53 protein-coding genes (1 of these 53 running past the window's edge) are annotated in these 55,029 nt (G+C 72.0%); 36 read left to right on the top strand and 17 right to left on the bottom strand.

Annotated features, from left to right (window positions below; translation table 11 throughout):
- Window positions 1-135: 135 nt before the first annotated feature.
- The gene (locus tag ACZ4Z1_RS10900) at window positions 136-1,251 is read right to left on the bottom strand and encodes an alpha/beta hydrolase (RefSeq protein ID WP_468486231.1); all 1,116 of its coding nucleotides are present in this window, start codon (window positions 1,249-1,251) and stop codon (window positions 136-138) included.
- 140 nt (window positions 1,252-1,391) lie between these two features.
- Between ACZ4Z1_RS10900 and ACZ4Z1_RS10905 the strand changes: the two genes are divergently transcribed.
- From ACZ4Z1_RS10905 to ACZ4Z1_RS10930, 6 genes are all read left to right on the top strand, one after another.
- A complete protein-coding gene (locus tag ACZ4Z1_RS10905) occupies window positions 1,392-3,236 on the top strand; it encodes a phosphatidylglycerol lysyltransferase domain-containing protein (protein WP_468486232.1) in 1,845 nt (614 codons plus the stop codon).
- Between the two features lie 79 nt (window positions 3,237-3,315).
- The gene (gene folP / locus ACZ4Z1_RS10910) at window positions 3,316-4,236 is read left to right on the top strand and encodes a dihydropteroate synthase (RefSeq protein ID WP_468486233.1); all 921 of its coding nucleotides are present in this window, start codon (window positions 3,316-3,318) and stop codon (window positions 4,234-4,236) included.
- Window positions 4,233-4,730, top strand: a complete 498-nt coding sequence (locus ACZ4Z1_RS10915) for a nuclear transport factor 2 family protein (RefSeq protein ID WP_468486234.1) — start codon at window positions 4,233-4,235, stop codon at window positions 4,728-4,730. Before folP ends, ACZ4Z1_RS10915 begins: the two co-directional genes overlap by 4 nt.
- A gap of 416 nt (window positions 4,731-5,146) precedes the next feature.
- A complete protein-coding gene (gene folB, locus ACZ4Z1_RS10920) occupies window positions 5,147-5,506 on the top strand; it encodes a dihydroneopterin aldolase (RefSeq protein ID WP_030019216.1) in 360 nt (119 codons plus the stop codon).
- The gene (folK, locus tag ACZ4Z1_RS10925; protein WP_468486235.1) at window positions 5,503-6,096 is read left to right on the top strand and encodes a 2-amino-4-hydroxy-6-hydroxymethyldihydropteridine diphosphokinase; all 594 of its coding nucleotides are present in this window, start codon (window positions 5,503-5,505) and stop codon (window positions 6,094-6,096) included. The genes folB and folK overlap by 4 nt, the downstream gene beginning before the upstream one ends.
- 154 nt (window positions 6,097-6,250) lie before the next feature.
- Window positions 6,251-6,733: a DUF3180 domain-containing protein gene (locus ACZ4Z1_RS10930; protein WP_468486236.1), complete on the top strand. Its 483-nt coding sequence runs from the start codon at window positions 6,251-6,253 to the stop codon at window positions 6,731-6,733.
- 329 nt (window positions 6,734-7,062) lie between these two features.
- Here ACZ4Z1_RS10930 and ACZ4Z1_RS10935 read toward each other — a convergent pair whose 3' ends face one another.
- Window positions 7,063-8,268: an ABC transporter ATP-binding protein gene (locus ACZ4Z1_RS10935; protein ID WP_468486237.1), complete on the bottom strand. Its 1,206-nt coding sequence runs from the start codon at window positions 8,266-8,268 to the stop codon at window positions 7,063-7,065.
- Window positions 8,269-8,461: 193 nt separating this feature from the next.
- On the opposite strand from ACZ4Z1_RS10935, the gene ACZ4Z1_RS10940 reads away from it, so the two are divergent.
- The 4 genes from ACZ4Z1_RS10940 (at window position 8,462) to ACZ4Z1_RS10955 (ending at window position 12,670) form a co-directional block, all read left to right on the top strand.
- Window positions 8,462-9,196, top strand: a complete 735-nt coding sequence (locus ACZ4Z1_RS10940) for an ABC transporter permease (RefSeq protein ID WP_468486238.1) — start codon at window positions 8,462-8,464, stop codon at window positions 9,194-9,196.
- Window positions 9,197-9,200: 4 nt separating this feature from the next.
- The gene (locus tag ACZ4Z1_RS10945) at window positions 9,201-9,929 is read left to right on the top strand and encodes an ABC transporter permease (RefSeq protein ID WP_468486239.1); all 729 of its coding nucleotides are present in this window, start codon (window positions 9,201-9,203) and stop codon (window positions 9,927-9,929) included.
- A gap of 226 nt (window positions 9,930-10,155) precedes the next feature.
- Window positions 10,156-11,169, top strand: a complete 1,014-nt coding sequence (locus ACZ4Z1_RS10950; RefSeq protein ID WP_468486240.1) for an ABC transporter substrate-binding protein — start codon at window positions 10,156-10,158, stop codon at window positions 11,167-11,169.
- A 133-nt stretch (window positions 11,170-11,302) separates the two neighbouring features.
- Entirely contained in the window at window positions 11,303-12,670 is a 1,368-nt protein-coding gene (locus ACZ4Z1_RS10955) for a hypothetical protein (RefSeq protein WP_468486241.1), read from the top strand.
- An 80-nt stretch (window positions 12,671-12,750) separates the two neighbouring features.
- On the opposite strand, the gene ACZ4Z1_RS10960 is transcribed toward ACZ4Z1_RS10955, so the two are convergent.
- A complete protein-coding gene (locus ACZ4Z1_RS10960; RefSeq protein ID WP_468486242.1) occupies window positions 12,751-13,950 on the bottom strand; it encodes an MFS transporter in 1,200 nt (399 codons plus the stop codon).
- A gap of 295 nt (window positions 13,951-14,245) precedes the next feature.
- On the opposite strand from ACZ4Z1_RS10960, the gene ACZ4Z1_RS10965 reads away from it, so the two are divergent.
- Window positions 14,246-14,794, top strand: a complete 549-nt coding sequence (locus ACZ4Z1_RS10965; RefSeq protein ID WP_468486243.1) for a TetR/AcrR family transcriptional regulator — start codon at window positions 14,246-14,248, stop codon at window positions 14,792-14,794.
- Between the two features lie 109 nt (window positions 14,795-14,903).
- On the opposite strand, the gene ACZ4Z1_RS10970 is transcribed toward ACZ4Z1_RS10965, so the two are convergent.
- Entirely contained in the window at window positions 14,904-15,407 is a 504-nt protein-coding gene (locus tag ACZ4Z1_RS10970; protein WP_468486244.1) for a DUF1453 domain-containing protein, read from the bottom strand.
- Window positions 15,408-15,494: 87 nt separating this feature from the next.
- Between ACZ4Z1_RS10970 and ACZ4Z1_RS10975 the strand changes: the two genes are divergently transcribed.
- The 3 genes from ACZ4Z1_RS10975 (at window position 15,495) to ACZ4Z1_RS10985 (ending at window position 17,795) form a co-directional block, all read left to right on the top strand.
- A complete protein-coding gene (locus tag ACZ4Z1_RS10975) occupies window positions 15,495-16,109 on the top strand; it encodes a TetR/AcrR family transcriptional regulator (RefSeq protein WP_468486245.1) in 615 nt (204 codons plus the stop codon).
- Between the two features lie 187 nt (window positions 16,110-16,296).
- Entirely contained in the window at window positions 16,297-16,950 is a 654-nt protein-coding gene (locus ACZ4Z1_RS10980) for a GNAT family N-acetyltransferase (protein ID WP_468486246.1), read from the top strand.
- 290 nt (window positions 16,951-17,240) lie between these two features.
- Window positions 17,241-17,795 carry a DUF4232 domain-containing protein gene (locus ACZ4Z1_RS10985; protein ID WP_468486247.1) on the top strand — a complete coding sequence of 185 codons (555 nt, stop codon included), beginning with the start codon at window positions 17,241-17,243 and terminating at the stop codon, window positions 17,793-17,795.
- Between the two features lie 96 nt (window positions 17,796-17,891).
- Here the strand turns inward: ACZ4Z1_RS10985 and ACZ4Z1_RS10990 are convergent, their stop codons facing one another.
- Together ACZ4Z1_RS10990 and ACZ4Z1_RS10995 are read right to left on the bottom strand one after the other, a co-directional pair.
- Entirely contained in the window at window positions 17,892-19,034 is a 1,143-nt protein-coding gene (locus ACZ4Z1_RS10990; RefSeq protein ID WP_468486248.1) for an NADH-quinone oxidoreductase subunit D, read from the bottom strand.
- Between the two features lie 56 nt (window positions 19,035-19,090).
- On the bottom strand, window positions 19,091-20,134 hold the full coding sequence (locus tag ACZ4Z1_RS10995) for an SAM-dependent methyltransferase (protein WP_468486249.1): 1,044 nt from the start codon (window positions 20,132-20,134) through the stop codon (window positions 19,091-19,093).
- A 267-nt stretch (window positions 20,135-20,401) separates the two neighbouring features.
- On the opposite strand from ACZ4Z1_RS10995, the gene ACZ4Z1_RS11000 reads away from it, so the two are divergent.
- The 3 genes from ACZ4Z1_RS11000 (at window position 20,402) to ACZ4Z1_RS11010 (ending at window position 23,539) form a co-directional block, all read left to right on the top strand.
- Complete coding sequence (locus ACZ4Z1_RS11000) at window positions 20,402-21,613, top strand: sensor histidine kinase (protein WP_468486250.1); 1,212 nt, start codon at window positions 20,402-20,404, stop codon at window positions 21,611-21,613.
- 281 nt (window positions 21,614-21,894) lie between these two features.
- A complete protein-coding gene (locus ACZ4Z1_RS11005) occupies window positions 21,895-22,581 on the top strand; it encodes a response regulator (protein WP_468486251.1) in 687 nt (228 codons plus the stop codon).
- Window positions 22,582-22,819: 238 nt separating this feature from the next.
- Window positions 22,820-23,539 carry a glycoside hydrolase family 75 protein gene (locus ACZ4Z1_RS11010; protein WP_468486252.1) on the top strand — a complete coding sequence of 240 codons (720 nt, stop codon included), beginning with the start codon at window positions 22,820-22,822 and terminating at the stop codon, window positions 23,537-23,539.
- Window positions 23,540-23,658: 119 nt separating this feature from the next.
- Here ACZ4Z1_RS11010 and ACZ4Z1_RS11015 read toward each other — a convergent pair whose 3' ends face one another.
- Window positions 23,659-24,771, bottom strand: a complete 1,113-nt coding sequence (locus tag ACZ4Z1_RS11015; RefSeq protein ID WP_468486320.1) for a DUF5937 family protein — start codon at window positions 24,769-24,771, stop codon at window positions 23,659-23,661.
- Window positions 24,772-25,067: 296 nt separating this feature from the next.
- Here ACZ4Z1_RS11015 and ACZ4Z1_RS11020 point away from each other — a divergent pair, with 296 nt between their 5' ends.
- The 11 genes from ACZ4Z1_RS11020 to ACZ4Z1_RS11070 all read left to right on the top strand — a co-directional run bounded on the left by ACZ4Z1_RS11020 (window position 25,068) and on the right by ACZ4Z1_RS11070 (window position 34,171).
- Window positions 25,068-25,415, top strand: a complete 348-nt coding sequence (locus ACZ4Z1_RS11020; protein WP_468486253.1) for a hypothetical protein — start codon at window positions 25,068-25,070, stop codon at window positions 25,413-25,415.
- Between the two features lie 270 nt (window positions 25,416-25,685).
- Window positions 25,686-26,750 carry a Rossmann-like and DUF2520 domain-containing protein gene (locus ACZ4Z1_RS11025; protein ID WP_468486254.1) on the top strand — a complete coding sequence of 355 codons (1,065 nt, stop codon included), beginning with the start codon at window positions 25,686-25,688 and terminating at the stop codon, window positions 26,748-26,750.
- On the top strand, window positions 26,747-27,772 hold the full coding sequence (gene panC, locus ACZ4Z1_RS11030; RefSeq protein WP_468486255.1) for a pantoate--beta-alanine ligase: 1,026 nt from the start codon (window positions 26,747-26,749) through the stop codon (window positions 27,770-27,772). Before ACZ4Z1_RS11025 ends, panC begins: the two co-directional genes overlap by 4 nt.
- The gene (locus ACZ4Z1_RS11035; protein WP_468486256.1) at window positions 27,769-29,586 is read left to right on the top strand and encodes an L-aspartate oxidase; all 1,818 of its coding nucleotides are present in this window, start codon (window positions 27,769-27,771) and stop codon (window positions 29,584-29,586) included. Before panC ends, ACZ4Z1_RS11035 begins: the two co-directional genes overlap by 4 nt.
- Window positions 29,583-30,602, top strand: a complete 1,020-nt coding sequence (nadC, locus tag ACZ4Z1_RS11040) for a carboxylating nicotinate-nucleotide diphosphorylase (RefSeq protein ID WP_468486257.1) — start codon at window positions 29,583-29,585, stop codon at window positions 30,600-30,602. Before ACZ4Z1_RS11035 ends, nadC begins: the two co-directional genes overlap by 4 nt.
- Before the next feature lie 5 nt (window positions 30,603-30,607).
- Window positions 30,608-31,405, top strand: coding sequence for a type III pantothenate kinase (locus ACZ4Z1_RS11045; protein ID WP_468486258.1), 798 nt, complete (start codon window positions 30,608-30,610; stop codon window positions 31,403-31,405).
- Between the two features lie 208 nt (window positions 31,406-31,613).
- The gene (locus ACZ4Z1_RS11050) at window positions 31,614-32,228 is read left to right on the top strand and encodes a hypothetical protein (protein WP_468486259.1); all 615 of its coding nucleotides are present in this window, start codon (window positions 31,614-31,616) and stop codon (window positions 32,226-32,228) included.
- 46 nt (window positions 32,229-32,274) lie between these two features.
- Window positions 32,275-32,454: a hypothetical protein gene (locus tag ACZ4Z1_RS11055; protein ID WP_468486260.1), complete on the top strand. Its 180-nt coding sequence runs from the start codon at window positions 32,275-32,277 to the stop codon at window positions 32,452-32,454.
- 247 nt (window positions 32,455-32,701) lie between these two features.
- Window positions 32,702-33,154, top strand: a complete 453-nt coding sequence (locus ACZ4Z1_RS11060) for a BlaI/MecI/CopY family transcriptional regulator (RefSeq protein WP_468486321.1) — start codon at window positions 32,702-32,704, stop codon at window positions 33,152-33,154.
- Between the two features lie 9 nt (window positions 33,155-33,163).
- Window positions 33,164-33,682, top strand: a complete 519-nt coding sequence (locus ACZ4Z1_RS11065; protein WP_468486261.1) for an amino-acid N-acetyltransferase — start codon at window positions 33,164-33,166, stop codon at window positions 33,680-33,682.
- A gap of 156 nt (window positions 33,683-33,838) precedes the next feature.
- Window positions 33,839-34,171, top strand: coding sequence for a histone-like nucleoid-structuring protein Lsr2 (locus tag ACZ4Z1_RS11070; protein WP_073760606.1), 333 nt, complete (start codon window positions 33,839-33,841; stop codon window positions 34,169-34,171).
- On the opposite strand, the gene ACZ4Z1_RS11075 is transcribed toward ACZ4Z1_RS11070, so the two are convergent.
- A complete protein-coding gene (locus tag ACZ4Z1_RS11075; RefSeq protein WP_468486262.1) occupies window positions 34,102-34,803 on the bottom strand; it encodes an SCO3374 family protein in 702 nt (233 codons plus the stop codon). The two genes, ACZ4Z1_RS11070 and ACZ4Z1_RS11075, sit on opposite strands and share 70 nt — an antisense overlap.
- A 508-nt stretch (window positions 34,804-35,311) precedes the next feature.
- Here ACZ4Z1_RS11075 and ACZ4Z1_RS11080 point away from each other — a divergent pair.
- Window positions 35,312-37,831: an ATP-dependent Clp protease ATP-binding subunit gene (locus tag ACZ4Z1_RS11080; RefSeq protein ID WP_073760604.1), complete on the top strand. Its 2,520-nt coding sequence runs from the start codon at window positions 35,312-35,314 to the stop codon at window positions 37,829-37,831.
- Window positions 37,832-38,227: 396 nt separating this feature from the next.
- Here ACZ4Z1_RS11080 and ACZ4Z1_RS11085 read toward each other — a convergent pair whose 3' ends face one another.
- Window positions 38,228-40,837, bottom strand: coding sequence for an NACHT domain-containing protein (locus ACZ4Z1_RS11085; RefSeq protein ID WP_468486263.1), 2,610 nt, complete (start codon window positions 40,835-40,837; stop codon window positions 38,228-38,230).
- Window positions 40,838-41,413: 576 nt separating this feature from the next.
- Here ACZ4Z1_RS11085 and ACZ4Z1_RS11090 point away from each other — a divergent pair.
- The gene (locus ACZ4Z1_RS11090; RefSeq protein ID WP_468486264.1) at window positions 41,414-42,103 is read left to right on the top strand and encodes a M23 family metallopeptidase; all 690 of its coding nucleotides are present in this window, start codon (window positions 41,414-41,416) and stop codon (window positions 42,101-42,103) included.
- 96 nt (window positions 42,104-42,199) lie between these two features.
- Here ACZ4Z1_RS11090 and ACZ4Z1_RS11095 read toward each other — a convergent pair whose 3' ends face one another.
- Complete coding sequence (locus tag ACZ4Z1_RS11095) at window positions 42,200-42,778, bottom strand: TetR/AcrR family transcriptional regulator (RefSeq protein ID WP_468486265.1); 579 nt, start codon at window positions 42,776-42,778, stop codon at window positions 42,200-42,202.
- 145 nt (window positions 42,779-42,923) lie between these two features.
- Between ACZ4Z1_RS11095 and ACZ4Z1_RS11100 the strand changes: the two genes are divergently transcribed.
- The 3 genes from ACZ4Z1_RS11100 (at window position 42,924) to ACZ4Z1_RS11110 (ending at window position 45,771) form a co-directional block, all read left to right on the top strand.
- Window positions 42,924-44,537: an MDR family MFS transporter gene (locus ACZ4Z1_RS11100; protein ID WP_468486266.1), complete on the top strand. Its 1,614-nt coding sequence runs from the start codon at window positions 42,924-42,926 to the stop codon at window positions 44,535-44,537.
- A 174-nt stretch (window positions 44,538-44,711) separates the two neighbouring features.
- Window positions 44,712-45,179: a helix-turn-helix transcriptional regulator gene (locus ACZ4Z1_RS11105; RefSeq protein WP_468486267.1), complete on the top strand. Its 468-nt coding sequence runs from the start codon at window positions 44,712-44,714 to the stop codon at window positions 45,177-45,179.
- A gap of 136 nt (window positions 45,180-45,315) precedes the next feature.
- Window positions 45,316-45,771 (top strand): VOC family protein, encoded by a 456-nt coding sequence (locus ACZ4Z1_RS11110; protein ID WP_468486268.1) that lies wholly within the window; start codon window positions 45,316-45,318, stop codon window positions 45,769-45,771.
- 93 nt (window positions 45,772-45,864) lie between these two features.
- On the opposite strand, the gene cseC is transcribed toward ACZ4Z1_RS11110, so the two are convergent.
- The 5 genes from cseC to ACZ4Z1_RS11135 all read right to left on the bottom strand — a co-directional run bounded on the left by cseC (window position 45,865) and on the right by ACZ4Z1_RS11135 (window position 50,529).
- Complete coding sequence (gene cseC / locus ACZ4Z1_RS11115) at window positions 45,865-47,166, bottom strand: two-component system sensor histidine kinase CseC (protein ID WP_468486269.1); 1,302 nt, start codon at window positions 47,164-47,166, stop codon at window positions 45,865-45,867.
- Between the two features lie 8 nt (window positions 47,167-47,174).
- Complete coding sequence (gene cseB, locus ACZ4Z1_RS11120; protein ID WP_468486270.1) at window positions 47,175-47,885, bottom strand: two-component system response regulator CseB; 711 nt, start codon at window positions 47,883-47,885, stop codon at window positions 47,175-47,177.
- Window positions 47,886-47,894: 9 nt separating this feature from the next.
- Entirely contained in the window at window positions 47,895-48,491 is a 597-nt protein-coding gene (locus tag ACZ4Z1_RS11125; protein ID WP_468486271.1) for a hypothetical protein, read from the bottom strand.
- Between the two features lie 137 nt (window positions 48,492-48,628).
- Complete coding sequence (locus ACZ4Z1_RS11130) at window positions 48,629-49,234, bottom strand: SigE family RNA polymerase sigma factor (RefSeq protein ID WP_468486322.1); 606 nt, start codon at window positions 49,232-49,234, stop codon at window positions 48,629-48,631.
- A gap of 347 nt (window positions 49,235-49,581) precedes the next feature.
- Window positions 49,582-50,529, bottom strand: coding sequence for an HhH-GPD family protein (locus ACZ4Z1_RS11135; RefSeq protein WP_468486272.1), 948 nt, complete (start codon window positions 50,527-50,529; stop codon window positions 49,582-49,584).
- 154 nt (window positions 50,530-50,683) lie between these two features.
- On the opposite strand from ACZ4Z1_RS11135, the gene ACZ4Z1_RS11140 reads away from it, so the two are divergent.
- Window positions 50,684-51,160, top strand: coding sequence for a pyridoxamine 5'-phosphate oxidase (locus ACZ4Z1_RS11140; RefSeq protein ID WP_468486273.1), 477 nt, complete (start codon window positions 50,684-50,686; stop codon window positions 51,158-51,160).
- Window positions 51,161-51,232: 72 nt separating this feature from the next.
- Here ACZ4Z1_RS11140 and ACZ4Z1_RS11145 read toward each other — a convergent pair whose 3' ends face one another.
- Window positions 51,233-51,817: a phosphatase PAP2 family protein gene (locus tag ACZ4Z1_RS11145; RefSeq protein WP_468486274.1), complete on the bottom strand. Its 585-nt coding sequence runs from the start codon at window positions 51,815-51,817 to the stop codon at window positions 51,233-51,235.
- Between the two features lie 183 nt (window positions 51,818-52,000).
- Between ACZ4Z1_RS11145 and ACZ4Z1_RS11150 the strand changes: the two genes are divergently transcribed.
- Window positions 52,001-52,813, top strand: coding sequence for a hypothetical protein (locus ACZ4Z1_RS11150; protein ID WP_468486275.1), 813 nt, complete (start codon window positions 52,001-52,003; stop codon window positions 52,811-52,813).
- A gap of 110 nt (window positions 52,814-52,923) precedes the next feature.
- A complete protein-coding gene (locus ACZ4Z1_RS11155) occupies window positions 52,924-53,907 on the top strand; it encodes an NAD-dependent epimerase/dehydratase family protein (protein WP_468486276.1) in 984 nt (327 codons plus the stop codon).
- An 85-nt stretch (window positions 53,908-53,992) separates the two neighbouring features.
- On the opposite strand, the gene disA is transcribed toward ACZ4Z1_RS11155, so the two are convergent.
- Window positions 53,993-55,029, bottom strand: the 3' portion of a protein-coding gene (gene disA / locus ACZ4Z1_RS11160; RefSeq protein ID WP_468486277.1) for a DNA integrity scanning diadenylate cyclase DisA. It continues 118 nt past the right edge of the window; 1,037 of the gene's 1,155 nt are visible here — the last part of the coding sequence; its start codon lies beyond the right edge, outside the window — the gene reads right to left on this strand; its stop codon occupies window positions 53,993-53,995.

Here is a 55,029-nt window from a genome sequence, read left to right on the forward strand (position 1 = left end):
GTGCGCGCCGTCTTTTGGCTTCTTCGTTTTTTTTTCTGGTGTGGGTTTGTTTTTACCGGCTGGGCGTGTGTTGCGTTGTTTTGCCTCCCCCCCCCCCCCGCCCGCGTCGTACGCCGCCTTCCGGGCGGTGTTCCGCTACGCCTTGAGGTGGCCGCCCATCCACTCCAAGGCGGCGGGTATCTCACGGCGCCAGGTGTTGAAGTTGTGGCCGCCGCTGTCGAGGATGATCGACGCGATCCGGCCGGGCGACTTGGTCTGCTGGATGAACTTCAGCGTGTCCTTGTAGTTGTCCTCGCCCTGCTTACTGGAGGTGACGAGGAGGTTCACCGGCGCCGCGGGCAGGTTCTGCTGCCGCCACAGCAGGTTGTTCTCCCGCTCCAGCTGCTTGTCGCCGCCGAAGAGCGCGCCGGTCGAGGCGTCGAGCGGGGCCTTGTACGCGCCGGAGAGGGCCACGCCGGTGGAGAACGCCTTCGGGTAGCGCATCGGCATCTTCAGGGCGCAGTAGCCGCCCGTGGAGTCCCCTATGACGCCCCAGTTCCTGGCGTCGGTGCCCACCCGGTAGTGGCTGGATATGTCGTGCCGCACGTCATGGGTGAAGAACGTCTCGGTCTGCGGGCCGTTCGGGACGTCCACGCACTCCGTGTCCCGCGGCGGCGCGACGGTCGGGCGCATCATGACCAGTATCGTCGGCTGCATCTTCTTCTTGCGGACCAGTTCGTGCTGGGTCTGCGGGAAGTGCAGCTTCTTGTAGAGGGCCTGTGCGGTGCCCGGGTAGCCGGTCAGCACCACGGAGGCGGGGAAGCGCTTCTTCGCGTACTTCGGCTGGAAGTACTGCGGCGGCAGGTAGACGAACGCCGGGCTGTTGATCTTGGATTTCTCGCCCTGGAGCACGACCTTGTCTATCCGGCCGCCCACGTGCGGCTTGGACCCGCCGGGTACGCCGACGTGCTCGCTGCCCAGCATCTTCAGCTTGGTGCCGTTCGGCCCGGTCTCGTAATTCGTCACCACGCCCGGCTCCTGCTCCTGGCCGAACAGGTCCGCCCACGATGCGTAGAAACCGAACGAATTGTTCGCGAAGAGGCCGATCGACGCGAAGATCGACAGCTGGGTCGCCAGCAGCAGGCCGATGCGGCCGAGGACCGTGCGCCAGTTCTGCCGGGACAGGCGCGGCCACAGCCAGATGGTGAGAGCAAAGAGTGCTACCGCGAAAAGGACGGCCAAGAGCAGCACTTTTTTACTGGTGAGACCCATGTGGTGCTTTCTTCCGGGCGGCCGGTCATCCGTGCCGCAGATGGAACCCCGGGCCCTGAAACGCCGTCATACAGGGCGCAAAAGTCCAGATGCTGCGACTAAGACTCGCACGTTCTCTCGACCGGGGCGACGGGAAAGTAATGTCTGACAGGCTAGATGGCGAAAAGTCCGGGACGGTTGCGTGGTGTCCGCCACGCTGGCTGCGCGGCCCCCGCCCGGAAAAGGTGCCGCCACTGGTAGGGACGGCCGGAGCGGTCGTCGGACTGCTGAACCTGGTTGCCGGGCTGTTTCCCCGCTTCCGGCACAGCAGGCTCCATGCCTTGGCGGAGGTCCTGCCGGGCACCGTGAGCGCCCTGGCAGCGGCCTCCTCCATCGTCGTCGGCATCCTGCTGCTGATGCTCGCCCACGGGCTCAAACGGCGTAAGCGCCGGGCCTGGGTGGCGGCCGTCGCGCTGCTCCCGGTGGGCATCGCCGCCCAGCTGGTCTACCGGCACTCCGTCGTCGGCGCGGCCCTCTCGCTGGCCCTGCTGGCCTTCCTGGTGTGGCACCGGCGCGCCTTCGGTGCTCTGCCGGACCCGCGCAGCCGGGTGAAGGCCCTGCTGAACTTCGTCGCCCTCGGCGGCATCAGCTTCGGCCTCGGCCTGGTGATCGTGAACTCCCATCCGCACAAGATCATCGGCGATCCGTCGGTGTGGGAGCGGTTCAAGCACGTCATGTGGGGCCTCTTCGGCTTCGAGGGCCCGGTCCGGTACGTGAACAACGTCGACTACACCGTCGGCTACTCGCTCGGCGCGCTCGGCCTGCTGACCGTCGCCACCACCGCCTACCTGGCCTTCCGCCCCGAGCACCCGGCCGCCCGGCTCACCGAGCAGGACGAGGAACAGCTGCGGGAACTGCTCGCCAGGCACGGCGGCCGCGACTCCCTCGGCTACTTCGCGCTCCGCCGCGACAAGGGCGTGGTCTTCTCGCCGACCGGCAAGGCCGCCGTCTGCTACCGGGTCATATCCGGCGTGATGCTCGCCAGCGGCGACCCGATCGGCGACGTGGAGGCCTGGCCGGGCGCCATCGAGCGCTTCATGGAGGAGGCGCGGGCGCACTCCTGGACCCCGGCCGTCACCGGCTGCAGCGAGACCGGCGGGCAGGTCTGGACCCGCGAGACCGGCATGGACGCGCTGGAGCTGGGCGACGAGGCGATCGTCGACGTGGCGGACTTCACCCTCACCGGCCGTGCGATGCGCAACGTACGCCAGATGGTCAAGCGCATCGAGCGCAACGGGTACGAGACCCGGGTGCGGCGGGTACGCGACCTGGAGCCCGAGGAGCTGGCGCGCGTCCAGAAGGCGGCCGACGCCTGGCGCGACACCGACACCGAGCGCGGCTTCTCCATGGCGCTGGGCCGTATCGACGCCGAGCAGGACGGGGACGCGGTGATCGCCACCGCGCACCTGGCGCCGGCCGAGGGTGAGGAGCCCGGCCCGTTCGGAGACCTGAAGGCGATGCAGCACTACGTACCGTGGGGCAAGGACGGCATCTCGCTGGAGCTGATGCGCCGCGACCGTTCCGCCGACCCCGGGATGAACGAGCTGCTGATCGTGGCCTCCCTCCAGGCGGCGCCGGATCTGAAGATCAAGCAGGTATCGCTGAACTTCGCGGTCTTCCGCTCCTCCCTGGAGCGCGGCGAGAAGCTGGGCGCGGGGCCGGTGATCCGGGTCTGGCGCGGCATGCTGATCTTCCTGTCCCGCTGGTACCAGATCGAGTCGCTGTACAAGTTCAACGACAAGTTCCGCCCGCGCTGGGAGCCGCGCTTCGTGGTCTTCCGCAACAGCCGGGACATCCCGCGCATCGGCCTGGCCGCCCTCCAGGCCGAGGGCTACCTGGAGCTGAGCCTGCCCCGCGCGCTGCGCCGCAAGAAGGCCCCCGAGCCGCGGCCGTGCGCGCACACCCAGAAGCCGATCAGCGCGGAACAGGTCGAACCGGCCGCGTAGCGACGCTACGTTCCCGTCGTGCCGCCCGCTCCTCCCGGGGGTGGGCGGCGCCCGTACCGCAGACGCCTAGGCTGGGGGCATGAGTACCTTGCGCGGCCGGGTGGCCGGACTTCCGGACTGGGACCGCTGCGCGGTGATGGGCGTGGTGAACGTGACGCCCGATTCGTTCTCCGACGGCGGGCAGTGGTTCGACACCGAGCTGGCCGTCAAGCACGGCCTGGACCTGGTGGCGCAGGGCGCCGACCTGGTGGACGTGGGCGGCGAGTCGACGCGCCCCGGCGCGGCCCGGGTGGACGAGGCGGAGGAACTGCGCCGGGTCGTCCCCGTCGTACGGGAGCTGTGCGCCGCCGGGGCCATGGTCTCCGTGGACACCATGCGCGCCTCGGTGGCCGAGCAGGCCGTGGCGGCCGGCGCGCGGCTGGTCAACGACGTCAGCGCGGGCGCGGCCGACCCGGCGATGGTGCCGGTGGTTGCCGCGGCCGGGGTGCCTTTCGTGGTGATGCACTGGCGCGGCCGGTCCATCGACATGAACAACCGGGCCGTGTACGGGGACGTCGTCACCGAGGTGCTCGGCGAACTGCGCCAGAGCCTGGACCGGGCGGTCGACGGCGGCATCGACCCCGAGCGCATCGTCGTCGACCCCGGACTGGGCTTCGCCAAGGAGGCCGGGCACGACCTGGCGCTGATCGCGCACCTGGCGCGGCTGCGGGAGCTGGGCCGCCCCCTGCTGGTGGCCGCTTCGCGCAAACGTTTCCTGGGCAGGGTGCTGGCAGGGGACGCACAGGCCGCTCCGCCGCCCGCCCGCGAGCGGGACGCGGCGACGGCCGCGGTCTCGGCGATGGTCGCGCGGGAGGGAGCCTGGGCGGTGCGGGTGCACGAGGTACGGGCCAGCGCGGACGCGGTACGGGTCGCCCGCGCCGTGGAGGGCGCGGCACAGGTGACGGGCGGAACGAGTGTGACGGGCGCCGCGGGTGCGGCGGACGCGACGGGAGCGGTGTGACTCCACGTACGGACATCGAGCTGGTCGAGCAGGCGAACACCGACCTGTACGAGGCCATGGAGCGCGGTGACCACGCGGCCATGTCCGAGATGTGGATGGACGGCCAGGTGAGCGTGGTGCACCCGGGCTGGCCGGTGCTGCGCGGGCGCGGCGAGGTGCTGCGCTCGTACGCCCTGATCATGGCGAACACCGAGTACATCCAGTTCTTCCTGACGGATGTGGAGATCGATGTCCTCGGTGACACCGCGCTGGTCACCTGCACCGAGAACATCCTCAGCGGCGGGCCCGCGGAGGAGGACGGTTCGGTCGGGCCGCTGATCGGCCAGCTCGTGGTCGCGACCAACGTCTTCCGGCGTACGGAGGAGGGCTGGCGGGTCTGGTCGCACCACGGCTCTCCCGTCCTGGCCGATCAGGACGACGACGGGGACGGCGGCGCCGATGACGCCCGCGACGACGACGGGCCGGGTGCCGGGGGCGTGGGCGGCGGCGTCTGAACGTGAAGCTCGCGTGAAGTCTTGGCGCGGTTTCACCGGCGCTGTGTGGCTGTTCCGTGGACGTACGGTGACCACCGCCAGGTCGTCGGCCTGCGAAGACGCCGCCGTACCCGTCAGCGGGAAGCGTCAGCGAGGTCGACTCCGGCGCACCCGTTCGAGCCAAGTGCTGCACGGGTAGGGGTGGGACCGCGGACCCACGGGTAGTGCCCGCGCGGACGACCGCGTGCACGGCCCGGCAGAGCCGCCTAGCAGTCGTACGGGGCCTTGTCCATGGCCCCCGTGGGCAAGCACTGTCGGTGCTCGCAGGTAGATTCGATGACGGGGCGGTGCGCCGGACGAGACTCTGGTTCCCGCCCGCAATTCCGACGATCAGTGGTACCAGAGGTGCCAATGGGACCAGTGGGAGTGTGATTCGCGTGGATCGTGTCGCGCTGCGTGGGCTGAAGGCCAGAGGGCACCACGGGGTCTTCCCCCGGGAACGCGAAGAGGGCCAGACCTTCATCGTGGACCTGGTGCTGGGCCTGGACACCCGCCCGGCGGCGGCGACCGACGACCTCGCGAAGACCGTGCATTACGGCGTCGTGGCGGAGGAGGTCGTGGCCGTCGTCGAGGGCGAGCCCGTCGACCTCATCGAGACGCTCGCGGAGCGCATCGCCGGCCAGTGCCTCAAGCACGAGGGGGTGCAGGAGGTGGAGGTGGTCGTCCACAAGCCGGACGCCCCGATCACCGTCCCCTTTGACGACGTGACCATCACCATCACCCGGAGCCGAGTATGACCAGCAGTGACCCGACCGTACAGCCGGTGCCCACGTCCGTGGTGGAGCGGGTGGACGCCGCGGACGTGACGCTCTCCAACCCGAAACGCGCCGTGATCTCCCTCGGCAGCAACCTCGGCAACCGCCTGGAGACCCTCCAGGGCGCCATCGACGCGCTGGAGGACACCCCGGGCGTCCGCGTCAAGGCCGTCTCGCCGGTGTACGAGACCGAGCCGTGGGGCGTCGACCCGGGCTCGCAGCCGACGTACTTCAACGCGGTGGTGCTCATCAAGACGACGCTGCCGCCCGCCTCGCTGCTGGAGCGCGGCCACGCGATCGAGGAGGCCTTCGAGCGCGTCCGCGACGAGCGCTGGGGACCGCGCACGATCGACGTGGACATCCTCGCGTACCAGGACGTCGTCTCCGAGGACCCGCTGCTGACCCTGCCCCACCCGCGGGCCCACGAGCGTGCCTTCGTGCTGGTGCCGTGGCACGACGTCGACCCGGAGGCGGTGGTCCCGGGCCGCGGCGCGGTGGTGGAACTGCTCTCGGCGGTCGGCCGCGAGGGTGTCGTACCGCGCGTGGACCTGGAACTCCGGCTGCCCGAGTAATCGTTGGGCCGGTGGGTACGGCGCGAGCGCCCGCGGACGCCGGTGCCGTACGGCGTACCGGACCTGCCGTGACGCACGGAAACCGCACGATCACGCGTATACCTGTATTCCGCACCACACGTACGAGGACGAGGGCACAAGGGGCGAACGCTCGGTGAAGCAGCTACACATCAAGGTGCTGGTCGGGCTGTTCCTGGCGGCCGGGGTGCTGGCATGGGCCGGCGCCCGGCTGTGGGACTCCTTCGGCACGCTGCCCAGCGTGCCGCTGGCCGCCCCCGTCGTACTGGCCCTGATCGCCGCCGTACTGGCCGCCACCGCCGTCTCCCTGCGCTCCCGCCTGAAGGCCCAGCGCGAACGCCGCCCCGACGCCCGCGGCGTCGACCCGCTGGTCGCCGCACGCGCCGTCGTCTTCGGCCAGGCGAGCGCCCTGGTGGCCTCCCTGGCGGCCGGCGTGTACGGCGGCGTCGGCGTCTTCCTGCTCACCACGGACTTCGGCGTCGACCCCCGCCGCGCCCAGGCCATCCACGCCGGCTTCTCCGTCCTGGCCGGCGCAGCGGTGGTAGCGGCCGCCCTCTTCCTGGAACGCGTGTGCAAGCTCCCGGAGGACGACGATGAGGCGGGGGCGAGCGCGGCGTAGGCGGCGGGCCGGCGGACCCGGGGCGCGGGGCGGGGCCAGGCTTCACCTTCGGGTCGCGGTTGCGGGCGCGGCGCGATTCGGGCTCGTAGGCGCCCCCTCGTCCGGCCCGTCTGGCTCGTCTGGCCCGGGTGGTGACGGCTCAGGGCAGGCCGAATCCAGCCCCTCCGGCGTTTGAGGACGAGCGGCCGCCAGGCCGCGATACCCCCAGCCCGAGCCGACCCGCACCCGCCTGGCGGCCGGACCGTCAGCCACCGCCCCGCGCGCCGCGCGGCTACCCGGCGGCCGGACCGCGCATCCGCCACCGACCAGCCCTCCCCCGCCTGGCGCGGCTACGAGCCGGGAACGCTTTCCACCACGACCTCGCCGCGCGCCGAGCGCCCCGCGTCGGCCGCCGTGGACCGCCGCAACGCCGCATGGAGCCCCGCAGGCGTCAGCACGCCGAGGAATCGTTCCTCCTCCAGCACCGCGATCCACCCGGCGTCATGCTGGAGCATCGTGCTGAACGCCTGCTTCAGCGGCGCCCCGAGCGGCAGCCACGCGTCCATGCGCCGTGCGTGGTCCCGTACCTCACGCCCGGTCCGGGCCCCGGCCTCGGTCCCGGTCTCGGCCCCCGCCCCGCCCGTTCCGGCGGCCAGCCCGGCCCCGGAGACCCATCCGTGCAGGCCGCCGTCCGCGTCGAGGACCACGGCCCACGCCGCACCCTCCTCCGCGAGCCGCGCCGCCGCCCGCGCCGCGTCGTCGTCGAGCCGGACCACCGGCGGCTGCTCCAGGTCGCCGGTCTCGATCGGCGTCACCGACAGCCGCTTGAGCCCGCGGTCGGCGCCGACGAACTCCGCGACGTACGGGGTGGCCGGTGCCCCCAGCACCGTGGCCGGGGTGTCGAACTGCTCGACGCGGCCCGCCCCGTAGACCGCGATGCGGTCACCGAGCCGTACGGCTTCCTCGATGTCATGGGTGACGAAGAGCACCGTCTTGTGGAGCGTGGACTGCAGTCGCAGGAACTCGGTCTGGAGGTGTTCGCGGACGACCGGGTCGACCGCGCCGAACGGCTCGTCCATCAGCAGGACGGGCGGGTCGGCGGCGAGCGCGCGGGCGACGCCCACGCGCTGGCGCTGCCCGCCGGAGAGCTGGTCGGGGTAGCGGTCCCCGTACTGCGAGGGGTCGAGGCCGACCAGGTCGAGGAGTTCGGCGGCGCGGTCCCTGGCCTTCTTGCGCGGCCAGCCGAGCAGGTGCGGGACGGTCGCGGTGTTGTCCAGCACGGTCTTGTGCGGGAAGAGGCCGACCTGCTGGATGACGTAGCCGATGCGGCGGCGCAGTTCGACGGGGTCGATGGTCGATATGTCCGCGCCGTCGAGGTGGATCCGGCCGCTGGTCGGTTCGATGAGCCGGTTGACCATCTTCATCGTGGTGGTCTTGCCGCAGCCGGACGGCCCGACGAGGGTGACCAGCTCGCCCTCCGTTACCTCGAACGAGAGGTCGTCGACGGCGGTGGTGCCGTCGTCGTAGCGCTTGGTGACGTGTTCAAAACGGATCATGGTGGTTCCCCAGTGTGGACGGTCGCCGGCCGGGTAGGCGCGCTGTGCTCACCGGCTCCTACCCGCCGAAACCGCCCCGTCGCGGCTGTCTTGTCACGACTGGATGGCGGGCCGGCCGGATTGTCAGTGGTGGGGGATAGGGTCGCAGACAGTCACCGAAAATGTGAGCGACAGGGCGGGGAGGTGACCGCGGGTGAGTGCACAGAACTGCCTGGAGGCGAACGACTGGATCTGCGGTGAGTATGTCCGGACGCGCAGCCAGGAGTTGGTGGACGCGACCGTTCAGCACGTGGGCATCACGCTGGTGTCCGTCGTCATCGGACTGCTGGTCGCCTTTCCGCTGGCGCTCGTGGCCCGCCGCTGGCGGGCCGCTGCCGGTCCGGTCCTCGGGCTGACGACGATTTTGTACACGGTCCCGTCGCTGGCGATGTTCGCTTTGCTGACGCCGGTGTTCGGGGTCTCGGCCGCCGTGGTCGTCACGGGCCTGGTGCTGTATTCGCTGACGATCCTGGTGCGCAACATACTCGCCGGGCTGGAGTCGGTGCCGCAGGAGGTCCGCGAGGCGGCGCGCGGCATGGGGTACGGCCCCGTGAAGCTGCTGTTCGGTGTCGAACTCCCGCTGGCGCTGCCCGCGTTGACGGCCGGTCTGCGGATCGCGACGGTCTCGACGGTGGCGATGACGACGATCGGCGCGGTGGTCGGTTACGGCGGCCTGGGGAACCTCATATCCAGCGGTATGGAGGGCTTCTTCAAGGCGGAGGTGCTGACGGCGTCGGTGCTGTGCGTGCTGCTGGCGGTGGTCGCCGACGTCCTGCTGATCGGCCTTCAGCGGCTGCTGACGCCGTGGACCAGGGCGCAGGCGCGGGTGCGGTCCCGCGCACGGCGCGAGCGGCGGGCCGCGGGCCGGGCGAAGAAGGTGGTGGCTTGAGGCGATGGACGCGATGACGGGTGCTTGGGACTGGCTGGCGGCCTCGGCCAACTGGGCCGGGGAGAAAGGGGTGTGGCACCGTCTCGGCGAGCATGTCTACCTCAGCGCGATGTGCCTGGCGATCTCCTGCCTGACAGCCCTGCCGGTCGCCCTGTACCTGGGCCACATCGGCAAGGGCGGCGCGCTGGCGGTCAACATCTCCAACGTGGGGCGCGCGGTGCCGACGTTCGCCGTACTGGTCCTGCTGACGCTCAGTCCGCTGGGTACGGCGGGGGACTGGCCGACGATCATCGCGCTGGTGCTGTTCGCGGTGCCGCCGCTGCTGACCAACGCGTACGTGGGGATGCGGGAGGCCGACCGGGACGTGGTCGAGGCGGCGCGCGGGATGGGCATGTCCGGGCCGCAGTTGCTGCTGCGGGTCGAGCTGCCGCTCGCCTACCCGTTGATCATGACGGGCCTGCGCTCCGCCGGCGTCCAGGTCGTGGCCACGGCGACCCTGGCCGCGCTGGCGGGTGGCGGGGGCCTCGGCCGCATCATCACCGCCGGCTTCGGCAACTACAACACGCCGCAGGTGGTCGCGGGCGCGGTGCTGGTCGCCGTACTGGCACTGCTGGTCGAGGGGCTGCTGGTGCTGGTGGACCGGGCCTTCGACCCGATGCGCCGGAGCCGCGGCCGAGCGCGGAAGTCCCGTGGGCCGACGGATGACAAGGCCCCGGCCGGGAGCCCCGCGTAGGCCCGGGCGGGTGCGGCGGTGGGCATGGACGGGCGTGGCGGTGGGCGCCGGTCGCCCATGCGGACACGCCGGTCGCTCGTACGGACACGCCGGCCGGCCATACGGACACGGCGGTCGGCCGGAGCGGTGTGGTGGTCGGCCCGGTGGCGAGGCGGCTCCGGTCTCCGGGGCCTTACACGAACCGCACATGGACTTTTCCTCTCTCCTCCTTGGATGGTGAATCGGTATGAATCAGGACCCGAACAGTCAGCGCCCCGGCCATCACACCCACCCCGGCCGCAAGCCGTCGCGTGCGGCGCGGGCGGCGCTCGCCGCGGGGGCCGTGCTCGCGCTGGCGGGCGGGCTGGCCGCCTGTGGCGGGAAGAGCCTGGAGGAGAAGGGAGGAGCCAAGAGCGGTGGGGGGAAGGGGGACATCGTCATCGGGTCGGCCGGTTTCACCGAGTCGAAGGTGCTCGCGGAGATCTATTCCAAGATCCTTTCCGATGCGGGATACCACGCCACCGTCAAGACGCTCGCCAATCGCGAGCTGTACGAGCCGGCGCTGGAGAAGGGCCAGATCGACGTCGTACCGGAATACGCCTCGACCCTCGCCGAATTCCTCAACGCCAAGAAGAACGGGCCGGACGCGAAGCCCGTCGCCTCCAGCGACATCGGCAAGACCGTCACGGCGTTGAAGGCGCTCGCCGGGCCCCGCGGACTGAAGGTGCTGCCGGCCGGGGAGGCGACGGACCAGAACGCGTTCGCGGTGACGAAGGAATTCGCCGACCGGTACCACCTCAAGACGCTCTCCGACCTCGGCCGCTCCAAGCAGAAGATCAAGTTGGCGGCGGGTGAGGAGTGCGAGACGCGGCCGTTCTGCAAGCCGGGCCTGGAGAAGGTCTACGGCATAGACGTGACGGGCATCGACCCGAAGGGCGTCGGCACCACGCAGGCCAAGCAGGCCGTCAAGGACGGCACGGACCAGATGGTGCTGACCACGACGACGGACGCCACCCTCGACAACTTCGGCCTGGTGCTGCTCAAGGACGACAAGAAGCTGCAGAATGCCGACAATGTGCTGCCCGTGGTGAATGCCGAGAGCGCCGGTGACAAGGAGATCGAGGCGGCACTCGGCAAGCTCACGGAGAAGCTGACGACCGCCGATCTGATCGGCCTGAACCGCAAGGTCGACGCGGAACGGCAGAAGCCCGCCGATGTCGCGAGCGCTTATCTGGAGTCCAAGGGACTGGCAAAGAAGTAACCACCGGGAAACGAACCGGCGGGCGGGGCCCCATCGGTCCCGCACGCACGGTAAGTTTCAGGCCATGCCACGAGGACGCCACCGCCATTCGCCACCCCTGCACCGGCTTCTTCCTCCCGTGACGGTCGCCGGTGTGTCCCTAGCCTGCGCCTCGGGCGTCTGGTTCGTCGGTGACGACCTGGTTCAGGGCGCTCTCGCCACGGGCGCGGCGGCCGCCGCGGTCACCGGTTCCGTGCTGCTGCGCGCGTGGGACCGTACGGCGGGCAAGAGCGTCGCCGAGCTGAAGAACGCCCGGGTGCGGGACGAGTGGAAGACCGACGAACGCATAGCCGAACTCGAAACGGACCTTGAGGAGTCCCGCGAGATACGCGGCAAGCTGGACACCAAGCTGCGCGCCAAGCGGGCCGAGCTGGCCCGGCTGCGCAGTGAGCACGCCGAGCTGCTGCGCCGCTACGCCACCGCGGAGACCGAGCGTGCCAGCGCCCTGGAGGGCCGCCGGCTGCTGGCCATCGAGTCCGGGGAGCCCGCCAGGGAGCTGACGGCCGGGACCGCGGCCGCTCCGGACGGGAGCGTGCCGGGCGCGCTCACCGCGGGGATGTACCACCGGGCGGCGGAAGCCCTGCGGCAGCTGCCGCGCAACGCGGCCCGCCAGGCCGGGACCGCGCAGGCCCGGGACGGTGAGGACGGCCAGGGGAATCCCGTGGCGGCCACCGAGCGCCCGGCCGCGCAAGGCCGGGCCCGTACGGCCGCCGCCCCGGAGCCCGCTACCCCGAAGCCCGGGGGGCCGAAGCCGGGCACACGGAAGCCTGTGGCCGCCGGGGCCGGAGGTGCCGCCGGTGCGGATGGGGGCGGGCCTCCCGCCCGTACGGCTTCCGGTGACGCCGGCCGCGACGGGGACTCCGGCGGACAGCCGGGCTCCGGCGCTGAGCTGGATGCGGCCAATACGGCTAATACGGCCGACCCGGCCACAGATGCGGACGCTGAGCAGTGGGGTGGAGGTAAGGCGTCCGCGCTGCGCCCGGTTCCGGCCGCAGCGGCCGCTGTCGTCGTCGCGCCCGTACGGGCCCAGCGTCTGCCCGCCTCCCGGGTGCAGGGCGGCTTCGACTTCTTCGGTACGGCCACCGGCACCGGTGCCGTACGGAGCGGGGCACCGGAGGCCGGTCCGGGCATGGGCGTGCCGTCGACCGTGACGCGCCGGCCGAAGCCGGTCCGGCAGTTGGAGGAGGACCTCGCCGACGTGGTCGGGGACGAGGCGGTCGCCGAACAGTCGGCGCTCGGCCGGGCCCGTACGACGGACGAGGTGACGTCCGGCGAGAGCAAGGCAGCGGTGGTGAAGTCGGGTGCGGTGAAGTCCGGTGCGGCGAAGCCTGGAGCGGCGAAGCCGGCCGAGGGCGCGGAGGCGGACGGGGACGCCGGCAATGGTGAGGTCATCGACCTGACCGCGCACGACGAGACCGAGCAGATCGACTTGGCGGAACTGCGTAGCGCGGTCTCCTCCTGACCTCGTGACCCGGCGCCCGGCGGTGGCCGCCCTGCCCATCGGCAGGCCCACTGCCGGGCGCGTCGTCATGTCCGGGCCGGTTACGGAGCCCCCGCCGCCTCCCCCGCCCGTTCCGGCCGTTCCGCCCGCGGCCGGCGTACGGCCGTCAGCACGGCGGCGGCCAAGGTGAATCCGGCGGCCAGCCAGGGCAGCCGGGCCGCGCCCACCGTCTCCAGCCCGACGCCGCCCAGGCCGCCCGCCAGGGACACGGCGAGGTAGATGGCGGCCGCGTTGAGGGAGACGGCCACGGACTGTGCCTGTGGGGCGAGCGCGGCGATCCGGTGCTGCTGCGGCGTGGTCACCGAGAACGACACCCAGCCGGAGACCGCCACCGCGACCAGTGCGGCGGGCAGCCACTCCCGGCTCAGCGGTACGAGTCCGAAGACCACGGTGAGCGCGAGCGCGGCGCCGAGGACCACCCGCCGCGGGCCGAAGCGGTCGGCCAGGTGCCCGGCGAGAAGGTTCCCCGCCGTACCGGTGATGCCGAAGACCAGGAGCAGCACAGCCGTAAGACCGCCCTCCCCGCCGCCTCCGCCGCCCGCGGCGCTGCTCCCCGTACCGCTGCCTCCGAGCACGGGCCCGTACACGGCGCTGATGTACTCGAACGGGATGTAGATCCCTACGAACACCACGACGGTGACCACGAGCGTGTACAGGACACCGCGGTCCGCCAGCGGGGCGAGGCGGCGGCGCAGGCCGCGGGGCGAGTCGGTGTGGATGCGCGGCAGGCGGGCCGCGAGCAGCGGTACGACGAGCAGCGGCAGGGCGGTGACCAGCCACATCGTGGTGCGCCAGCCGTACGCGCCGCCGATGGCGGTGCCGAGCGGCGCTCCGAGGATCAGTGCGGAGGTCAGCCCGGTGTTCACCAGGGCGAAGGCGCGCCCGCGGGACGCCTCGCCCGCGAGGGCGGCGGCGGTGGCCGAGGCGTTCGGGGCGTAGAGCGCGGCACCGGCCGCCGCGACGACGCGGGCGGCCAGGGCCGGCAGGTAACCGGGGGCGAGGGCGGTGGCCGCGTTGCCGAGTGCGAAGACGAGCAGTGCGGTGATCAGGACCGTACGCCGGGACCAGCCGGCGGTGAGCGCCGCGAGAAGGGGCGAGAGGACCGCGTAGGCGATGGCGAAGACGGTGACGAGCTGACCGGCGGCGCCGAGCCCGACGTGCAGATCGGCGGCGATGTCGGGCAGGACGCCGGCGATCACGAAGGCGTCGGTGCCGACGACGAACGTCCCGAGGGCGAGCACGGTTCCGTGGAAGCGCCAGTTCTCCGCGCCGGGGGCGGTGGACGCGGTCGCATCTGCCGGTGGCGCGGGTGGTTCCGCGAGTGGCGGAGGCGACAGAGGCGGCGCCTGGCCTGGCGGCTGAACAGGCGGCTGACCAGGTGTGCGGTCGAGTGTGTGATCGGGTGTGTGATCGGGCGCGCTGTTGCGGGGCATGCGGGCTCCGGCTCCGTAAATGGTACCGATTGGTACCGTCTGCTGGACGGCGAGACGGTACCGATCGGTTCCGTATGGAGTCAAGGTTGGTTATCGTGGCCGTATGCCGACCAACGCCCGGGAACGCCTCGTCAGGGCAGCCGAGGATCTCTTCTATGCCGAGGGCATCCGTGCCGTCGGCGTGGAGCGGCTGCTCGCCACCTCGGGGGTGGGCCGGGCCTCGTTCTACCGGCACTTCGCGAGCAAGGACGACTTGGTCGTGGCCATGATCGACGGTTACGGCCGGCGCTGGTTCGACTGGCTGCACACCGCGGTCGCCGAGCGCGGCGGCGCACCGCTCGCCCTCTTCGACGCCCTCGCCGAACGCTTCTCGTCCGACGATTACCGCGGCTGCGCCGCCATCAACACGATGGTCGAGATCGCCGATCCGGCGAGCGCCGCGCACCGTGCCGCCGCCGCCCACAAGCACGCGATGATCACGTACGTCGCCGAACTGCTCACCGAGGCCGGATACGTGCGCGGCACGCGGGAACTGGCCGAACAGCTCGTCCTGTTGATCGACGGAGCCCAGGTCACGGCCCTGCGTGAACGCTCGGCGGCGCCCGCCCGGCGCGCCAGGGCGGTCGCGGCCGCTCTCCTCGCGGCCGCGTGATCCCTCTTACGCGTCGTGCCTCCCGGCGGCTGTGCGCCCCCTTCCGGCTGCGTGCTCCCTCTCGGCTACGCGTTCCTCTCGGCTGCGCGGTCCCTCTCGGTCGCGCGGCTCACCGGAAGCGGCGGCCGAGGAAGGCCAGGGGGTCCTTCTCCGGCGCGAAGGGCGTGCCCGTCTTCCGCGCGCGGAAGTAGATCAGCAGGGACTCGCCCAGGAAGCTGACACCGATGGTGAGTTGGGCCGGCCGCGCGTACGCGTGCATCCCCATGTGCTCGGCGAGGATCCCGTAACCGGCCGAGAGCAGCAGTGACGCGAGGACGACCAGGAATGTGCGGCCGGTGTAGCGCTGCCACAGGACGCCGTCCTTCTCGAAGAGGCGTACCAGGATGCCGCGTGCGGCGCCGAGGCCGAGGCCGAGGAAGGCGCCGGGGATCACCCAGGCGATGTCGGTCCCCGTCACGCCGTCGGCCTCGGTGATGAAGAGGATGCCGAGGCCGGTGAGGACGGCCGGGCCGGCGAAGAGGTCGCGGATGTTGACCGGTTCGCCCCGCAGCCGCTTGGCGATGACGAGGACGAGGACCGCGGCGATGATTACCGCGAGCAGCCAGCCGTTCATGGATTCCCCCTGGGTCGATCGCGCCGGAACGCGTTTTAGCTCAGTCGTGCCAAAAACAATTTAGCCCGGGTGTGCCACAATGGCAACGTGCCGAAGATCGTCGACCCCGGAGCCCGCCGTCAGGCCGTCGCCGACGCCGTCCTGCGCGTCGTCGCGCGTGAGGGGGTGGAGGGTGCCTCGCTGCGCAATGTCGCCGACGAGGCCCGGCTCGCCGTCGGATCGGTGCGGCACTACTTCCGCGACCACGACGAACTGCTGCTCTTCACCATGCGCGAGCTGAGCGCACGCATCGACCGGCGCGTGCGGACCCATGTGGACCGCCTGCTCGACCCGGCCGCGCGGCGGGAGCGCCCGGCACGGGTGGAGGAGCTGATCGGCGAGTTCCTGGCGCTGGACGAGGAACGGCGCCAGGAAGCGGTCCTCTGGACGGCGTTCTGCGGCGCGGCCCGGCTCCGTCCGGAGCTGCGGGCGTGCGCGGTGGAGATGGAGACCGGCCTGCGGGCCCTGCTGGCGCGAGTGCTGCGCGGGGCACAGGAAGCCGGCGGCCTGCCCGCGGACCTGGACGTGGACCTGGAGTGCCTGCGGCTGTCCGCCCTGCTGGACGGCCTCAACCTGCGGGCCGTGCTGGAACCGGAGTACGTCACACCGGAAATGCAGAAGGCCGTGCTGCGCCGGCATCTCCAGGGGCTGAAGGCAGGCTGAGAGGGCGGGACGCGCCGCCGCGGCAATCCGGTCGATGACGCGGTGGTGCCGCGGTATTCCGGTCGATGGTGTGGTGGAGTGGCGTAATCCGGTCGAAGGTGCGGCAGATCGGCGTATTCCGGTCGATGGTGCGGTGGCTCGGCGTAATCCGGTCGACGACGCGACCCGCGTTCGCCAGCATTCCGTCATGGAAGAGCCCCGCCGACACCACTGGCCCCTCTACGGGATCCGCATCCGGACGCCCCGCCTCGAACTGCGCCTGCCCGGCCTCGACCTGCTCGACGAGCTGGCCGCGGTCGCCGCCGACGGCGTGCACGACGCGGCCGAGATGCCGTTCACCGTGCCCTGGACGGACGCCACCCCCGAAGAACGCGGGCGCGCGACGTTCCAGCACGTGCTCGCCACGGTCGCGCAGTGGCGCCCGGAGAGCTGGACGCTGAGCCTCGCGGTCGTACGGGAGGGGCAGGTGGCGGGCCGTCAGGACCTGTCCGCCACCGCGTTCGGGGTGACCAGGGAGGCGGAGACCGGCTCCTGGCTCGGGCTGGCCCACCAGGGTCAGGGCATCGGCACGGAAATGCGGGCGGCCGTCCTGCACTTCGCCTTCGAACAGCTCGGCGCGCACGCCGTCACCTCCGCCGCGATGACGGACAACCCCCGGTCCCTGGCCGTCTCGCGCAAGCTCGGATACGTGCCGGACGGGGTGCAGGTCGCCGCGGTGCGCGGGCAGGCGCGGACATTGCGGCGACTGCGGCTGGACCGGGCGGGGTGGGAGTCGCACCGGGCGGTGCCGGTCCAGGTGGAGGGCTGGTCGCAGGAGTGCCGGGCACTGTTCGGTGGGTGAGGGGGGCGATGCGGGGGCCGGGTCCGGGGCTGAGGGGTCGGTGCCGAGGCCAGGGTCCGGTGCCGGGTCCGGCGTTGTCCCCGTACGGGTACGCTGGCGCCGACTTGATCAGCGGGAGCCGCACGCCGTACGCAGACGCGCGGGCGCCGGGGCGAACACGGGGTGGGGCAGTGGCGGCAGCGGGCACCAGGGGCACGCGCGGACCGGGTACCGGGAGCGTGGCCGGACCGGGCACCGGGAGTGCCACCGGACCGGGCACCGGAAGAGCGACCGGAAGCGCCACCGGACCGGTGACGCGGACCCTCCTGGCGGCCGTGCTCGGCGTCGCGGCGTTCGCCGCCGCCGGCTGTTCGGCCGCGGCCGAGCCCGAGGCGAAGCCCGGACCCGAGCCCAAGCCGTCCCGGACCGCCCCCGCCTGCCCCGAGGGCGGCGTCGCCGTCAAGGGCTCCCGGGTGGACGCCGCCATGGGCACCCGTGCGATGGGCATCACCCTGACCAACTGCGGCAAGCGCCCCTACAAGGTGAACGGTTACGCGGGCGTCCAGGTCCTCGACGAGAACCGCGAACCGCTGGACGTGAAGATCAGCCACGGCTCGGACATCGTGGACGACGTCGGCCCCGAGCCGCTCACGCTCAAGCCGGGTGAGCACGCCAGGGCCGTACTGATGTGGCGCAACCGCGTGACGGACGTGACGGGCCCCGCCGTGAACGGCGCGTTCCTGGCCCTCACCCCGGCCGAGGGCGGCGGCCGCCCACAGCTGGTCCGTGAGCTGATCGACCTCGGGTCCACCGGCAAGCTGGGCATCACGGCGTGGCACCGGGAGGGCCCGAAGCCGCGTACCTAGCTCGGGCCCCGGCCCGCAAGCGGCCCCCGGGCACCGGCCGTGAGCAGCGCCCGGGCCCCGGCCCGTACGTAGCTTCAGGGGCTCTGCGCGGGCCCGCTACTTGTCGATGTCGCCGACCACGAAGAACAGCGAGCCGAGGATGGCGACCATGTCGGCGACGAGCGTCCCCGGCAGCAGTTCGGTCAGCGCCTGGATGTTGTTGTACGACGCCGAGCGGAGCTTGAGGCGGTACGGCGTCTTCTCGCCCTTGGAGACCAGGTAGTAACCGTTGATGCCGAGCGGGTTCTCGGTCCAGGCGTAGGTCGCGCCCTCCGGGGCCTTGAGGACCTTCGGGAGGCGCTGGTTGATCGGGCCGGGCGGCAGGCCCGCGATCCGGTCCAGGCAGGCGTCGGCCAGGTCCAGGGAGTTGTGCGTCTGCTCCAGCAGGCACTCGAAGCGGGCCAGGCAGTCACCCTCCTCGCGGGTCACCACCTTGAGGGTGTCCCGGAGGTCGGCGTACGCCAGGTACGGCTCGTCGCGGCGCAGGTCGAAGTCGACGCCGGAGGCGCGGGCGATCGGCCCGGAGACGCCGTACGCGTGCACCGCCTCGCGGCTCAGTACGCCGATGCCGCGGGTCCGGCCGCGGAAGATCTCGTTGCCCAGGACCAGCCGGTCGAAGACGTCCATCCGGGAGCGGACCTCGGAGACGGCGTGCCGGGCGCGGCCGAGCCAGCCCGCCGGCAGGTCCTCCTTGAGGCCGCCGACGCGGTTGAACATGTAGTGCATCCGGCCGCCGGAGATCTCCTCCATCACGTTCTGCAGCTCTTCGCGCTCGCGGAAGGCGTGGAAGACGGGCGTGATGCCGCCCAGCTCCAGGGGGTAGGAGCCGAGGAACATCAGGTGGTTCAGGACCCGGTTCAGCTCGGCGAGCAGCGTACGGGTCCACACGGCCCGCTCGGGGACCTCCATGCCGAGCATCCGCTCAACGCCGAGGACGACGCCCAGCTCGTTGGAGAAGGCCGACAGCCAGTCGTGGCGGTTGGCGAGCATGATGATCTGGCGGTAGTCGCGCGCCTCGAAGAGCTTCTCGGCGCCGCGGTGCATGTAGCCGATCACGGGCTCGGCGTGCTGGATGCGCTCGCCGTCCAGGACGAGGCGCAGCCGCAGCACGCCGTGCGTGGAGGGGTGCTGCGGGCCGATGTTCAGCACCATGTCGGTGCTCTCCGCCGCGCCGCCGATGCCGACCGTGGTCTCCGTCATGGGGACAGTCTTGCAGTTCGGTCCGGCGGGGGCGGCCGGCGGTCGGGCACCGGCTCTCAGAGGGCGAGCAGGCCCGTACAGGCCCCGCCGACCGGCTGCAGGAGCCAGCCGAAGGCGCCCAGGCCCGCCGGATCGGTCAGCTCCGCCGCCGCGCCCGCCGAGCCGAGGGCCCGTACGTAGGCGGCCGGGTCACTGGACGCGAGGGAGAGCGGCGGGCGGCTGCCGTCGATGCCGAGGGCGTGCAGCGCCTGCCGCTGGGTGAGGTGCTCGGCGCCGGGGCCCGCGCAGGCGTCCAGGGCGACGTGGGCGGTGATGTCGCAGGTGCCGTCCGGTACGGGCGGGACCTCGCGGCCCTCGCGGAAGCCGGTGAGGGTACCGAAGGGCGGGCGGGTGCCGCGGGTGTGCGCGTAGTCGGCGGTGGCGGCGAGGCCGGCGCGCAGGGTGCCGGCCGCCCGGGCCCAGGCCGCGTCCCGCGGGCGGCCGATCTCGGCGCGCAGTCCGGGGGCGGCGGTGGAACCTGCGGCTCCGGGGCCGGGGCGGTCGGGTCCGGCGGCCGTCAGGGGCCACCACCGGGCCAGCCACTCGGCGTCCGCGCCGGTGACCGGGTCGCCGAGCCGTTCGGTGCCGTCCGGGCGGACCAGTACGTGCCGCGGCACGCCGTCCTCGTCGGTCTCGGCGACATCGACCGGGACGTTGTCGAGCCACTCGTTGGCGAACAGCAGGCCCGTCAGCGAGCCGGGTGCGGGCAGCTCCGCGAGCCAGGTGACGCGGCCGTCGAGACCGGCGGGCCGGGGGGCGCGTTCGACGGCATAGGGGCGCACACGGGCGCACACCGGCTCGGGGAGTGCCGCCAGCACTCCGGTCAGCAGCTCGCCACGCCCGGCGCCCACATCGATCAGCGCCAGTTCCGCCGGACGGCCCAGGGACGCGTCGACGCGGCACAGCAGCGTGGCGAGTGCCCGGGCGTACAGCGGCGAGACGTGGACGGAGGTACGGAAGTGGCCGGCCGGGCCGGGCCCGTCGCCGCTGGTGTAGAAGCCGCCGGGGCCGTAAAGGGCCCGCTCCGTGGCGTCCCGCCAGCCGCACCAGTCGTGTGTCACCGCACCACGGTACGCGGACGCGGGCGGCGGCCCGCGGCGGGGAGGGCCCCGTACCCGGCCCCTGTCTCCGTCCCCGGCGGCCCTCGCCCCGGCCGCAGATCAGGACACCTGATCGGGACACCTGATCGGGACACCTGATCGGAGCACCTGATCAGGTCCGCGGACCCCGGTGGCAGCCCCGTCTCCACCTTGCGGAGTACTCCCGTCCCCCAGGATCGCCCGTCCGGTTGACCCGTACACCTATACGGCCTGCCTACGCTGGGTGACGTGCAGCGTCTCTACGACTTCTTCCGCAGGCATCCGACAGGGGTGGACACCTTCTGGGCCGTCCTCCTGTTCGGTTTCAACTGTCTGATGCTGGTGGCGTCGGCGGATGTGCAGAGCGAGCGCGAGACGGGCCTCGACGCCCTCGTCGTCTCCGCGATGTGCCTCACGGTCGCCCTGCGGCGCAAGGCGCCCGAGAAGATGATGCTGCTGTCCATCCTTGTCGGTCTCTGCCAGATCGCGTTCGACGTAGGGCCCAAACCGTCCAACTTCGCGATGCTCGCGACCATTTACACAGTCGCCTCGGGCACCACACGCTGGGCCTCGCGCACCGCCCTCATCGGGGCTCTGATCGGCCCGACGCTCTACGCCGTCCGTTACGGCAACGGCCAGGCCCCGCCCGGCAGCCTGTGGCAGGGCCTGTTCATCATGGCCCTGCTCACCGTCCCCTTCGTGCTGGCGTGGGTGCTCGGCGACTCGGTCCGTACCCGCCGCGCGTACTGGGCCCAGCTGGAGGAGAAGGCCGCCCGCCTGGAGAAGGAGCGCGAGACGCAGTCGCGGATCGCGGTGGCCGCCGAGCGCGCCCGTATCGCCCGCGAGCTGCACGACGTCGTCGCGCACAACGTGTCCGTGATGGTCGTCCAGGCCGACGGCGCCGCCTACGTGCTGGACGCCGCGCCCGAGCAGGCCAAACAGGCGCTGGAGACGATCTCCGGCACCGGCCGGCAGGCGCTCGCCGAGATGCGGCGGCTGCTCGGCGTGCTGCGCACCGGCGAACAGCCCGAGAGCGGCGAGTACGTGCCGCAGCCCGGCGTCGAGCAGCTGGCCGACCTGATCGACCAGGTGCGGGGAGCCGGACTGCCGGTCGACTTCCAGGTGGCGGGCGAACCGCGCCCGCTGCCCAGCAGCGTCGAGCTGACCGCGTACCGCATCGTGCAGGAAGCGCTGACGAACACCCGCAAGCACGGCGGCCCGGACGTCGGCGCCACGGTCCGCCTCGCATACCAGGACGCCGAGCTGGACCTGCTGATCGAGGACGACGGGCGCGGCGCCCAGCACGAGCTGTACGCGGCCGGCGGGGCGGACGGCCTCGGCCACGGGCTGATCGGCATGCGCGAACGCGTCGGCATGGTCGGCGGCAGCCTGGACGCGGGGCCGCGACCGGGAGGCGGCTTCCGGATCAGCGCGGTCCTGCCGCTCAAGTCGGGGCAGTGAGTCGGGGCGGTGGCGCCGGGGCGGGGCTCGCGCGTTGACCGTATGTCCTGTGCCCGTATGTTTTACGCCCGTGCGCCTGCGCCTGCACGCCCGTCCGTCTGCCCTTCCTTCGCCTCCTTCCTTCGCCCTCCGGCTGCGCCTTCCGTCTTCGTGCGCCGTCCGCCCGCTCGGCGCATCCGCCTCCGTACGTACCCTGTTGCCGCGCCGTCGCCGGCCGGCCCTCCCGGCGCCGGGACCACCGGCTCCGCCACCCGCACCGCCGTTGAAAGGGACCTCCTGCCATGACTGTCCGCGTGATGCTCGTCGATGACCAGGTGCTGCTGCGCACCGGTTTCCGCATGGTGCTGGCCGCCCAGCCCGACATGGAGGTCGTCGCCGAGGCCGGTGACGGGGTGGAGGCCCTGGAGGTGCTCCGGTCCACCAAGGTCGACGTCATCCTGATGGACGTGCGGATGCCGCACCTGGACGGCGTGGAGACCACCCGCCGGATCTGCGCGGGCGGCCAGAAGGAGGACGCGCCGAAGGTGCTCATCCTGACCACCTTCGACCTGGACGAGTACGCCTTCTCCGCGCTCAAGGCGGGGGCCAGCGGCTTCATGCTGAAGGACGTGCCGCCGAGCGAACTGCTGGCCGCGATCCGCGCGGTGCAGAGCGGGGACGCGGTGGTCGCGCCCTCGACCACCCGCCGCCTGCTGGACCGGTTCACGCCGATGCTCCCGGCGACCGCCGCCGAGCCGGTCCGCCCGGAGATCGGACGGCTCACCGAGCGCGAGCGGGAGGTACTGCTGCTGGTGGCCCAGGGACTCTCGAACGGCGAGATCGCGGCGCAGCTGGTGCTGTCGGAGGCCACGGTCAAGACGCATGTGGGCCGCATCCTCACGAAGTTGGAGCTGCGGGACCGGGTGCAGGCGGTGGTGCTCGCCTACGAGACGGGGCTCGTACGGGCCGGGGGCGGCGCGGGGGCGTAACGGCGTACGGGGTGAGGGCAGTGGCGGCGGCGGTGGCAGCGCGGAGTCGGGCTGGAGGGGGGCGGGGGTGAACCGTGGTTGATCTCTGGCTGATCCATGGTCGAGCCGTGGTCGAGCCGTAGTCGAAAAGGGTTGGCGTGGCCGCGAGTTGAGTGAGCTGCGGTGTTGACGGGGGTGGGGGAGCGGAGGAGATTTGGCGCGCTCGGTAAGGAAACTTTCCTAACAGAGGGGCCCTCCTGTGCGCAGACGAACCTTCGCCCTGGCCACCGCCGCCGGAACCGCGCTGCTCGCCGCCGCCGCGCTGCCCGCCACCGCCCAGCCCACCACCGGATCCGCCACCGCCGACGCCGTGAGCCGGCCGGGCGTGACCGAAGGCTCGGTCAGCGCCGCCGACCTGCTCGCCAAGGTCACCAACTGCTCGCAGATATCCAACGGCAAGTACCGGACCGACGAGGAGACGCCGGCGACCGTCCCGGTGTGCGGCAAGAAGGGAGCCGTGTTCTGGAAGGCGGACATGGACATCGACTGTGACGGCCAGATAACGGCCAAGTGCAACAAGGACACCGACCCCTGGTTCCAGCCGGACACCCGTTTCCATCAGTCCAACGGCAAGCCGCTGAACGCCGAGAAGCTGCCGTACGTCGTCGTCCCCTCGGTCAGCGGAATCTGGAACTACGAGGCGGCGGGCATCAAGGGCGGCGGCATCGTGGCGATCATCCACAAGAACAAGGTCGAGTACGCGGTCGTCGGCGACACCGGCCCGAACAAGATCATCGGTGAGGCGTCGTACGCGGCCGCCAAGGGCCTCGGCATCGACCCCGACCCGGCCACCGGCGGTGCCGAGTCCGGCGTCACCTACATCCTGTTCAAGAACTCCCAGGCGTCCCCCATCGAGAGCCACAGCGACGCCGTGTCCCGCGGCGACGCCCTCGCCAAGAAGTTCCTCCAGGAGAACTGACGGCCCCGGCCGTGTGCCCGGCGCAGCCTGGCCGCGCAGTCGGTGCCCACCAGGCTGGGCAGTCGGCGCACCCCGGCCGGGCCGCTCGTCCCGGCAGTTCGTCCCGGCCGCTCGTCGGCTCAGCGCAGCACGCCCTCCAGGAATTCGCTGCCCAGGCGCGCCACCACCCGTACGTCCAGCTGGTGCAGTACATACCGGCCGCGGCGGCGCGTCTGGAGCAGCCCGGCCTTCTTGAGGACGGCGAGGTGCCGCGAGACCTCCGGCGCGGATATGCCGAGCGCGGCGGCCAGTTCACCGGTCGTGTAAGCGGTGCGGGCCAGGTAGCGGCACATCCGTATGCGCATCGGGTGGGCGAGCGCATCCAGCCGGGACTCGACCAGGGCGACCGAGGCCGGGCCGGCCGGCTCGGGCGCCGCGACCGGATAGTGGATCACCGGGCGCCAGCCCCGCGCGTGCAGCACGCTCAGGTGCGGCCAGCCGAACGAGGTGGGCACGAAGGTGATCCCGGCCCCGACGGCCGGGTCGACGGCCGTGCCGTGACCGTCGGACAGCTTGTCGACGACGATGCGGGAGCGCTGCTCGTCCAGTGTCACCGCGGACGACACCTCCGCCAGCGCATCGGCCAGGCCCTTGTGGCGCAGCACCTCGAACTTGTGCCGCGCGTCCGCGGCGAGGTGGAACCGTACCCGCTGCCACACGTCCGCGAAGAACGCCTGCTCGCAGTCCTCCAGCAGGCGGCGTATCCAGGCCCGTACGGCGGGCGGGTCGGCCAGCAGCCGCTGCGCGAAGTCGGCCTGCCGGGGGCCGCGCGCGGTGGCCCGCTCCAGCGCCAGCCGGCGCGCCTCGGCGTCCACCAGCGGCGACGGACCGCCGCGGCAGTACCCACTGGTGCAGTTGATCTCCAGCGCGGCGTTCACGAACAGCTCGTCGTCGAGCCGGTCGAGCAGGTCCAGATCCTCGGCGAGCGTCGCACCGGGCTGCCCGGCGGTGTCCGCGAGCGCGGCGAACGGCATCGACACGTCGGAGAACGTCGGCCCCCACAGAAAGTCCGCGTCGCACAGCCGGTCGGCCAGGTCGGGCTTGAGCGCCCCGGCCGTCGCGGTGGTCCAGCCGTGCAGGCCGGGGTGGTGGCCGGGTTCGGCGAGCGCGTGCAGGGCGGAACCCAGCTCGGCGAGCGGCGAAGGGCTGAACACCATCCGCTCCGCGGGCAGTCCCGCGATGTCGATCCACACACTCATGTGCCTCTCCCCGTTCCCACTCCCAGTGCGGCACAGGCGCCGCACCTACCCTTCAGTCCGCGTCGCGGTCCGGCAAACTCCTGCCGCGAGCGCTCGCCGCGCTTCCCGTGGCTCTCGTCTCTGCCGGGGCCTTCGTCTTTCCCGGGGCCCTTGTCTCTCGGGGCCCCTCCCCCCACCCACCCCGATGCCGGTCTTCATCATGCGTGAGCCCATGACCTGCGGCGCCGTCGATTGACGGCTCCTGTCAATCGACGAGCCACCTGTCGCGGGGCGGGCCCACTGTGGTGTCCATGAACGCATCCCAGCAGCACATGCTCGACGCCTACCGAGCCGCCCAACGCGGCGAGAGCGCGCCCGTCCTTCCCGGTTCCGGTGACGTCCAGGCCGTGCGCGAGATACGCCGGTGGCTGCGCTTCCAGGCCGTGGTCACCGCCCCTGATGACCGCCCCCTGGCCCGCTTGCGCCGCGCCGTACGCCGGGCCCTCACCCGACGGCCGGGCCGCCCCGTCCACCCCCGGCAGGCCGCACGCCCCATCCCGGCCGAGCCGCTGCCCCACCCTCCCCTCGATCGGTCCTCCGCTTCCGTCTCCACCCCCACCATGCCCGGTCGCGCCCGCCTCGGCGACCCCTGTGGATAACCCTCGCGCGCCTTCGCCGCCCTGTGGAAAACGCCCGGGGTCACGGCGGAGGGCGCGACCGGCAACGAGCTGGAAACACGCCCGGGAACGCGCCCGGCAATGAGTCCGGGAAAGGGCCCGGGAACGCGCCCGGCAACGCTCTCGGCCACGCGGTGCGAGACGCCCGTCTCACCCCGCGTACGGCTCTGAAGAGCCCCGGAAGCACTCGCGTAGCATGGCGAACGAATCGTCCGGTACCCCCCGCGGACTGGAACGGAAGGCCATCGCCGCGTGAACACAACCCCACCCACCGAGGCCCAGGACCGCCCCGCCCGGCTGACCGTCGGAGTCGTCGGCGCAGGTCGCGTCGGGCCCGCCCTCGCCGCGTCGCTGCAGCTCGCCGGGCACCGGCCGGTAGCCGTGTCCGGTGTCTCCGACGCCTCCGTACGGCGCGCGGCGGCGCTGCTCCCCGACGTGCCGGTCGTCCCGCCGTCGGAGGTCCTCAAGCGCGCCGAACTGGTGCTGCTGACCGTGCCCGACGACGCCCTCCCCGGGCTGGTCGCGGGCCTCGCCGAGACCGGTGCCGTACGGCCGGGCCAGCTGCTCGTCCACACGTCGGGGCGGTTCGGAACGGCCGTCCTCGACCCGGCCACCCGCGCCGGCGCCCTGCCGCTCGCCCTGCACCCCGCCATGACCTTCACCGGTACGCGCGTCGACGTGCAGCGGCTGGCCGGCTGCTCCTTCGGGGTCACGGCACCCGAACCGCTGCGGATGGCCGCCGAGGCGCTGGTCATCGAGATGGGCGGGGAGCCGGAGTGGATCGAGGAGGACGCCCGCCCGCTCTACCACGCGGCCCTCGCCATCGGCGCGAACCACCTGGTCACCCTGGTGGCCCAGGCCATGGAGCTGCTGCGGGAGGCCGGTGTCGGCGCGCCCGACCGGATGCTCGGCCCGCTGCTGGGCGCGGCCCTGGACAACGCGCTGCGCTCCGGGGACGCCGCCCTGACCGGCCCGGTCGCCCGCGGGGACGCGGGCACCGTCGCCGCGCACGTTTCCGAGCTGCGTAAACACGCGCCCCAGAGCGTCGCGGGGTACCTCGCCATGGCCCGTACGACGGCCGACCGCGCCTTGGCGCACGGCCTGCTGAAGCCGGAACTGGCCGAGGACCTGCTGGGCGTGCTGGCGAACGTCGGCGACGGCTCCGGGGGCGCCACACCGCCACCCGGCGATCACCGCGGCAGTCCCTCCGGCGACCACCACGACAGCCCTCCCGGCGATCACCACGACAGCTCCACCGACAACCGCCCCGAAGACCCTCCCGCCGATCCCGACCACCCCGAAGAAGGCGACCGATGAAAGCCCCGCGCACGCGTCTGGTGCACACCGCGGCCGAGCTGCGTGCCCTGCCGGGGCCCTCCGGGCAGCGGGCCGTCGTCATGACCATGGGGGCCCTGCACGAGGGGCACGCGTCCCTGGTCCGTGCCGCCCGCGACGAGGTCGGTCCGGACGGGCAGGTCGTCGTCACCGTCTTCGTCAACCCGCTCCAGTTCGGCGCCGGAGAGGACCTCGACCGCTACCCGCGCACCCTGGAGGCGGACCTCGCGCTGGCCGTCGAGGCCGGAGCGGACGCCGTCTTCGCGCCCTCCGCCGGCGAGGTCTACCCCGGGGGCGCGCCGCACGTGCGAATATCCGCCGGTCCCATGGGCGACCTCCTGGAGGGGGCCAGCAGGCCCGGCCACTTCGACGGCGTACTGACCGTCGTCGGCAAACTGCTGCACCTCACCCGCCCCGACGTGGCCCTGTTCGGCCGGAAGGACGCGCAGCAACTGGCCGTCATCGAGCGCATGGTGGCCGACCTGAACTTCGCCGTACGGATCGTCGGCGTCCCCACCGTCCGCGAGGACGACGGCCTGGCCCTGTCCAGTCGCAACCGCTACCTCTCCGAGGCGGAGCGGCGTACCGCCCTGGCGCTGTCCCGGGCCCTGTTCGCGGCCCGCGACCGGCTCGCCGCCGAGGAGGCCCTGCGGGACCGCGCCTCGTACGCCGCGCACACCGCCCACCGGGCGCACGACCGTTCCGCGGCGCTCGCCGCCCTCGGGGAGGACCGCGCGGCGGCCGACGCGCACGCCCTCGCGCACGCCGTCGCGACTCCGCTGCGTGGCCCTTCGGTGGCGCGCGCCGCGGCCCGTACGGTCCTGGAGGACGCCGCCCGTCTCGACCCGCCGCTGGTGCTCGACTACGTGGCACTGGTCGATCCGTCCGACTTCGCCGAGGTACCGGACGCCTACGAGGGGGAGGCTGTTCTCGCGGTCGCCGCCAAGGTCGGCACCACCCGCCTCATCGACAACATCCGCCTCACGTTCGGAGCGCCCCGATGAACGGCACCGGCCCCACCGGCCCCGGCACCAGCCCCACCGTTCCCGCCGGCAACACCACCCCCGGCAGCCACGCCAGCCCCGACAGCCCCACCCTCCGCCTCCAGGCCCCCGCCCCCGGCTGGTCCATCGAGGCCGACGTCGTCGTGGTCGGCTCCGGGGTGGCGGGCCTGACCGCCGCGCTGCGCTGCGCCGCCGCCGGCCGCCGTACCGTCGTGGTGACCAAGGCCCGCCTGGACGACGGCTCCACCCGCTGGGCCCAGGGCGGCATCGCGGCCGCGCTCGGCGAGGGCGACACCCCCGAACAGCACCTGGACGACACCCTCGTCGCGGGCGCCGGCCTGTGCGACGCGACCGCCGTACGGACCCTGGTCTGCGAAGGCCCGGACGCCGTCCGCCGCCTCATCGCCACCGGAGCGCGCTTCGACACCGCGCCCGGCAGCGACGAGATAGCCCTCACCCGTGAAGGCGGGCACCACCGCCGCCGCATAGCGCACGCGGGCGGCGACGCGACCGGAGCCGAGATCTCCCGCGCCCTGGTGGCGGCGGTCCGCTCCCAGGGCCTGCGCACCGTCGAGAACGCCCTCGTCCTCGACCTGCTCACGGACGCCGAGGGCCGTACGGCCGGTGTCACCCTGCACGTGATGGGGGAGGGCCAGCACGACGGCGTGGGCGCCGTGCACGCCCCTGCGGTGGTGCTGGCCACCGGCGGTATGGGCCAGGTCTTCTCCGCGACCACCAACCCCGCGGTCTCCACCGGCGACGGCGTCGCCCTCGCGCTGCGCGCCGGCGCCGAGGTCTCCGACCTCGAATTCGTCCAGTTCCACCCGACGGTGCTCTATCTGGGCCCGGACGCGGCGGGCCAGCAGCCGCTGATCTCGGAAGCGGTACGCGGCGAGGGCGCCCACCTGGTGGACGCCGACGGTGTCCGCTTCATGCTCGGGCAGCACGAACTCGCCGAACTGGCCCCGCGTGACATCGTCGCCAAGGCGATCATGCGCCGCGCCCAGGAACAGGGCGCCGAGCACATGTACCTGGACGCCCGGCACTTCGGCGCCGCCATGTGGGAGCAGCGCTTCCCGACCATCCTCGCCGCCTGCCGCGCCCACGGCATCGACCCGGTCACCGAGACCGTCCCGGTCGCGCCCGCCGCGCACTACGCCTCCGGAGGCGTACGGACGGACCTGTACGGCCGGACGACCGTGCCCGGCCTGTACGCGTGCGGCGAGGTCGCGTGCACCGGCGTGCACGGCGCCAACCGGCTCGCCTCCAACTCCCTCCTGGAGGGCCTGGTCTTCGCGGAGCGCATCGCGGACGACATCACGGCCGCGCCCGCCCGCCGTCCCGGCCCGGCCGTCGCGCCCGCCGACGACCCCGTACCGCTGCTCGCCCCCGAGACGCGGCCCGCGATCCAGCGGATCATGTCCGCCGGCGCCGGGGTGCTGCGCTCCGCCGCCAGCCTCTCCGAGGCCGCCACCGCGCTGGCCCGGCTCCAGCGCGCCGCCGCCGAAGCGGCCGCGGGCGCCGGCCCGGCCCCGGCCGACGGTCTCAAGCCCGCCGAGCCCGGCGTCGAGGCGTGGGAGGCCACCAACCTCCTGATGGTCGCCCGGGTCCTGGTCAGCAGCGCCCGGCAACGTGAGGAGACCCGCGGCTGCCACTGGCGCGAGGACCACGCCGACCGGGACGACGCCGCCTGGCAGCGCCACTTCCTGGTCACCCTCCGCCCCCCGCACACCCTGCACGTCCGCACCACCGACACCGCCGCGTTCCCCGCGACGACCGCCGCACCCGCGCCCGAAACGGAGCCGATCCAGTGAGCACCCCCGACGACCTCCCCCTGCACCAGATCGGCCGTCCGGACCAGGACGCGGACGCGCCCCGCGGCTGCGGCGACTCCTGCGGCTGCGGCGCCGGCGACGGCGCGTACGAACTCGACCCGCTGGCCTGCGGTCTGGACCCCGACCTCGCGGCCCTCCTGGTCGCCGCCGGGCTGGACCCCGTACAGGTCGAGGACATCGCCCACATGGCCGTCGAGGAGGACCTCGACCAGGGCGTGGACGTCACCACCGTCGCGACCGTCCCCGAAGGCGCCGTCGCCACCGGCGACTTCACGGCCCGTCAGGCGGGCACCGTGGCCGGGCTGCGGGTCGCCGAGGCGGTGCTGTCCATCGTGTGCACCGCGGAGTTCGAGGTCGAGCGGCACGTCGAGGACGGCGACCGCGTCGAGGCCGGGCAGCGGCTGCTCAGCGTCACCACCCGCACCCGTGACCTGCTGACCGGCGAGCGCAGCGCCCTGAACCTGCTGTGCCGCCTGTCCGGCATCGCCACCGCCACCCGCGCCTGGGCCGACGCCCTGGAGGGCACCGGCGCCAAGGTCCGCGACACCCGTAAGACGACGCCAGGGCTGCGCGCCCTGGAAAAGTTCGCGGTGCGCTGCGGCGGCGGCGTCAACCACCGGATGTCGCTGTCCGACGCTGCGCTGATCAAGGACAACCACGTCGTCGCGGCGGGCGGCATCGCCGAGGCGTTCAAGGCCGTACGGGACGGTTTCCCGGGCGTGCCGATCGAGGTGGAGGTCGACCGGCTGGACCAGATCCCGCCGATCCTCGCCGAGGGCGCCGATCTGATCCTGCTGGACAACTTCACCCCCGAGCAGACCCGCGAGGCGGTGACCCTGGTGGCCGGGAAGGCGATCCTGGAGTCCTCCGGACGGCTCACCCTCGACAACGCCCGTGCGTACGCCGAGACCGGCGTGGACTTCCTGGCCGTGGGCGCGCTCACCCACTCCTCCCCGATCCTCGACATCGGCCTCGACCTGCGCGAGGAGCGCTGACGCGGATGCTGCTCACCATCGACGTAGGAAACACCCACACCGTCCTCGGCCTGTTCGACGGCGAGGAGATCGTCGAGCACTGGCGCATCTCCACCGACGCCCGCCGCACCGCCGACGAACTCGCCGTGCTCCTCCAGGGCCTGATGGGCACCCACCCGCTGCTCGGCGAGGAACTGGGCGACGGCATCGAGGGCATCGCCATCTGCTCCACCGTCCCCTCGGTCCTGCACGAACTGCGCGAGGTCACCCGGCGCTACTACGGGGACGTCCCGGCCATCCTGGTCGAGCCCGGCGTCAAGACGGGCGTGCCGATCCTCATGGACAACCCGAAGGAGGTCGGCGCGGACCGGATCATCAATGCGCTGGCGGCCGTGGAGCTGTACGGCGGCCCGGCCGTGGTGGTCGATTTCGGTACGGCCACGACGTTCGACGCGGTCAGCGCGCGCGGCGAGTACGTCGGCGGGGTGATCGCGCCCGGCATCGAGATCTCGGTGGAGGCGCTCGGCGTGAAGGGCGCCCAGCTCCGCAAGATCGAACTGGCCCGGCCGCGCAGCGTGATCGGCAAGAACACCGTCGAGGCCATGCAGTCCGGCATCCTGTACGGCTTCGCCGGGCAGGTCGACGGCGTCGTCCAGCGCATGGCGCGGGAGCTGGCCGACGACCCGGACGACGTGACGGTGATCGCCACCGGCGGGCTGGCGCCCATGGTGCTCGGCGAGTCCTCGGTCATCGACGAGCACGAGCCGTGGCTGACACTGATCGGTCTGCGCCTGGTGTACGAGCGCAACGTCACCCGGGGGTGAGCCGGTCGAGGGCGGACGGATCCGGCCACCGGGATCGCCCGTTCCGTCCCGGTGCCCGACGGCCCCTGGGGCGAAATGTCCCGTTGAGGACTTTTGGCCATATGGCCGACCTCAAGCGGCTTTTATTGGCTAACGCGAGTTCCGCGACACTTGTGCCGCTCTAATCGTGTTAAGCGGTTTTTGTCCGTCCGCGGCGTAAGGTCGGACCATGCCTATGCCATACGGATCCCGCGGCGGTATGGCCTTCAGCGCCGACGAGTTGCGCGTCCTGCGGCGCGCGCTCGCCGCCGCACTCCAGCCGACGCGCCACACGACCGGTGCCCCGGCGGGCTACGACGCCGACGGCGCCCAGGAGGTCCAGGAGTACCTGCGGCTGGCCGAGGCGGTGGACGAGGCGGCGCGCGAGGGTGGACGGCTGCGCGCCTTCCTCCTCGCCGACCTCGCCCGCTACCGGGACGCCCTGCCCGGCTCCGCCCACGGCTACCTGGAACAGCTCCAGGAGGCCCTGGCGGCCGGCTACGACCCCGCCCCCGCCGACCTCACCGCCCTGCGCGCCCTGTGCCTGGAGCGGCAGGGGCCGGCCGAACACGCCCGCCGCACCGCCCTGCTGCGCCGCTGCGAGGTCCTCGCCGAACGCTCCGTACGGGCCCGACTGCGCGCCCTCCCCGGCGGCAGGACCGCGGCCGAGCCGCAGCCCGCCCCGCGGCCCGCGCCGGTCCCGCAGCCGAAGGCGCCACGCCCGGGGCGCCCCGTCCCCACGCCCGGCGAGGTCTTCCCGCCGCGCCGCAAGCCCGTACCGCCCCCCGCGGCCCGGTCCGCCTGAGCGCTGCGTACTCTGGAAGCCTCACTCCCGAAGGAGGACCCTGGTCATGGATTACGTCGCAGCGCTGGTACCGCCCGTGGTGATGGCCGTGGCGTTCGTCGCGCTCATCGTGACGATCGTGAAGAGCCAGGGCGGCGAGAACAAGTCCAAGGAGGACGCGGCGGTCGACGCCGCGCTGGCCCGCGCCGAGGGCGCCCGCCAGGAGCCCAGGGCCCACGGCGCCTGACCGGCGCCGGCCGGGCCCGTTCCCGGCCCCTCCCGCCCGGCTTCCGGGCGCCGGCGGTGTTCGTCCATCCGTTCGGCATCCTGGTCGGCCTTGCGAACGCACCCGTCCCGTACGGCCCGAGATTGCGCATCTCGGGCCGTACTGCCTTTTTCCGGGGTAAATCAACCGGGTAAGAACCGGCATTCGCGACATCTCCCACTATTGTGCTGGTGTGCCACGACGCTTGGGTGATCTGGAAGACGCGGTCATGACGCGGGTGTGGGAGTGGAACCGCCCGGTCACCGTTCGGGAAGTCCTGGAAGATCTGCAGAAGGAACGGTCGATCGCCTACACAACGGTGATGACCGTATTGGACAACCTCCATCAGAAGGGCTGGGTGCGCCGGGAAGCCGAAGGGCGCGCCTATCGATATGAGGCGGTCTCCACTCGTGCCGCCTACTCGGCCGCACTGATGAACGAAGCGTGGTCCGCGAGTGACAACCCCGCGGCGGCCCTGGTGGCCTTCTTCGGGATGATGTCGCCGGAACAGCGCCACGCCCTCAGGGATGCCGTACGCATGGTGCAGGGCGACGAACCGGCGGAACCCGCACCGGCCCCGCCGCGGCCCGACCGCGCCGAACGGTCCCCGGAACAGCCCGGAGAGGGGGAAGCGGACGCGGGAGAAGTACCCGCGGCGGGAACCGGCGACCCGGGGCGATAGCGTCGCGCCATGCCGCCGCTGACTAATGGACTCACCGTCCGCCGTGCCAGGACCAGCGATGTACCGGCCGTACGCCGGCTCATCGACGCCTACTCCCCGGACGGCATCCTCCTCGACAAAGCCACCGTCACGCTTTACGAGGACATCCAGGAGTTCTGGGTCGCCGAGCGGGACGAGGACGCCGAGGTCGTCGGCTGCGGAGCGCTGCACGTCATGTGGGAAGACCTGGCCGAGGTGCGCACATTGGCGGTGGACCCGCGGCACAAGGGCACCGGAGTCGGCCACCAAGTCCTGGACAAGCTGCTGCGCACCGCCGGCTGGCTCGGAGTGCGGCGCATTTTCTGCCTCACCTTCGAAGTGGACTTCTTCGCCAAGCACGGGTTCGTGGAGATCGGTGAGACGCCCGTCGACGGCGATGTCTACAGCGAGCTGCTGCGTTCCTATGACGAGGGCGTTGCCGAGTTCCTCGGTCTCGAACGAGTGAAGCCCAACACCCTGGGCAACAGCCGGATGCTTCTGCACCCGTGATCAGCGTTCTATGTCCGAATCGCGCCCCTATCTCATAGCTGTGGAAGCAAGCGTTCCCCGGCCGTGGCGCAACTGAACCCTACCCAGGGGTTTGTGTTTTTCCCGGAAAAGCGGTTTGCTTTCCGTCGTAATCCGCATTCGATGAAAGGGAAACCGGTGGCACAGAAGGTTCAGGTTCTTCTTGTCGACGACCTCAACGGCGGCGAGGCCCATGAGACCGTGACGTTCGCCCTCGACGGCAAGTCCTATGAGATCGACCTGTCCGACGACAACGCGCAGAAGCTGCGTGAGTCGCTGGCCGAGTTCGTGAAGGCGGGCCGCAAGACCGGTGGCCGTTCCGGTGGCCGCGGCAAGGCGCGCGCGTCTTCCGGCGGCAGCCCGGACACCGCGAAGATCCGCGCGTGGGCGAAGGAGAACGGCTACAACGTCAATGACCGCGGTCGTGTGCCCGCGGAGATCCGTGAGGCGTTCGAGAAGGCGAACGGCTGACCGCCGTACCCGCGTTCCGTTTGTCTCCGAGCTTGACGACCGCGCAGCAAGCGGGCCCGGTGGCATTCCGTGGCCGCCGCGCTCACGAGTCGTACGAGGTCGGGGGCGCGCCCCTGGCGATCCGCGAGGGGAACTCCGCGGCCCCCGCGCCCTGCCCCTGTCCCCGTGGTGGGCAGAGTCGCCTCGACCTCGCGTCCCGGCTCGGGAGGCCGCACCCACCCGGCGGCCTCCCGTGGACCGGATCCGTGCGGCCACCACGCCTGCGGTGACGGCGGGGGCGGTGCCGGCGCGGGCATCCGATCCCCGGTGCCGCGTGCGGTCAGATCCAGCCCCAGTGAGCCCCATTCCAGCCATTCCAGAAGCTCCGGCAGCTCCTCCGCGGAGCCCGCGGCCACGAGCACGAGCATCCTGGAACCGGCGGAGCCGCTGCGGTCGATCACCACGGGCCCCGTGGGGCCCACCCGCCCCAGCACGGCCCGGCCCGCGTCGGCGGGCAGGTCGAGGGCGTCGAAGCGGACCCCGGTCAGCAGCTCCACCGGCTCCGTGCCGGTGGTGGGCCAGCGCAGCTCGTCCTCGTACCACTGCCGTACGGCGGCGAGGGGGAAGCGGGAGCGCGGGAGCGCGACGGGCATACCGGAAGCAACTCGCGAATCCCCGAGAAGTTACGCTGGGTTGACATACGGGTACGTACTGTCGCCGCGGAAGGGGGTGCGCTGGGGTGTGACGGCGCATCCGACGGCGCGCGGGTGTTCGCCCATAGCGGATGGAACAGGCCCGCGCCGCATGGAGTGTCCGTGGCGGCGGGTAAGACATCCCCAGTGGGGAGAGACGGTGCAGCGGCGTGTGCAGCGCTTTTTCGGAGCGGCGGCGGGCTCCGGGCGGGCGTGTCGGTGACGGGTGCGTTCGCCACGGGCGTACTGGCCCGGAGCGTATATGCCTGGCCTGCGGGAACATCGTCTCGCACCATCGGGTTGGAGCAGATGTCGGCTGTTCGGCAGCAGATTTCCCCGCCGTCGCGGGGGTGATCCGGACGGATGTCGGCAGTTGGAATGAGCTGTCCCGTCCCACGGGACTAGCATGCGGAAGGACAGGGAGGGGACCGACCCCTAACTGCCTGACCGCTCTGAGGAGCGATTAACGATGTTCGAGAGGTTCACCGACCGTGCGCGGCGGGTTGTCGTCCTGGCTCAGGAAGAAGCCCGGATGCTCAACCACAACTACATCGGCACCGAGCACATCCTCCTGGGCCTGATCCACGAGGGTGAGGGTGTCGCCGCTAAGGCCCTGGAGAGCCTCGGGATTTCGCTCGAGGCGGTCCGCCAGCAGGTGGAGGAGATCATCGGCCAGGGGCAGCAGGCCCCGTCCGGCCACATCCCCTTCACCCCCCGTGCGAAGAAGGTCCTGGAGCTGTCGCTCCGCGAGGCCCTTCAGCTCGGCCACAATTACATCGGTACGGAGCACATCCTGCTCGGCCTGATCCGCGAGGGCGAGGGCGTCGCCGCCCAGGTCCTGGTGAAGCTGGGCGCCGATCTGAACCGGGTGCGGCAGCAGGTCATCCAGCTGCTCTCCGGCTACCAGGGCAAGGAGGCCGCCACCGCAGGCGGCCCGGCCGAGGGCACCCCCTCGACCTCGCTCGTCCTGGACCAGTTCGGCCGCAACCTGACGCAGGCCGCCCGCGAGACCAAGCTCGACCCGGTCATCGGGCGCGAGAAGGAAATCGAGCGGGTCATGCAGGTGCTGTCCCGCCGTACCAAGAACAACCCGGTCCTCATCGGCGAGCCCGGCGTCGGCAAGACGGCGGTCGTCGAGGGCCTGGCCCAGGCCATCGTCAAGGGCGAGGTGCCCGAGACCCTCAAGGACAAGCACCTCTACACCCTGGACCTGGGCGCCCTGGTCGCCGGCTCCCGCTACCGCGGTGACTTCGAGGAGCGCCTGAAGAAGGTGCTCAAGGAGATCCGCACCCGCGGCGACATCATCCTGTTCATCGACGAGCTCCACACCCTGGTGGGTGCGGGCGCCGCCGAGGGCGCGATCGACGCCGCGAGCATCCTCAAGCCCATGCTGGCCCGAGGCGAGCTGCAGACCATCGGTGCGACCACGCTCGACGAGTACCGCAAGTACCTGGAGAAGGACGCGGCCCTGGAGCGCCGCTTCCAGCCCATCCAGGTCGCGGAGCCGTCGCTGCCGCACACCATCGAGATCCTCAAGGGTCTGCGCGACCGTTACGAGGCGCACCACCGCGTCTCCATCACGGACGAGGCCCTGGTCCAGGCCGCCCAGCTGGCCGACCGCTACATCTCCGACCGCTTCCTGCCGGACAAGGCGATCGACCTGATCGACGAGGCCGGCTCCCGGATGCGCATCCGCCGGATGACCGCGCCGCCGGACCTCCGCGAGTTCGACGAGAAGATCGCCGACGTGCGCCGGGAGAAGGAGTCCGCGATCGACTCGCAGGACTTCGAGATGGCCGCGGGCCTGCGCGACAAGGAGAAGCAGCTCCTGGCCGCGAAGGCGAAGCGGGAGAAGGAGTGGAAGGCCGGCGACATGGATGTCGTCGCCGAGGTCGACGGCGAGCTGATCGCCGAGGTCCTGGCCACGGCGACCGGCATCCCGGTCTTCAAGCTGACCGAGGAGGAGTCCTCGCGGCTGCTGCGGATGGAGGACGAGCTCCACAAGCGCGTCATCGGCCAGAAGGACGCCATCAAGGCGCTCTCGCAGGCCATCCGCCGCACGCGGGCCGGCCTGAAGGACCCCAAGCGCCCCGGTGGCTCGTTCATCTTCGCCGGCCCGTCCGGTGTCGGTAAGACCGAGCTGTCCAAGACGCTCGCCGAGTTCCTCTTCGGCGACGAGGACGCGATGATCTCCCTCGACATGTCGGAGTTCAGCGAGAAGCACACGGTCTCCCGGCTCTTCGGCTCGCCTCCCGGCTACGTCGGCTACGAAGAGGGCGGCCAGCTCACCGAGAAGGTGCGCCGCAAGCCGTTCTCGGTCGTGCTGTTCGACGAGGTGGAGAAGGCCCACCCCGACATCTTCAACTCCCTGCTGCAGATCCTGGAGGACGGTCGCCTGACCGACTCCCAGGGCCGGGTGGTGGACTTCAAGAACACGGTCATCATCATGACGACCAACCTCGGGACCCGGGACATCTCCAAGGGCTTCAACCTGGGCTTCGCCGCCCAGGGCGACACCAAGAGCAGCTACGAGCGGATGAAGAACAAGGTCAACGAAGAGCTCAAGCAGCACTTCCGGCCCGAGTTCCTCAACCGTGTCGACGACACGGTGGTCTTCCACCAGCTCACCGAGGAAGACATCATCCAGATCGTCGACCTCATGATCGCCAAGGTGGACGAGCGCCTGAAGGACCGCGACATGGGCATCGAGCTCAGCGGTGAGGCCAAGAAGCTGCTCGCCAAGCGCGGCTACGACCCGGTGCTGGGCGCCCGCCCGCTGCGCCGGACCATCCAGCGCGAGATCGAGGACGCTCTCTCGGAGAAGATCCTCTTCAGCGAGCTGCGCTCCGGCCACATCGTGGTCGTCGACATCGAGGGTGAGGGCGAGAACGCCAAGTTCACCTTCCGCGGCGAGGAGAAGTCGGCGCTGCCCGACGCTCCGCCCGTGGAGTCCGCGGCCGGTGGCCCGGACCTGTCGAAGGACGCGTGACGGCCGGCAGTACGGACCGGGCGCCCAGCGCCTGACCGGAACGGCATATGACGCCGCGGCCCGGGACCTGTTCCAAGGTTCCGGGCCGCGGCGTCGTCGTGCGAGGTGATGCCGTACGGGACGCCGGGCCGTGAACGGAAGTGGGTTTCCGTACTGGGGGCGTACCGGGTGCGGCGGAAATCCGTAACCACCGGGATGCCGGGCCTTGCGCTCCGGCGGAGAAGCGGCGCCGGGTTTTGCCCCGGGCGGCCCGGCCAAAGGGAAAACGTCATTCCGGATTGCCCGGGGGCGCCCGCGCGAATACGGACCGGGCTATTCCGAGAGGCCGGGAACTCCAAGGCGATGCGGCGGGAGCAGGCCGGAAAGGCAGGCCCGCAGCCCTATAGGACCGCGATATCACAGCTCGATGACGCGGATACCGTCCGGTACGCCGGTGACATGCGGCAGCCGCCGGCTGACCCGGAGCTCCTCCAGCCGGGGGAACGCGGCCAGCCACTCCATCGAGGCCCCCAGGTCGTACGCCAGCCAGAGCCGGACCAGGCCGTCCGCCGGGACCAGGCCGCCGACCAGCTCGGCCACCGAGAACTCCCCGGCTACCTGGACGTACGGCCGGCCGCCGAGCTCCCGCAGGGCGTGCAGCTCCTCCACGTCCGTCACGGGGAAGAACAGCCCGTCCGGGTCCAGGTGGGCGATGATCTCCCGGGCATAGCGGGCGGTGTCGTACCGCCGCCAGGCACCGGCCAGCTGGGCCCGTACGTCGTGGTACGCGCGCTTGCGCAGCCCGGTCAGATAGTCGATCGCCATGTCGTCGGTGATGGAGGTGGCCGTGACGGCGAGCAGGTACGCCTCGCCGTCCGAGACCTCGGCCGGCTCCGGCAGCATCTCCAGCACGATCGGGCCGATCCAGCCCAGCGCCCTGGCCCCCGCAACCGTGCTGGGGCGCACCATGTCCCGGGTGAAGCGCCGCACCCGGTGGCGCACCTCCGGGTCGAGCTCGGCGGCGTGCTCCACACAGGCCGCGGCGAGCAGTTTGCGGTGCCGGGCCTCCGCGGCCCGGATGCCGGGGAGGGGGGCCAGCAGGCCGTTCAGCAGCGCCGCGCACTCGTCGGGCCGGGCCAGCGCCACGGCCATCCTGATGACGTCCTCCCACTCGGAGAGGTGGGCGTGGTTGAGCAGCAGCCCGAAGTCGTGGCGCTGGACGGTGGCGCGGGCCGCCAGGAAGTCCTGGAAGGTACGGTGCACGAAGTCGACCGTGCCCGGGGCCGGTTCGCGCAGCAGGCCGGTGCGGTTGAGCAGGTGGCGGTAGATCTCCTCGGGACCGCCCTGCCGTGCCGCATCGGGAATGGCCGGCAGGTGCTGCGCGAGCGTGTCGACGGCGACCTCGCGGTCCATCTCCGAGCGTCCGTTGACCAGCATCCAGTGGGCCAGCTTCTGCAGCAGCTGGATCTTGGGCTGGCGCGGCAGGTCGATGCCGTCCGTGGTACCCATGGCCCGCTCCCGGTCCCGCCGCTCCAGCAGCATCGACAGGGCGGCCTCGTACAACTCCTTGCGGCCGTTGGGCAGATAGCCGCGGCGGTCGCGGTGCAGTGCGCAGAGCATCCCGCACATCAGCGGGTTGGTGGCGAGCCGCCCCAGGTCGCGGGTGATGCGTACGGCGTTGAGCAGGGTCCGTTCGTAGTGGCCGAGGCGGTCCAGGTCCTCCGGCTTCTGCTGGGCCGCGGCGCGGTGCCAGCGCTGGATGAACGCGGCGATGTCCTCGCGGCTCATCGGGGCCAGCGACAGTTCGGCGAAGCCGTCGGCGGTCAGCCAGTCGGCGCGTACGGCGGAGGGGCGGGAGGTGACGATCCAGACGTTGCCCGGATACAGGGCGGTCCAGTCCCGGAGCTTGCGGCGCAGCCGCTCGCGCTCGTCCTCGGGCGCCTCGTCCACGCCGTCGATCAGCAGCAGCGCCCGGCCGGCCCGCAGGACGCGGTCGGCCCAGCCCGGTGGCTGCGCCTCGGCGCCCGGGTAACCGACGGCGGCGAGGAAGCCGCCAGGGGAGGGCAGGCCGTGCCGGGCGAAGCGGCGCACCGGCAGGAGGAAAGGCACACGGCCGTACAGGGCACGGCGCAGCGAGGCGGGCAGCTCGCCGCGCGCGGTGGCGACGGCCAGCCACTGGAGCAGGGTGGTCTTGCCGGAGCCGGCCACGCCGCGTACGAGGACGCGGCACAGGCCGGACAGGGCGTGCTCGGCGGGGACGGCGGGCCCCGGGGCGCCGCCGTCCTCGGCCGTCGGTTCGGCCTCGCAGCGCAGGCCCAGGTAGGCGGCGTCCAGCGGCCAGCTGTCCGGGGAGTGCGCGAGGTCGATGCCGAAGATGGTCAGGTGGTTGTGGAGGACGGCGGTGTCGTGGGCGTACCGCGTCTCGAAGGCGGCGTCCTCGGCGGAGCGGGAGGGCAGCCGGGCGGTCAGCGCGCCGACGGCGTCGTCGAGCCTGCCGAGGGCGCGCCGGTTCTCCACGAGGGTGCGGGCGCCGAAGCCGGACAGCCGGGTGAAGAACTCCAGGACGTGCAGCGACGCGGTGTGCAGCAGGATGCCGTGCAGTTCGGCGCCGTCGTTGGTCAGGCCGCGGGTGGCGTCCGGGGCGGCGCGGTGCAGTCGCCGGGCGAGTCCGTCCGCTTCCAGCCGTACGTCCTGCACGAGCTCCAGGTCGAGGTCGCCGAGCGCCCAGAGCGTACGGGCGAGGGCCGCCGCGACGGCCGCGTCCTCGTCGGGGGCCACCGGCCGCTCCAGCTCCGCGCCGGTGGCGCCGGGGAGCGGGGTGACGGCCCGGTCGACCAGCTTGGCGGCGATGCGCCGTACGTCGCGTTCCCCGAGGGTGCGTTTCTCGCCCCGGAAGGAGACCAGGCCGCCGATCCGTAAGGGGCGGTCCACCAGGGAGGCGCCGGGGCCGGGGCGGACGAGGAGTTTTCTGACGAGCGGGGCGACGACTTTCGGAAGGAGCCGGGCCATGATGATCATCGGGTCCATGCGGTGATCCCCCATCACCTGGTCGACGCCGGGCGGGCCGGGCGCCGCGGAGTTCCAGCGTAGGGGGAGACGGGGGCCGCGGGGGCCCGCGCGGCCGGGTGGCGCCGTGCGGGGCGGAGCGTGGTGTCCGTACCGGGCCTTTGGTCCCGGTACGGACCGGCAGAAGTCCCGCCGGGGAGCCGGGGAGAGCGGGGGCGCGGTGACATGCCGCACAGGCCCTCCGGCGCCTACTACGCGGAATAGCGGGCGTTTCCCGGGGAGCGGCGGGCGGGTCAGGGAACGGTGGCCGCCGCGGTGCGGCCAGGGGGGTTCCGGGGTGTTCGGCAACTCCGAACGGTGCGGTGAACCCGCAGGTCAGGGGCGTGGAGGCGGAGGTGTCCGGCGGTCGGAAGAGGGGGGTGGCCGTGGGGTTTGGGGTTGGGGTGTGCGGGTAATGGCGGGGGTTTATTTCCCCGACTTTTGCTACGAGATGGGGTAGTAGAAAGGGGTATTGGCAGCATGTCGGATTCGGGTTACCAAGGTGGGGCGATCCCGGACGACGGCCGGGACCCACTCATTCCCGGAGGTAGTTCCCGCATGACGAAGCACCACCCCCTGCACCGCCTGCCGAAGAAGTCCGTTCTCCGTACCCGCGCCTCCGTGCTCGCGGCGGGCCTGGGCGTCTCCGCGGCCATGGGCGCCGGGGTGGCCGTGGCGGCCGGGAGCGACGCGCAGTCGATCGCCCTGGACGGGCTGACGTCCGACATCCGCACCTCGGTGGCCGCCCAGGCCGACGCCCAGAAGAAGGCTGCCGAGGCGGAGCAGCAGCAGGCCGAGAAGGCCAAGAAGGCCGCCGAGGAGAAGGCCCGCTCCTGGGTGAAGCCGGTGGACGACTACAAGCTGGGCATGACCTTCGGGCTGGCGGGCAAGCACTGGTCCCACAACCACAGCGGCCAGGACTTCGTGGTGCCCAGTGGCACCGCCGTGCACGCCGTGCACGGGGGCACCGTGGTCAAGGCGGGCCCGAACGGCGGCGGTGACGGCCCCGCGTACGGCAACGCGATCGTGATCAAGCACGACAGCGGTACGTACACCCAGTACGCGCACCTGACCAGCACCGAGGTCAAGCCGGGCCAGACCGTGGAGACCGGCCAGGAGATCGCCAAGTCCGGCAGCACCGGTAACTCGACCGGCCCGCACCTGCACTTCGAGGTCCGCACCGGCCCGAACTACGGCTCCGGCGTCGAGCCGACCGCCTTCCTGAAGGCGCGCGGCGACGGCGTGTGATCCCTGCTGTCGGACGGCCCGCCTGATGGTCCCGGGCCGTCAGGCGGTCCGGGGCTGCGGGTCGGGGCCGTCAGTCGGCCCGGGGCTGCGGCGGCTTCAGCCGAGGGCCGGCGGCTGGGCCGCGGTGACCAGTTCGGTGGCGACCTCCAGGATGGCCTTGCGCTTGTCCTCGGGGTCGCCTTCGAGGTTCTGCATGGCGAACAGGCCCGCGTGCATCGAGAAGATCGCGGTGATGCAGCGGACCTGGTCCGTCAGCTCCGCCTCCGGCTCCCTGAGCAGCCCGGTGAGCCGGATCATGCGCTGCTTGAAGGTCTCGCCGATGCTCAGGTCCCGCACGGTGGCCTGGTTCTCCTGCATGAAGCGGAAGAGGGGTTCGGCGGTGCGCAGCGCCTCGCTGTAGCGGCGCAGGATCTCGTGCTTGGTCTCCAGGGTGCGCGGCTGTCCGTCGGCCCACTCGGTCAGCTCGTCGATCGGCCGCGCCAGGTCCTGGAAGAGGCTGATGACGATGTCTTCCTTGGTCTTGAAGTGGTAGTACAGCGCCGCCTTGGTGACGTCGAGCCGTTCGGCGATCTCGCGCAGCGAGGTCTTCTCGTATCCCTGCTCGGCGAACAGCTCCAGGGCGATGTCCTGGATGCGCTGGCGGGTGTTGCCCCTGCGCGCGTGCGGTGTGCCCATGCTGCTGTTCTCCTGCGTCGATCGTCCGGGCCGGGGTCGGAGGGCCACGTATTAACTTACTTGACGCCCGGCTAGTTGGTGGCTACCTTGCTGCACTGTACTGAACTAGCCGGGCGGCAAGTAAGTGGGAGAGACGAAAATGGGGATGTCGCAGACGAAAGCGACCCCGACGGGGGAAATACCGAAACCGGCGGACTCCGGGGGGAAGCAGCCGGCCAGTGTCCGCGTGGTGCTGTTCGCGCTGATGATCGCGATGCTGCTCGCGATGCTGGACAACATGATCGTGGGTACGGCGATGCCCACGATCGTCGGCGAACTGGGCGGGCTGAGCCACCTGTCCTGGGTGGTGACCGCGTACACGCTCGCGACCGCCGCCTCGACCCCGATCTGGGGCAAACTGGGCGACCTGTACGGCCGTAAAGGCGTCTTCCTGACGTCCATCGTGATCTTCCTGATCGGCTCGGCGCTGTCCGGCATGGCCCAGGACATGGGCCAGCTGATCGGCTTCCGCGCCGTACAGGGTCTGGGCGCGGGCGGCCTGATGGTCGGCGTCATGGCGATCATCGGTGACCTCATCCCGCCGCGCGAGCGCGGCAAGTACCAGGGCATGATGGCCGGCGTCATGGCCGTCGCGATGATCGGCGGACCGCTGGTCGGCGGCACCATCACCGACCACCTCGGCTGGCGCTGGAGCTTCTACATCAACCTGCCGCTGGGCGCGATCGCCCTGGTCATGGTGACCGCGGTGCTGCACCTGCCCAAGAAGCGCTCGCAGGCCCGCATCGACTACGTGGGCGCCGTCCTGCTCACCGTCGGCATCACCTCGCTGGTCCTGATCACCACCTGGGGCGGCACCGAGTACGACTGGCTGTCGAGCCAGATCATCGGCCTCGGCGCGGTCGGCGTCGTCGCCCTGCTGGCCTTCGTCTTCACCGAGACCAAGGTCCGCGAGCCCGTACTGCCGCTGCACATCTTCCGCAACAACAACTTCAGCCTCGTCACGGTCATCGGCTTCCTGGTCGGCTTCGTGATGTTCGGCTCGATGACCTTCCTGCCGTTGTTCCAGCAGACCGTGCAGGGCGCCTCGGCCACCAACTCCGGCCTGCTGCTCCTGCCGATGCTGCTCGCGATGATGGCCGTCTCGCTGGTCGCGGGCCGCATCACCACCAACACCGGCAAGTACAAGATCTTCGTGGTGGGCGGCGGCGCGCTGATCACCGCCGGGCTCGCACTGCTGTCCTTGATGGACACCGGCACCACCCGCTTCACCTCGGGCCTGTACATGGCGGTGCTCGGCGCCGGCATGGGCTTCCTGATGCAGACCACGATGCTGATCGCACAGAACAGCGTCGAGATGAAGGACATGGGCGTCGGCTCCTCGTCCGCCACCCTGTTCCGTACGATCGGCGGCTCCTTCGGCGTCGCGATCTTCGGCGCGATCTTCAACAACCAGGTGCAGGACGTGATGGCAGAGCGGCTCGGCGCCGCCGGTGCGAAGGCGACCGCGGGCGGCGCCCAGATGGACCCCAAGCTCCTGGACCAGCTGCCGGCCGCGGTCAAGGACGCCTACATGCACGCGGTCTCCGGCGGCACCCACCAGGTCTTCGTGTGGGGCGCGCTGATCAGCGTCATCGGCTTCGCCGCGGCCTGGTTCCTCAAGGAGGTGCCGCTGCGCGGCGGCCCCGCGAAGCCGGCCGAGGGGCCGGAGGACGGCGGCGAGGCTCCGGCGGGCAAGACTCCCGTCGCGGAAACCGTCTGATCCGGAAACCGTCTGATCCGGTACGGGAACTCCTGGCCAGTGGCCCCCGGCGTACGCGTCGGGGGCCACTGGCGTACGGGCCGGGACAATGCCGTACGGGGCCCGGAGCCGCTGTCGTACGGGCCGGCCGGTCGCCACCGGGCCGTTGTCAGTGGGGCGTGCCAGCATCGGAACATGAACAGCGACGGGGTGGGGGACGAGCGGCAGGGCGGGGGCGCGGGCAGCGGCGCCACCGTCCCGGTGCCGCCGGCGCGGCTGCGCCAGCTGCGGCTGGCGAAGGACGCGATGGACCGCGACTGGGCCTCGCCGCTGGACCTGGACGCGGTGGCGGCGCACGCCGGGTATTCATGCTTCCACTTCATCCGCGCCTTCAAGCAGGTGTACGGCCTGACCCCCGGCCAGTACCTGAGCCGCCGCCGGATCGAGCGCGCCGAGGACCTGCTGCGGACGGCCGACCTCTCGGTCACGGAGATCTGCCGGCTGGTCGGCTTCGGCAGCCTCGGCACCTTCTCCGCACGGTTCAAGGAGCGGACGGGGCTGACGCCGAGCGCGTACCGGCAGCGGCACGTGGGGCAGGGCGCCGGGCTGCTACGCGCTGCTGTGGTCCGGCGGCTTCAAGTCGTTCGAGAGCCGGGCGCCTGAGGGCCGGGCGTCCGAGGGTCGGGCGTCCGGGAGCCGGGACGGGCCGGTGCCGGAGGTCCGCAATTATCGAGAAGGCGGGTAGCGGGCGGGCTGCCTACGGTGAAGTGGACCGCGCACGAAGCAACGGAGGCACACCATGATCAAGGGACTCGCCATCACCACCGTCTGGGTCCTCGACCACGACCGGGCGAAGGAGTTCTACACGCAGAAGCTCGGGCTGGAAGTCCGTACCGACATGCGGATGGGCGGCGAGGACGGCATGCGCTGGCTGACCGTCGGCGCCAAGGACCAGCCGGAGGTGGAGCTGGCCCTGATGATCCCCGGCCCGCCCGGCATGGACCCGGAGTCCGGCGAGATGCTCAGGCAGCTGGTGAGCAAGGGGCTGATGGGCGCCGGGGTGCTCGCCACGGACGATGTCATGGCCGATTACGCGGCGCTGAGGGCCAAGGGCGTGGAGTTCCTCCAGGAGCCGCAGGAGCGCCCGTACGGCACCGAGGCGATCTTCCGCGACGACTCCGGCAACTGGTTCTCGCTGACCCAGCGCAGCGAACAGCTCGACCTCGGCAAGGGCTGGGGAGACTGCGTGGAGTAGCCACCGGGCCGGGGGCGGCAAAACCGTCCGGTCACCGGCCGACGAAGATCACCGGGCTGTCCGCCGTCGGTCCGTCCGTCACCGGACCGCCCGTCACCGGTCCGGCAGCTGGATGACCGGGAAGCTGCCCGTGTTCGTCGGCGCGTTCTCCGGCAGCCACAGTACGGAGACGGCCCCGGTCGAGCCGTCCGTCAGCTCGTCCGCGTTGCGGAAGGTCAGCCGGGCGCCCAGTACCCGGGCCTGGCCCGCCGCGATGGTCAGGCCGAGCCCGTGACCGCGCCCGGACCGGTCGCTGCTGCCGGTGCGGAAGCGGCTGGGGCCCTCGCGCAACAGGGCCTCGGGGAAGCCGGTGCCGTGGTCGCGTACGCGCACGACCCGCCCCTCGACGGTCACCTCGATCGGCGGCCTGCCGTGCCGTGCGGCGTTGGCGATGAGGTTGCCGAGGATGCGTTCCAGGCGCCGCGGGTCGGTGGAGACCTCGGCGTCCCGCAGGATCTCGATCTTGATGTCGGAGTTCAGGGCCCGTACCCGCCGGGTGACGAACTCGCCGAGCGCCACGTCCTGGAGTTCGGCCCGCTCCGCGTAGCCGTCCAGCCGGGCCACCTCCAGTACGTCCTCGACGAGGGTGCGCATCGCCTGGGCCCGGTCCCGTACCAGTTCCGAGGGGCGGCCCGGCGGCAGCAGCTCGGCGGCGGTGAGCAGTCCGGTGACCGGGGTGCGCAGTTCGTGGGCGATGTCGGCGGTCACCCGGCGCTCCGCCTCGATGCGCTTCTGGAGCGCGTCGGACATCGCGTCCACCGCCCAGGCCAGATCGTCCGTCTCGTCCCGGATGCGGCCGCCGACTTCGTCGCGGATGCGTACGGAGGTGTCACCGTCGGCCAGCTTGCCGGCTGCCGCCGCGGCCTTGCGCAGCCGCTGGGACAGCCGTCCGCCGATCAGCACGCCCAGCGCGCAGCCGCCGACCACGACCGCCGTCGAGCCGATCAGCAGTGCCTGGTCGAGGTCGTCCAGGACGGCGAACCGGTCGGGGAAGTAGCCCTGGATGGACAGCACCCGGCCGCCCGCGACCGGCGCCGCGGCCCACACCTTGGGCGTGGTCTGGCCGGTGTCCTCCAGGTAGGTCGCCCGCTTGCCCTTGGTGACCTCGTCCCGCAGCTCCTTGGGCAGCGCGGGATCGTCCAGCTTCGCGCCGAAGCGCAGCTGGTGCGTGGATTCGTAGATCTTCTGCGTGAAGTTGAGGCGTTCGGTCTGCACGTCGCGGCTGTTGTCCAGCATCGAGCCGCGGGCCGCGTTGTGCACGACGAGGCTCAGCGCGATCGCGACCAGCGCTCCGACGAGCGCGATCGCGGCGCTGAGCTTCCACCTCAGCCCCGTCCGCAGGGCGAGCCTGACCACCGCAGGAGTCAGCCTCTCAGCTTGTAACCGAAGCCGCGGACCGTCTCGATGCGGTCCTGGCCGATCTTGCCGCGCAGCCGCTGGACGTGGACGTCCACGACCCGGGTGTCACCGCCCCAGCCGTAGTCCCACACCCGCTCCAGCAGCCGGTCGCGGGAGAGGACTGTGCCGGGCGAGTTGGAGAACTCCAGCAGCAGGCGCATCTCGGTGGGCGTCAGCGCGACCGGCTGACCGCCTTTGCGCACCTCCATGCCCTCCGTGTCGACCTCCAGATCGCCGAAGCGCAGCACCGCCTCGGCGGGCGCGGCCGCCTCCGGGGACGCCGGGCCTCCGCCGTCCGGACCCGAGGCGTGCCCGAAGCGGCGCAGCACCGCGCGGATGCGGGCCACGAGCACGGCGCCGTCGAACGGCTTGGTCACGTAGTCGTCGGCGCCTGCCTCCAGACCCAGCACCACGTCGATGGAGTCGGCTCGCGCGGACAGCATGATCACCGGCACGGTCGACTCGTCCCGGATGCGCCGGCACAGGCTGACGCCGTCCAGGCCCGGAACCATCACGTCCAGCAGCGCGATGTCGGGCCGGTCGGCGCGGAACGCCTCCAGCCCCGCCAGACCGTCGGGCATCGCGGTGACCACGAAGCCGTCCCGCTCCAGGGCGAGCTGGGTCGCCTCGCGGATGACGTCGTCGTCCTCGACGAAGAGCACATGGGTATCGGCCATGCGGTGTTCTCAATCCTCCGGTGCCGGTTCCGGGGACGCGGACTCCGTGTTCCCGGTGTTGCTGTAGTCGGTGTGGTACCGCGCGTACTCGACGAAGCGGCTACCCGTCCAGCGGTAGGTCATCACATCCTCACCGGAAGCGCAGCACACCTTGTCGCCGGTGTTGTAGGTCTGCTTGGAGATCTCCAGTTCGCCCTTGTTGACGCCCGCGTACACCGAAGGCTGCTCGTCGGCGAAGACGTTCTCGTACGACCCGCCCTGCTTACGGTAGACGTACGAGCCGATGCCCACCGAGTCCGCGCAGGTCATCACGTTCACCACGATGTCGGGAGCCTTGCCGTGGGTGAGCGAGGCGTAGGTGACCTCGACCGGGTACTCCTCGGCCGCGCACGGCTTCCCGAGGGACTTCTTGACGTCGGCGCCGACCTTCGGGTCGTGCTTCATCAGCTCCACCGCGTCGACCTTCTGGTACGAGGCCGACGGGGACGGGGACGCCGCGTGGGCGGACCGGTTCGTGGGCGCGGGGGTGCTGCTGGCCGTGCCCTCGGTCCGTACGCCCTCGCCGCCGGGATTGCATCCGGCCAGCAACAGCGAGAGGGCGGCCATCCCCGCGATGGCCGCTCCGCCGCTCGTCCTGTGCCCGGCCGGCGTGCTCTGGGCCGGCCTGCTTCCGGCCGGCCTGTTCCTGGTCAAACCGCTCCCGCTCACAGTCCCTCTGGCTAAGCCACCGGTACCGCAGCCGGTCAGGCCGCGCACCGCTCCCGCTCCTGCTCGCCGCGCTCCAGCATCCGCGCGTCGATGTCGCGATTCTCCAGCTCCTGGCGCAGCCGGGCCAGAGCCCGGTGCAGCGTGCTCTTGACCGTACCGGTGGACATGCCCAGCGCCGCCGCGGTCTCCTCCGTGCTCATCTGCTCCCAGTGTCGCAGCACGACGACGCTGCGCTGCTTGGGCGCGAGCACCCCGAGGATGTCCATCAGCAGGGCGCGGTCGGCGCGCTGCTCGGTGCCGTCGTCGACGCTGGCGTCCGGGAGCTGCTCGGTGGGCACCTCCTCCAGCTTGCGGGCGCGCCACCACTCCGTACGCGTGTTGATCATGACGCGGCGGAGGTAGGCGTCGGCGAGGGACTTGTCGGCGATGCCGTCCCAGCGCCCGTACGTGCGGACCAGGGCCGTCTGGAGCAGGTCCTGGGCGTCGACCGGGTCGGGTACCAGGCGCCGGGCACTGCGCAGCAGGGCCTCCTGCCGCGTCCGCACGTACTCTTCGAAGTCCAGTACCTTGCCGCCGCTGGTCGCCATCCCGACGCCTCCGATCCGCTTGCGATTCCCCACGTTGACCGTGCCGGCAGTCATCTCCAGCACGAGGAAGACGCTACGGAGGGGGTGTTGCGGCGTAATGTGCGTGGGCCCCACAGGGAGTGCACGGAAAACCGTCGGTTGTGTAACAGCCCCCCGGGGGTCATACCTCCGGCCGACCGGGGCCGGGAACGGGTCATCCTCCCGGGGGACAGCGGGGGCGGCCGGAAGAGCTATGACCCGCCCCGGAAGTGTGGTGACGCCAGCGCGCCACCACACCACTGTCATCGTGCGGTCGTCACAGCCGTCACAGTGCCGTCATCTCGGCCGTCACAGTGCGGTCGTCCCGGCTGTCACAGTGCGGATGTCTCAGCCGTCATCGTGCGGTCGTCGCGGCCTGGCCGTCAGGACGTGGTCCGGCCGGCAGGCAGGCGGTACATTCCGCCCGGCAGCGGCTCCACCAGGCCGTCCGAGACCAGACCGTCGAGTGCCCGCGCGCGCTGCACCGGCTCGTCCCACACCGTGTCCAGTACAGCCTGCGGTACGGCACCGACGGCTTCCCGCAGTACGGCCAGGAGCTTGCCGCGCACCTGGCGGTCCGTACCGGCATACGTCTGTCCGCGGCGCGGCGGACCGTCGTGCGCGGGCGAACCCGCCAGCCGCCAGGCGCACTGCGCGGAGATCGGGCAGCGCACACACTCCGGGCCGCGGGCGGTGCACACCAGCGCGCCCAGCTCCATCGTGGCGGCGGCCCACTTGGCGGCCGTCTCCTCGTCCTGCGGCAGCAGCGCGCGGGCCAGCTTGCGTTCGGCGGCGGTGGTGGCATTCGGCGGGTACTGCTGCCCGGTGACGGCGCGCGCGAACACCCGGCGGACGTTGGTGTCCAGTACGGCGTGCCGCTGCCCGTACGCGAAGGACGCCACGGCCGCCGCCGTGTACTCGCCGACGCCCGGCAGCGCGAGGAGCTGGGCGTGCTCGCGCGGTACGTCGCCGCCGTGACGTTCCTGTATGGCGGAGGCGGCGGCGTGCAGCCGCAGCGCGCGCCGCGGATAACCGAGGCGGCCCCAGGCGCGCACCGCCTCACCGGGCGGCTCGGCGGCCAGGTCGGCGGGGCGCGGCCAGCGCGCGAGCCACTGTTCGTACACCGGCAGCACTCTGCTGACCGGCGTCTGCTGCAGCATGAACTCGCTGACCATCACGCCCCAGGCACCCGCCTCGGGGCGGCGCCAGGGCAGATCGCGGGCGTGCTCGTCGAACCAGTCGGTGACGGGGCCGTGCAGCCGGGCCCCTTCGGCGGCTTCGTCGGCGGCGGTGACAGCGGCGGTGCCGGTGGCGGCAGGAGTGGAAGTCATGGCACTGCCGATCCTGGCACGACGGCGCTCCGCCGTGAAACGCACCGGGCGCGCGCCACGACGTGCCCACCCGCTCGCGGGAACGAGGGACGAGGATGTCCCCATGATGTGTCCCCATGATGTGGATACCGGCGGGACCGACGGGAGAGCCGCGATGACCACTTCAAGCGACTGCCCGGACGCCATCCGCCGGGCCCTGGCCGCGCACACGACGCTGACCCTCGCGTACACCGACGAGGAGGGGCCGCAGGCGTGCGCCGTGCTCTACGCCACAGCGGACGGGCCGGCGCCCTCGCTCGTCCTGGTCACCGCCGAGTCGACCCGGCACGGCCGGGCCTTCGCACAGGCCGCCGGCGCCGGCGCCCGCGTCGCCTTCACGGCCCAGCGCGACGGCCAGGAGTGGACCGCGCTGACCGGGGTGCAGGGCCGGGGCCGCTGCCACCGGCTGGCGGGCCCGGACCGCACGGCCGCGTGGCGTACGTATCTGGAGCGCTTCCCGTTCGTCGCGGCCGACGACCGGCTCACCGCGGCACTGGAACGCACCGCACTCTGGGAAGTCCGCCCGGACTGGCTGCGCTTGATCGACAACGGCCGCGGCTTCGGGCACAAGGAGGAGTGGCACGCGCCGTGACCCCATGGGGAAGTACGGGACCCGCGCCCACCGGGGGCACCCCGAGGGGCGCCCCTGCCTCCGGGGAAACGGTTATGCCCGCACCAATATCTTCCAGCGCCCCGCGCTCAGGCGTATGACCAGGGAGGTCAGCGGCCCGGCGAACAGCGTCACGCACAGTGTGGCGGTCAGGGTGCCCAGCGCCAGGCCGGCCACCACGTCGTGCGGGTAGTGCACACCGACGAACACCCGCGAGAAGCCGGTCAGCAGCGCGATCGGCAGCACCAGCCAGGCCGCCGCGCGCCAGGCGAACACGATGCCGACGGCCAGCGCCGCCGCGATCGTGGAGTGGTTGCTCGGGAAGGACCAGTCGCCCTGCGGCGGGCACTGGACTATGGACGCGGCGGCGCCCGCCACGGCCCGGCAGGGCCGCTCCTCGTCCACGAAGCTCTTGACGATCTCACTCACCAGATACGCGGCCGCCGTGGCGATCGGCACCAGGATCGCGAGCGCGACCAGCCGCTCCTCCCCCTTCCGGGACCGCCACCAGCCCAGTACGGCCAGGGCCATGAGCAGCAGGATGCCGCCTTCGGTACCGCCTGCGGCCAGCGAGTGGACCCAGCCGGGCGTGTCGTGCGCGAAGTCGGTGACGTCGCGATAGAGATCGGTGCTGTACATGAACGCATACGGTACGGACTGTTGCGCGAAAGCCGCATCTGACCATCGTCCAGGGAAACCACTGACGAAAGTGGGGTGGCCGGCGCCACAGCGCACCCGCCCCGGGAAGATGATGTGAAAAGTTGCAGCTTCGTGCGGCGGGTACTGGCCGGTGTGACAGCTGATCTCTCGTAGAGTTTCCGCGTGGGATCTCTGCGCAATCCGATCGGGCCGCTTCCCTCCTCCATCTACTGGCGGCGGAGGGCCGTTGCGCTGGCCGTCCTCGTCGTGCTCGTCCTGTTGGTGGTGTGGGCCCTCAACTGGACCGGCAACGGCGGGAAGACCGGCGACGAGGGCAAGGGGCCGGGCGGACCGGGGCCCGCCACGTCCATCACGCCCGGTCCGAACGCGACGGACACCGGGATCAGCCAAAAGCCGGGCGGCCGCGACGAGTCGGGCGGCAGCGGCGGCTCCGACGCCGGCTCCGGCGGAGCGGGCGGCAGCGGCGGCGCGGGCGGCTCCGGCGGGGCCACGGGCGGCGGCGCCTCGGGCACCGGTGCCGGCGGGCCCATAGGGAAGGGCAGCGGCACCGTGGCGGCCGGCTCGGCGCTGGCGAACTGCGCGCCCGCCACCACCGAGTTGACGCTGCGCAGCCTCAAGGAGACCTACGCGCCCGGCGAGAAGCCCACGTTCGAGGTCACGATAGAGAACACGGCCGACAGTGCCTGCAAGGTGGATCTGGGGCGCGGCTACGCGGCCCTCACCATCACGGGCCCCTCCGACGACGAGCGGGTGTGGTCCTCCGGCGACTGCCCGCCCGGCAGCGGCGGCACCGCGCCCGTACAGGTGCCGGCGGGCGGCTCGGTCGAGCGGACCGTGGAATGGGACCGCAAGCCCAGCACCTCGGAGTGCGCGACACCGGCCGCCGAAGCCGTCGGGCCCGGTACGTACGAGGTCGAGGCCAAGGTGGGCGGGCTGGACGCGGCGCGCGCGTTCTTCGTCCTGGCCAAGGACTGACCCGCCGCCAAGAACCCCGCCCGGTACCGCAGTCCGGGGCCGGGCGGCGCAATTGCGCTGTGAGCGTGCAGCCGTTCCGCAGCCGCCCGTGATCGGGCACAGTCGGCTCCATGAAGCTACTGATACTGGGCGGAACGGAGTTCGTAGGACGCGCGGTCACCGACGCGGCGCTGGCCCGCGGCTGGCAGGTGACCGTCTTCCACCGCGGACAGCACGAAGCGCCGCCGGGAGCGTCCGTCGTGCGGGGCGACCGCACCGACCCGGCGACCCTCGCCGCGCTCGCCGACGGCACCTGGGACGCCGTGGTGGACACCTGGGCCTGGGCGCCGACCGCGGTGCGCGACGCCGCCCGGCTGCTGGCCGACCGGGCCGGACGGTATGTGTACGTCTCCACCGGCTCGGTCTACCGGCACCCGGCCGGACCCGGACACACCGAGGCGAGCCCGCTGGTGGAGGGCTCCCCGGACGCGGAGGCGGTGGCGTACGCGGAGGACAAGCGCGGCGGCGAACTGGCCGCGCTGGCGGCCTTCGGCGAGGACCGGACGGTGCTGGCCCGCGCCGGGCTGATCCTCGGCCCCTGGGAGAACATCGGCCGGCTCCCCTGGTGGCTGACGCGCATCGCCCGCGGCGGACCGGTGCTCGCGCCCGGCCCGCGCGATCTGGGCCTGCAGTACATCGACGCCCGCGACCTGGCCGAGTGGGTGCTGCACGCCGCGGAGACCGGGCTGTCCGGCCCGTACAACATCATCAGCGAGCCGGGTCACACCACGATGGGCGAGCTGCTGGAGACGTGTGCCGAGGTCACCGGCTCCGACGCCGAACTGCGCTGGCACGGCCCCAAGGAGATCGCCGCCGCCGGCCTCACGCCCTGGACGGAACTGCCGGTCTGGCTGCCGCCGGGCGAGCTGTACGACTCCATCCACCGCGGTGACGTGACCAAGGCGCACGCGGTGGGGCTGCGCTGCCGGCCGGTCGCGGAGACGGTGGCCGACACCTGGGCATGGCTCCAGAAGCTGGACGGGCCGCCGCCGCTGCGGGCCCGGACCCCGGTCGGACTGGCGCCCGAGAAGGAAGAGGCGGTGCTGCGGGGCTGAGAGCCGGTGCCACGACCCGGGTCCTGAGACGGGCAGGCGGCGTGCGGGCGTCGGTGCGCCCGCACGCGGCAGGCCGCTTCGCGCCCTACACGTACCGTTCGAGGATCGACGACTCCGCCAACCGGGACAGGCCCTCGCGTACGGACCGGGCGCGGGCCTCGCCGACCCCGTCCACCGCCTGGAGGTCGTCCACGCTCGCCGCGAGCAGCTTCTGCAGCCCGCCGAAGTGGTCGACCAGCCGGTCGATGACGGCGCCCGGCAGCCGCGGCACCTTCGCCAGCAGCCGGAAGCCGCGCGGCGAGACCGCCGAGTCCAGCGTCTCTGGCGAGCCGCTGTAGCCCAGCGCACGCGCCACGATGGGCAGTTCCAGCAGCTCGGCGTGGCTGAGCGCGTCCAGCTCGGACAGCGCCTCCGGCACCGTACGGGAGCGCTTGGCCGTCGGCTCGGGCACATAGTCGCGGGCGACCAGCTCGCGCTCCGGCTCGACGCCCGCGATCAGCTCGTCCAGCTGGAGGGAGAGCAGCCGGCCGTCCGTGCCCAGCTCGACCACGTACTCGGCGATCTCGGTGGCGATCCGGCGCACCATCTCCAGCCGCTGCGCAACCGCCGTGACGTCCCGGACCGTGACCAGGTCCTCGATCTCCAGCGCGGACAGGGTGCCGGCCACCTCGTCCAGCCGGAGCTTGTAGCGCTCCAGCGTCGCCAGTGCCTGGTTGGCGCGGGACAGGATCGCCGCCGACTCCTCCAGGACGCGGCGCTCACCGTCCACGTACAGCGCGATCAGCCGCATCGACTGGCTGACCGAGACGACCGGGAAACCGGCCTGTATCGAGACGCGCTGGGCGGTGCGGTGGCGGGTGCCGGTCTCCTCGGTGGGGATGGAGGCGTCCGGGACCAGCTGCACACCGGCCCGCAGGATCTTGGTGATGTCCTTGTCCAGTACCAGCGCGCCGTCCAGCTTGCACAGCTCGCGCAGCCGGGTCGCCGAGAACTCCACGTCCAGCACGAAACCGCCGGTGCACATCGACTCGACGGTCTTGTCGAACCCGAGGACGATCAGACCGCCGGTGTTGCCGCGCAGGATGCGCTCCAGGCCGTCCCGCAGCGCCGTGCCGGGCGCCA

It is taken from the genome of Streptomyces sp. NPDC030165 (assembly GCF_055573595.1).

What these genes read in the sequence shown, in the direction of transcription:
- ACZ4Z1_RS10900 (WP_468486231.1), bottom strand. Translation starts at nt 1,251, where the DNA reads ATGGGTCTCACCAGTAAAAAAGTGCTGCTCTTGGCCGTCCTTTTCGCG.
- ACZ4Z1_RS10905 (WP_468486232.1), top strand. Translation starts at nt 1,392, where the DNA reads ATGTCTGACAGGCTAGATGGCGAAAAGTCCGGGACGGTTGCGTGGTGT.
- folP (WP_468486233.1), top strand. Translation starts at nt 3,316, where the DNA reads ATGAGTACCTTGCGCGGCCGGGTGGCCGGACTTCCGGACTGGGACCGC.
- folK (WP_468486235.1), top strand. Translation starts at nt 5,503, where the DNA reads ATGACCAGCAGTGACCCGACCGTACAGCCGGTGCCCACGTCCGTGGTG.
- ACZ4Z1_RS10935 (WP_468486237.1), bottom strand. Translation starts at nt 8,268, where the DNA reads ATGATCCGTTTTGAACACGTCACCAAGCGCTACGACGACGGCACCACC.
- ACZ4Z1_RS10945 (WP_468486239.1), top strand. Translation starts at nt 9,201, where the DNA reads ATGGACGCGATGACGGGTGCTTGGGACTGGCTGGCGGCCTCGGCCAAC.
- ACZ4Z1_RS10950 (WP_468486240.1), top strand. Translation starts at nt 10,156, where the DNA reads ATGAATCAGGACCCGAACAGTCAGCGCCCCGGCCATCACACCCACCCC.
- ACZ4Z1_RS10965 (WP_468486243.1), top strand. Translation starts at nt 14,246, where the DNA reads ATGCCGACCAACGCCCGGGAACGCCTCGTCAGGGCAGCCGAGGATCTC.
- ACZ4Z1_RS10970 (WP_468486244.1), bottom strand. Translation starts at nt 15,407, where the DNA reads ATGAACGGCTGGCTGCTCGCGGTAATCATCGCCGCGGTCCTCGTCCTC.
- ACZ4Z1_RS10980 (WP_468486246.1), top strand. Translation starts at nt 16,297, where the DNA reads ATGGAAGAGCCCCGCCGACACCACTGGCCCCTCTACGGGATCCGCATC.
- ACZ4Z1_RS10990 (WP_468486248.1), bottom strand. Translation starts at nt 19,034, where the DNA reads ATGACGGAGACCACGGTCGGCATCGGCGGCGCGGCGGAGAGCACCGAC.
- ACZ4Z1_RS11005 (WP_468486251.1), top strand. Translation starts at nt 21,895, where the DNA reads ATGACTGTCCGCGTGATGCTCGTCGATGACCAGGTGCTGCTGCGCACC.
- ACZ4Z1_RS11020 (WP_468486253.1), top strand. Translation starts at nt 25,068, where the DNA reads ATGAACGCATCCCAGCAGCACATGCTCGACGCCTACCGAGCCGCCCAA.
- panC (WP_468486255.1), top strand. Translation starts at nt 26,747, where the DNA reads ATGAAAGCCCCGCGCACGCGTCTGGTGCACACCGCGGCCGAGCTGCGT.
- ACZ4Z1_RS11035 (WP_468486256.1), top strand. Translation starts at nt 27,769, where the DNA reads ATGAACGGCACCGGCCCCACCGGCCCCGGCACCAGCCCCACCGTTCCC.
- ACZ4Z1_RS11045 (WP_468486258.1), top strand. Translation starts at nt 30,608, where the DNA reads ATGCTGCTCACCATCGACGTAGGAAACACCCACACCGTCCTCGGCCTG.
- ACZ4Z1_RS11050 (WP_468486259.1), top strand. Translation starts at nt 31,614, where the DNA reads ATGCCTATGCCATACGGATCCCGCGGCGGTATGGCCTTCAGCGCCGAC.
- ACZ4Z1_RS11055 (WP_468486260.1), top strand. Translation starts at nt 32,275, where the DNA reads ATGGATTACGTCGCAGCGCTGGTACCGCCCGTGGTGATGGCCGTGGCG.
- ACZ4Z1_RS11060 (WP_468486321.1), top strand. Translation starts at nt 32,702, where the DNA reads ATGACGCGGGTGTGGGAGTGGAACCGCCCGGTCACCGTTCGGGAAGTC.
- ACZ4Z1_RS11065 (WP_468486261.1), top strand. Translation starts at nt 33,164, where the DNA reads ATGCCGCCGCTGACTAATGGACTCACCGTCCGCCGTGCCAGGACCAGC.
- ACZ4Z1_RS11075 (WP_468486262.1), bottom strand. Translation starts at nt 34,803, where the DNA reads ATGCCCGTCGCGCTCCCGCGCTCCCGCTTCCCCCTCGCCGCCGTACGG.
- ACZ4Z1_RS11080 (WP_073760604.1), top strand. Translation starts at nt 35,312, where the DNA reads ATGTTCGAGAGGTTCACCGACCGTGCGCGGCGGGTTGTCGTCCTGGCT.
- ACZ4Z1_RS11085 (WP_468486263.1), bottom strand. Translation starts at nt 40,837, where the DNA reads ATGGACCCGATGATCATCATGGCCCGGCTCCTTCCGAAAGTCGTCGCC.
- ACZ4Z1_RS11090 (WP_468486264.1), top strand. Translation starts at nt 41,414, where the DNA reads ATGACGAAGCACCACCCCCTGCACCGCCTGCCGAAGAAGTCCGTTCTC.
- ACZ4Z1_RS11095 (WP_468486265.1), bottom strand. Translation starts at nt 42,778, where the DNA reads ATGGGCACACCGCACGCGCGCAGGGGCAACACCCGCCAGCGCATCCAG.
- ACZ4Z1_RS11100 (WP_468486266.1), top strand. Translation starts at nt 42,924, where the DNA reads ATGTCGCAGACGAAAGCGACCCCGACGGGGGAAATACCGAAACCGGCG.
- ACZ4Z1_RS11105 (WP_468486267.1), top strand. Translation starts at nt 44,712, where the DNA reads ATGAACAGCGACGGGGTGGGGGACGAGCGGCAGGGCGGGGGCGCGGGC.
- ACZ4Z1_RS11110 (WP_468486268.1), top strand. Translation starts at nt 45,316, where the DNA reads ATGATCAAGGGACTCGCCATCACCACCGTCTGGGTCCTCGACCACGAC.
- cseB (WP_468486270.1), bottom strand. Translation starts at nt 47,885, where the DNA reads ATGGCCGATACCCATGTGCTCTTCGTCGAGGACGACGACGTCATCCGC.
- ACZ4Z1_RS11125 (WP_468486271.1), bottom strand. Translation starts at nt 48,491, where the DNA reads ATGGCCGCCCTCTCGCTGTTGCTGGCCGGATGCAATCCCGGCGGCGAG.
- ACZ4Z1_RS11130 (WP_468486322.1), bottom strand. Translation starts at nt 49,234, where the DNA reads ATGACTGCCGGCACGGTCAACGTGGGGAATCGCAAGCGGATCGGAGGC.
- ACZ4Z1_RS11135 (WP_468486272.1), bottom strand. Translation starts at nt 50,529, where the DNA reads ATGACTTCCACTCCTGCCGCCACCGGCACCGCCGCTGTCACCGCCGCC.
- ACZ4Z1_RS11140 (WP_468486273.1), top strand. Translation starts at nt 50,684, where the DNA reads ATGACCACTTCAAGCGACTGCCCGGACGCCATCCGCCGGGCCCTGGCC.
- ACZ4Z1_RS11145 (WP_468486274.1), bottom strand. Translation starts at nt 51,817, where the DNA reads ATGTACAGCACCGATCTCTATCGCGACGTCACCGACTTCGCGCACGAC.
- ACZ4Z1_RS11155 (WP_468486276.1), top strand. Translation starts at nt 52,924, where the DNA reads ATGAAGCTACTGATACTGGGCGGAACGGAGTTCGTAGGACGCGCGGTC.